The following is a 41904-nucleotide window of genomic DNA, read 5'->3' on the forward strand; positions in this document are numbered from 1 at the left end:
GTCGCCGTCGACCACGACCTCCGACCCGGACACGCCGAGCCCGTTGACGCGGGCGCTGATGATCTGCTGCGCCTGCGCCAAGGCCTCCCGGCTCGGCCGCGAGCCGTCCGGCGTGCGGGCCGTCAGCGTGACGCGGGTGCCGCCCTGCAGGTCGATGCCCAGCTTCGGCGCGGCCCGCTTGTCGCCCGTGAGGAACACCAGGAGGTAGGCGCCGATCAGCAACAACAAGAAAACCGACAGGTAGCGGGCAGGGTGCACCGGCGCCGAAGACGATGCCACGTTCCTCGTATCTCCTTGAGATTCGGTTTCTTACCCCGACAGAGCCTAGTGTCGGCCGCCGTCCCGGTCGTCGACGCCCTCGTCGTCCAGGGTGTCGAGGGCGTCGTGCTCGACGGGGTCGTCGGGCAGGATCTTGTCGCGCACGGCCAGCTTCATCCAGGTGGTCACGATGCCGGGCGAGATCTCCAGGTCGACGGTGTCGTCGGTGATCGCGACGACGGTGGCCTCCAGACCGGACGTGGTGTGCACCCGGTCGCCGGGCCGCAACGACTCCTGCAGGTCGATGGTGGCCTGCATCGCCCGGCGCTGGCGACGCTGCCCGAAATACATGATGCCGATCATGATGATCACGAACGGCAAGAACAGGATCAAGCTATTCATGCGGCCAGTCTGCCAGCATCGCAGGTCGCCACTTACTGACCCCGCTCACTCGCGCCCGAACGGATAGGCTTGAACGGCGACGTGACATGCGCGCCGCGGTGAGGAGGACGTCGTGGCCAGCCTCGAGCAGAGCCGCCAGCTGGTCACCGAAATCCCCGGTCCCACATCGCTGGAGCTGACCAAGCGCCGGGCCGCCGCGGTGTCGGGCGGCGTCAACATCTCCCTGCCGGTGTACGTCGCACGCGCCGGCGGCGGCATCGTCGAGGACGTCGACGGCAACCGGCTCATCGACCTGGGATCCGGGATCGCGGTCACCACCATCGGCAACTCCTCGCCCCGCGTGGTGGACGCGGTGCGCGCGCAGGTGGACGACTTCACCCACACCTGCTTCATGGTGACCCCGTACGAGGAGTACGTCGCCGTCGCCGAGCAGCTCAACCGCATCACCCCGGGCTTGGGCGAGAAGCGCTCGGTGCTGTTCAATTCCGGCGCCGAGGCGGTCGAGAACGCCGTCAAGGTCGCGCGCTGCCACACCCGCAAGCCCGCCGTCGTCGCGTTCAACCACGCCTATCACGGGCGCACCAACCTGGCGATGGCGCTCACCGCCAAATCCATGCCCTACAAGAGCGGCTTCGGCCCGTTCGCGCCGGAGGTCTACCGGGCGCCGCTCTCCTATCCCTATCGGGACGGGCTGCACGACAAGGAACTTGCCGCCGACGGGGAGAAGGCCGCCGCGCGCACCATCGGGATCATCGAGAACCAGGTCGGCGCCGACAGCCTGGCCGCCGTCATCATCGAGCCGATCGCCGGCGAGGGCGGATTCATCGTGCCCGCCGAGGGGTTCCTGCCCGCGCTGCTCGACTGGTGCCGTCGCAACGACGTGGTGTTCATCGCCGACGAGGTGCAGACGGGGTTTGCGCGCACCGGCGCGATGTTCGCCTGCGAACACGAAGGGATCGTGCCTGACCTGATCTGCACCGCCAAGGGCATCGCCGACGGATTACCGCTGTCGGCGGTCACCGGCCGCGCCGAAATCATGGACGCATCGCATGTCGGCGGTTTGGGCGGCACCTTCGGCGGAAACCCCATCGCGTGTGCGGCGGCACTTGCCACCATCGCCACGATCGAGAGTGACGGACTTATCGAGCGGGCGCGGCAGCTGGAACGGCTGATCACCGAGCCGTTGTTGCGCCTGCAGGCCGCCGACGACCGGATCGGCGACGTGCGGGGCCGCGGCGCCATGATCGCGATCGAGTTGGTGAAGTCGGGCACCGCCGAGCCCGACGCGGAGCTGACCCGCAAGCTGTCCACCGCGGCCCACGCGGCCGGGGTGATCGTGTTGACGTGCGGCATGTTCGGCAACGTCATCCGGCTGCTGCCGCCGCTGACGATCAGCGACGAGCTGTTGATCGAGGGCATCGACATCCTGCGCCGCATCCTGGCCGACCTCTGATCCCGGGCCGCCGGAGGGTGCGCAACGTCACAACTTAGGTGTTCCGTTGAGGAATACCATTAGTTTAGCTAACGTTCTAGCCTTCAGCGCAGCGTCGCGCGATCGAGCTAGTTACTCCTTAAACCAGTCAAGGGAAGCTGTATGTCGACTACCACCACCTCCGAAGAGCGGCTCGCACGCCGAGTCGACGACCTCACCGCCAAGGACCCCCAGTTCGCCGCCGCCCGGCCCGATCCCGCGGTGGCCGCGGCCCTCGAACACCCCGGCCTGCGACTGCCCCAGGTGATCCGGACCGTGCTGGAGGGTTACGCGGAGCGACCGGCGCTGGGCCAGCGCGTCGTGGAGTTCGTGAGGGACGCCAAGACGGGCCGCACCACGCTCGAGCTGCTCCCCCGCTACGAGACGTTCACCTTCCGCGAGGTCGGCGAGCGGGCCGGCCCGCTGGCGCGCGCCCTGAGCCACGGCCTGCTGAGCGCCGGCGACCGCGTTTGCGTGCTGGGCTTCAACAGCGTCGACTACGCCACCATCGACATTGCGCTGGGCCTCGCCGGCGCGGTGTGCGTTCCGCTGCAGACCAGCGCCGCCATTACACAGCTGCAGCCGATCGTCGCCGAGACGCAGCCGAGCCTGGTCGCGTCCAGCGTCAACCAGCTGCCCGAGGCCGTCGAGCTGCTCCTGAGCGGTCACGCGCCGGCCGAACTCCTCGTCTTCGACTACCACCCTGAGGTCGACGACCAGCGCGAGGCCGTCGAAGCCGCCCGCGCACGGCTGGCCGACGCCGACGTCGTCGTCGAGACCCTGGCCGACGTCCTCGACCGCGGGAGGTCGCTGCCCGACGCGCCGCTGCCGGCGCCCCAGGACGACGACCCGCTGGCGCTGCTGATCTACACCTCCGGCAGCACCGGCGCACCCAAGGGCGCGATGTACCCGGCGCGCAACGTCGGGAAGATGTGGCGCCGGTCGAGCCACAACTGGTTCGGCGAGACCCCCGCGTCGATCACCCTCAACTTCATGCCGATGAGCCACGTCATGGGCCGCGGCATCCTCTACGGCACCCTCGGCAACGGCGGCACCGCCTACTTCGCCGCCCGGAGCGACCTCTCGACCCTGCTCGAGGACCTCGAGCTGGTGCGACCGACCGAGCTGAACTTCGTGCCGCGGATCTGGGAGACCCTGTTCGGCGAATTCCAGCGCCAGGTCGACCGGCGGCTGCCCGATGGCGCCGGCCCCGACGAGCGCCGGGCCGTCGAGGCCGAGGTCCTCGACGAGCAGCGTCAGTACACCCTGGGCGGCCGGTTCATCTTCGCGATGACGGGCTCGGCGCCGACCTCACCCGAGCTGCGGAACTGGGTGGAGGCGCTGCTCGAGATGCCGTTGGTGGACGGCTACGGCTCCACCGAGGCCGGCATGGTCCTGTTCAACGGCGAGGTGCAGCGCCCACCGGTCGTCGACTACAAGCTGGTCGACGTGCCGGACCTGGGCTACTTCGCCACCGACCGGCCGTACCCGCGCGGTGAGTTGCTGCTCAAGACCGAGAACATGTTCCCTGGCTACTACAAGCGGGCCGAGACCACCGCGAACGTGTTCGACGAGGAAGGCTTCTACCGGACCGGCGACGTCTTCGCCGAGGTCGCTCCCGACAAGCTGACCTACGTCGACCGCCGCAACAACGTGCTCAAGCTGGCGCAGGGCGAGTTCGTCACGCTGGCCAAGCTGGAGGCCGAGTTCGGCAACAGCCCGCTGGTCCGCCAGATCTACATCTACGGCAACAGTGCGCAGCCCTACCTGCTGGCGGTCGTGGTCCCCACCGAGGATGCGTTGCAGCGGTACGCGGTCGACGAGCTGAAGCCGCTGATCGCCGACTCGCTGCAGGGCGTGGCGCGAGACGCAGGCCTGCAGTCCTACGAGGTGCCGCGCGACTTCCTCATCGAGACCACGCCGTTCAGCCTGGAGAACGGCCTGCTGACCGGCATCCGCAAGCTGGCGTGGCCGAAGCTCAAGCAGCACTACGGCGAGCGGCTCGAGCAGCTCTACGCCGACCTGGCCGCCGGCCAGGCCAACGAGCTGAGCGAACTGCGCCGCAGCGGCGCGGACCGCCCGGCGCTCGACACCGTCAGCCGCGCCGCGGCCGCCATGCTGGGCACCGCGGCCAGCGACCTGTCCCCCGACGCCCACTTCACCGATTTGGGCGGGGATTCGTTGTCCGCCTTGACATTCGGCAACCTGCTGCGCGAGATCTTCGACGTCGACGTGCCGGTGGGCGTCATCGTCAGCCCTGCCAACGACCTGCGGGCCATCGCCGACTACATCGAGGCCGAGCGCAAGGGCACCAAGCGGCCCACGTTCGCCCTGGTACATGGCGGGGGGCACGGCCGGGACGCCACCGAGGTGCGGGCGAGCGACCTGACGCTCGACAAGTTCCTCGAGACGTCGACGCTGGCCGCCGCGCCCGAGCTGCCCAAGCCCACCTCCGAGGTACGCACGGTGCTGCTGACCGGCGCGACCGGGTTCCTCGGCCGCTACCTGGCGCTCGAGTGGCTCGAGCGGATGGACCTGGTCGACGGCAAGGTGATCGCCCTGGTGCGGGCCCGCTCCGATGAGGAGGCCCGAGCCCGGCTGGACAACACCTTCGATAGCGGCGACCCCGAGCTGCTCGCGCACTACCGCGAGCTGGCCGCCGGCCACCTGGAGGTGCTCGCCGGCGACAAGGGCGAGGCCAACCTCGGCCTGGACCAGGCGACGTGGCAGCGGCTGGCCGACACCGTCGACCTGATCGTCGACCCGGCGGCCCTGGTCAACCACGTGCTGCCGTACAGCGAGCTGTTCGGCCCCAACGCGCTGGGCACCGCCGAGCTGATCCGGATCGCCCTGACCAGCAAGCAGAAGCCGTACGTCTACGTGTCGACGATCGGTGTCGGCGACCAGATCGAGCCAGGCAAGTTCGTCGAGGACGCCGACATCCGGCAGATCAGCGCGACGCGGGCGGTCAACGACAACTACGCCAACGGCTACGGCAACAGCAAGTGGGCCGGCGAGGTGCTGCTGCGCGAGGCGCACGACCTGTGCGGGCTGCCCGTGGCGGTGTTCCGGTGCGACATGATCCTGGCCGACACCACCTACGCGGGCCAGCTCAACCTGCCGGACATGTTCACCCGGCTGATGCTGAGCCTGGTCGCGACCGGTGTGGCCCCCGGTTCGTTCTACGAGCTGGACGCCGAAGGCAACCGGCAGCGCGCGCACTACGACGGCCTGCCGGTGGAGTTCATCGCCGCGGCGATCTCCACCCTGGGGACGCAGGCGGACGGGTACCAGACGTACCACGTGATGAACCCGTACGACGACGGCATCGGCCTCGACGAATACGTCGACTGGCTCGTTGACGCCGGCTACCCGATCCAGCGCATCGCCGGCTACGGCGAGTGGTTGCGCCGGTTCGAGGGTGCGATGCGGGCCCTGCCGGAACGGCAGCGCCAGTACTCGCTGCTGCCGCTGCTGCACAACTATCAGCAGCCGGAGAAGCCGCTCCGCGGATCGTTCGCGCCGACCGACCGGTTCCGCGCCGCGGTGCAGGAGGCGAAAATCGGCCCGGACAAGGACATCCCGCACGTTTCGGCGCCGATCATCGTCAAGTACGTCACCGACCTGCAGTTGCTCGGACTGCTGTAAGGCACCGGCGCAATCGCCCAGCCCCCGCGGGGGCTGGGCGATCCGCTCTGGAGGCGGTTATTCAGCCCTGGGGGTGGGGCCAGCGCAGGTAGGCCGCGTTGGGCGACCCACCCTCCGGGCGCTGGCGGCGCCATCCCCGCTTCGGCTCGCCTTCCGACCCGTACCGATCCACCCGCGGTTGGGTCAGCGCACCCGAGGACACCTCGGCCGACGGCTCCGCGGGCGACACCTCGGCCGACGGCTCCGCCGGCCCCGGCGTGTACTTCGGCTCGGAATAGACCGGCTGGGCGTAAGCGGGGTCGGCGGTCCGCGCGGCACGTGCCTCGGCCACCCGCGTCAGGACCTCGACATCACGCGCGGATCGCACCGCCAGGCGCGCCACGGCGACGGCGCCCACGAAGATGATCAGCGCACCCAGACCGGAGAAATAGGAAACCTCGAGGACGGCCCGCTTGCGGTCGGATGCGGCGATCGGATCGCCGGCGGAACCGATGCGTAACATCGGGGCGACCTCGCCGCCGATCACGAACCACACGCCGGCGAGCACGGCCAGCCACCCGCCCACCATCGCGGTGATCCGGTTTCCGGAGAAGATCAGCAGCAGGCCGGCCAGCACCGCCGCGGCTCCGGGAAGCACCTCGAGCCAGCCCCGGCCGGTGGTCCATGCCCAGTCCTGGTCCGGCGTGTAGGCGAAATCGAAGTGGGGACCGACGAACGGTATCAACGCGCCCCAGGCACCCAGAACGACCAAGATCAATCCGCTGAGCGCGCCACGCGAGCGCGGCATCCACAACGCGCTGGGTCGGCCATTTCCTACGTCTGCCATCAATTTCCCCTCGATCGAAGCCGGACTACTTCAGCCCCGCAGGGGTACCCACGGCGCTGGCGGGTGTAACGCGGCCGATCGAGGTTGTGGCCAATGGGCCCGGTGTGTCTCGTGTTACCGGTAAAGCCCCAACACGACGAGCAGGATGGCGATCACCGGGAACGTGCCCTGGATGACGGCGGCCCGCGCCTTCTCCGGCGCGGACAGCAGCAGCACCACCGCGGCGGCTGCCATGGACCCGACCCCCGCCAGCACGAGCGCGACGCCGACGGCCGTGTCCCCCATCAGCACCGGCGGAATGCCGAGGCCGGTGACGATCGCCAGGAACAGGTTGTAGAAGCCCTGATTGAACGCGAGCAGCTTGGTGGCCTCGGCCTCTTCGGCCGACGTGCCGAACCTCGCGCGGGTGCGGGGCGACGTCCAGGTCAACGACTCCATCGTGAAGATGTAGACGTGCAGGAGGGCTGCCAGCGCGGCGAAGACCAACCCTGCGGTGAGCATCGCTCCTCCTCGCTCGTCGAACAGGCCCGGTTGCAGCGTCAAGAACAATACCGACCGGCGGTGGCCGGGACCGCTTGACGCGCAAAGGCGCCGGTAGCCAACCGTCGCAGCTGGGCTACCGGCGCCTTCGCGCGCCGGTCAGACGCCGGCGTGGTGGTGGCGTCGGCCGAAGAGGCCGCCACCGGCGCGCCGGCGGAACAGGCCGCCCCGGGCGGGCACGTCGGAGCGCGCCTCGCGGGGTGACTCGCTGTACATGGCCGGTTCCCCGGCGGGTGCGGCCGCCACGGGCGCCGGTTCGGTCACCACGACGTCCCGCGCGTGCCGAACCGCGGCGCGCGCCAGGGCCGCCCCGCCCAGGAACACGATCAGCGCGCCCAGGCCGGTGAAGTACGTGACCTCCAGCAGGGCCCGCTTCAGGTCGGTCGCGGCCGCCGGCTGACCGACGTCGCCGATACCCAGCGTCGGCGCGAACGCCCGGCCGACCACGAACCAGGCGCCCCCGAGGACCGCCAGCCAGCCGCCGAACACGGCGCTGCCCCGGTTCCCGGAGACCAGTAACAACAGGCCACCCAGGGCGGTGACCGCGCCGGGGAGCACCTCGAGCCAGCCCTTGGCGGTGGTCCACGTCCACGCCGGATCGCTCATGTACGCCCAATCGACGTTGGGCCCGAAGAAGGGGACCAACGCCCCCCACGCGCCCAACAGGATCAGGAGCAGCCCGCTCAGGGCGCCGCGGCTGCGTGGCATGTACGCACGCGGGCGTTCGTATTCGGGGCCTGTGTGCCTCATCAGAAACCTCCTACAGTAAGTACTGATGCAGCCTGGGGTACCCCGCCGACCGTGACGTAACACACAAGTGCCGCGGCGTAGCCGGGCGAAGCGGGTCGCCACCATGGGAACTAGTCGAAGAGGCCCTGTTGGCCCAGCCCGGCGGCGCCGGCCGGCGGGGTCAGGCCGAGGTGCGTCCACGCCTGCGCGGTGGCCACCCGTCCGCGCGGCGTGCGCGCGACCATGCCGGCCCGCACCAGGAACGGCTCGCACACCTCCTCGACGGTGGCGGCCTCCTCGCCCACCGCGACCGCCAGCGTCGAGACGCCGACCGGGCCGCCGCCAAAGCCGCGGGTGAGCGCCGACAGCACCGCCCGGTCCAGCCGGTCCAGGCCCAGCTCGTCGACGTCGTAAACCGCCAGCGCGGACTTGGCGACGTCGCGGGTGATCACCCCGTCGGCGCGCACCTCGGCGAAGTCGCGGACCCGGCGCAGCAGCCGGTTGGCGATCCGCGGGGTGCCCCGCGAGCGCCGCGCGATCTCGGCGCCGGCCTCGGCGCCCAGCTCGATGCCGAGGATCCCGGCCGAGCGCGCCAGCACCCGCTCCAGCTCGGCGGGCTCGTAGAAGTCCATGTGCGCGGTGAAGCCGAACCGGTCGCGCAGCGGGCCGGTCAGCGCGCCCGACCGGGTGGTGGCGCCCACCAGGGTGAAGGGCGCCACCTCCAGCGGAATCGACGTCGCGCCGGGTCCCTTGCCCACCACCACGTCGACCCGGAAGTCCTCCATCGCCAGGTAGAGCATCTCCTCGGCGGGCCGCGCGATGCGATGGATCTCGTCGATGAACAGCACGTCGTGCTCGACCAGGTTGGACAGCATCGCGGCCAGGTCGCCCGCGCGTTCCAGCGCCGGGCCCGACGTCACCCGCAACGACGAGCCGAGCTCGGCCGCGATGATCATCGCCAGCGAGGTCTTGCCCAGCCCCGGCGGGCCGGACAGCAGGATGTGGTCCGGTGTGCCGCCGCGGTTCTTGGCGCCCTCGATCACCAACTGCAGCTGCTCGCGCACCCGCGGCTGGCCGATGAACTCCCCCAAAGTCCGGGGCCGCAGGCTGACGTCGATGTCGCCCTCACCCACGGTCAGCGCCGGGGAGACGTCACGGTCGGGGTAGTCGTCCGTCATCGCGACTTGCCCAGCAACGACAGGGCGGCCCGCAGCGCACCGGACGTCGTGGCCTCATGTTCGGCGGCCAGCACCCTGTCGGTGGCCTCCTCGGCCTGCTTGGTGGCGAAACCCAGTCCGACCAGGGCCTCCACCACCGGGCCGCGGACCGCGTTGCCGTTGACGGCCGCGACGCCCGGGGTGGCACCGCCGGCGGGCGCCACCTTGTCCCGCAGTTCCAGCACCATCCGCTCGGCGCCGCGCTTGCCGATGCCGGGCACCCGGGTCAGCGCGGCGACGTCGCCGTCGTGCAGCGCGTGGCGCAGCGCCGCGGCGTCGTGCACGGCCAGCGTCGCCATCGCCAGCCGGGGCCCCACCCCCGACACCGACAGCAGCGTCAGGAACAGGTCGCGGGTGTCGGAGTCGGCGAACCCGTACAGCGTCTGCGAATCCTCACGGACGACCATCGCGGTGATCAGCCGGGCCTCGGTCCCGGTGCGCAGCGTCGCCAGCGTCGACGGCGTCGCGTTGACCCGGTAGCCGACGCCGGCGGCCTCGATCACCGCATGATCGAGCGCCACCTCGAGCACCTCCCCGCGCACCGAGGCGATCATCGGGTGGCCTTCAGCTCGGCCTGCAACCGCGCCCGGTAGGCGTGCCGCTGCTGGGCGGCCAGGGCCTCGGCGGCGGCCATCCGGGCGATCATCGGCGCCCGCCAGCAATGGCAGATCGCCAGCGCCAGCGCGTCGGCGGCGTCGGCCGGTGTCGGTTTGGCTTGCAGCGCAAGGATTCTGGTGACCATCGCGGTGACCTGCGCCTTGTCCGCGGCGCCGTTGCCGGTGACCGCGGCCTTCACCTCGGTGGGGGTGTGGAAGTGCACGTCGATGCCGCGGCGGGCCGCCGCCAGCGCGACGACGCCGCCGGCCTGGGCCGTGCCCATCACGGTCGTCACGTTCACCTGGGAGAACACCCGCTCGACGGCCACCACGTCCGGCTGATGGGTGGCCAGCCAGTGCTCGACGGCGTCGCTGATGGCCAGCAACCGCTTGGCCAGCGGCGCGTCCGACGGGGTGCGCACCACGTCGACGTCGAGCGCGACGACGTTGCGGCCACGACCGCTCTCCACGACCGACAGGCCACATCGGGTCAGTCCGGGGTCGACGCCCAGCACGCGCATTACCGGCTCCTTCATACGAACAGCTGTTCGAGAGCCTAGCGGGCGTGGCCGACGGGATCCGGTAGACACGCTGCGCCGGCCGAAAGCTGTTAACTTATAGCCCACGTTCGCTCCGGCACTGCGGCCGGCACTGTGGCATGGAAGGTTTGGTGTGGCAACACTCCTGCTCGTCCTCGCGGCCGTGCTGTTCATCGCCTCCATCGTGGTGCTGGTCATCGCTTTGCGGCGCCCGAAGAAGGCCGCCCGCCCCAGCGGACGCCAGGACCCCCTGTCCTTCAACGCGATGCCGCAGTTCGGGCCCCGCCAGCTAGGTCCGGGCGCCATCGTCAGTTACGGCGGCGTCGACTACGTGGTCCGCGGGTCGGTGACGTTTCGCGAGGGCCCGTTCGTGTGGTGGGAGCACCTGCTGGAAGGCGGCGACCAGCCGGTCTGGTTCAGCGTCGAGGAGGACGACGGGCGCCTGGAGCTGGCCATGTGGGTCACCCGCAAGGACCTCACGTTGCAGCCCGGCGACTCGTATGTCGTCGACGGCGTGGCGTTTCACGAGTCGGAGCGCGGCCACGCCTCCTACACCACCGAGGGCACCACCGGACTGCCGGCCGGCGGCGAGATGGAATTCCTCGACTGCACCAACGCCGACGAGACCGCCCTGCTGTCCTTCGAGCGCTGGGCCCCGGGCATGCCCTGGGAGATCTCGACGGGCAAGCCGGTGCTGACCGGCGAGCTCACCGTCTACCCCGCGCCCCCGCCCTCGGCCCCCTAGGTCGCGCACGGTGCCCCTCCATCGGCTCGCCGTGACCCCGGCGGACGTCTCCGGCGAGCGGCTGGGACTCGCGCTCAACGCGCCCGCGCCGGCGCCGCTGGCCACCTGCTGGCTGCGGCACCCCGACGGCGGCGCGCTGCGGCTCGGCGTCCTCGGCGCGTCGCACGTGGTTGCGGTCGAGCACGCGAAAGGCGGCTTCTCCGAGCAGGTCTCGTGCACGGCGCGGGCCGTGGGCGGCGACCTGCCGCGGCGGTCGGAGGCCCCCGGCTACCGCCTGCAATCCCGCACCGAAACGCACGACGAGGCGAGCTTCCGCCGGCTGGCGAGCGAACTGCGCGACCGGTGCGCGGGCCGCCCGGGTTGGCTCGGGGGCACCTTCCCCGGCGACGACGCGGCCCTGACCGCCCTGGCGGCCGAACCCGACGGCGCGGGCTGGCGATGGCAGACCTGGCACCTGTACCCGCGGCCGGGCTCCGGCGGCCTGGTGGTCCACACGGCGAGCAGGTGGCGGCCGTGAGCCGCAATCGCCTGTTCCTGATCTCCGGCGCGCTGGCCGTCGCGGCCGTCGCCTGCCTGGTGTTCGGAATCATCTTGCAGCAGAAGGACATCGGCTCGTACATCGCGGGCCACTACCACGAGTACTCGCGGGACGTGAACGGAACGCGCTACCTGTGCACCGGATCGCCCGAGCAGGTCGCCGACTCCCTCGCCGACTATCAGGAGCCCGAGGCGCGCGCCGCCAACGGCAGCAACCAGTACCTGCGCTACAGCAACAACATCGTGATCGTCGGTCCCGACGGCAACCAACCGTGCAGCATCCGCGTCGAACCCCTGAGCGCCGGATACAGCCACGGCTCGTTCATCTTCCTCGGCCCCGGCTTCTTCCCCGGATCCCCGTCGGGCGGCGCCGGCGGCACCCCGGGCGGCCCCGGCGGGACCAAGTGATGGCTTAGGCGATTGAAAGCAAAGGAGACAACCATGTACCTCGCCGTCGAGATCGGAACCGTCGACGTCACTCCCGTCCTGAAGGGAGCGCTCGCGACGATCCTGTACTTCGCGGTCGGCATGGCCGTGCTGCTCATCGGCTTCTACATGGTCGACTGGCTGACCCCCGGAAGGCTGCGCCAACTGGTGTTCATCGATCGCCGCCCCAACGCCGTCGTCGTCGCGGGCGCCATGTACATATCGCTGACCGCCGTCATCATCAGCGCCATCACCAACAGCTACAGCCAACTGGGGCAGGGCCTGCTCGGCGTGGCGGTGTACGGGCTGATGGGCGTGATCCTGCTGGCGATCGCGCTGCTGGCGATGCACCTGCTGATCCCGGGCAGTTTCCACGAGCACGTCGACGAGCCGGAGCTGCATCCCGGTTCGTTCGCGGTGGCGTTGATACTGCTCGCCGTGGGAGGGGTGACCGCCGCGGCGGTGTCATGACGGTCGTGGATGCTTCCCCGCGGTGGCGCGCCGTGCTGCTGGCCGCCGTCGCGGCGTGCGCGGCCTGCGGCATCATCTACGAGCTCGCGCTGCTGACGCTGTCGGCCAGCCTCAACGGCGGGGGCATCGTCGCCACGTCGCTGATCGTCGCGGGCTACATCGCCGCGCTCGGCGCCGGGGCCCTGCTGGTCAAGCCGCTGCTGGCGCACGCGGCGATCGCGTTCGTCGCCGTCGAGGCGGCCCTCGGCATCATCGGTGGGCTGTCCGCGGCGGCGCTGTACGTCGTGTTCGCGTTCCTGGACGGCTCGGTCGGCTCGACGTGGGTGCTGGCGGTCGGAACGGCGCTGATCGGCGGCCTGGTCGGCGCCGAGGTGCCGCTGCTGATGACGCTGCTGCAACGCGGGCGCACGGTGGACGCCTCCGATTCCGGCCGGGCGCTGGCCAACCTCAACGCCGCCGACTACCTGGGCGCGCTGCTGGGCGGGCTGGTGTGGCCGTTCCTGCTGCTGCCGCAGCTGGGCATGATCCGCGGCGCGGCGGCCACCGGCATCGTCAACCTCGCGGCGGCGGCCGTGGTGGCGCTCTTCCTGCTGCGGCGCGTCGTCTCGCCGCGGCAACTCGCGACGGCGCTGTGCGCCCTCACCGCCGCGCTCGGCCTGCTCGCCACCCTGCTGGCGCGCTCGGGCGACATCGAAACCACCAGCAGGCAACGGCTTTACGCCGACCCGATCGTCGCCTACCGGCACACGCCCTATCAGGAGATCGTGGTGACCCGGCGTGGCAACGATATGCGCCTGTACCTGGACGGCGGCCTGCAGTTCTCCACCCGCGACGAGTACCGCTACACCGAAAGCCTGGTCTACCCGGCGCTGGGCGGTGATTTCGGCGGTGATTTCAAAGGCGCGCGCTCGGTGCTGGTGCTCGGCGGCGGCGACGGCCTGGCGGCCCGCGAACTGCTGCGCCAGCCCGGCGTCGGCAGGATCGTGCAGGTCGAGCTCGACCCCGCGGTGATCGAGCTGGCGCGCACCACCATGCGCGAAGCCAACGGCGGCGCGCTGGACAACCCGCGGGTGCAGGTGGTGATCGGCGACGCGATGACGTGGCTGCGCGGCGCCCCGGACCGGTTCGACGCGGTCATCGTCGACCTGCCCGACCCCGACACGCCCACCCTGGGCCGGCTGTACTCGACCGAGTTCTACACGCTCGCCGCCCGCGCGCTGGCCCCCGGCGGGCTGATGGTGGTGCAGGCGGGCAGCCCGTTCTCCACGCCGACGGCATTCTGGCGCACGGTCGCCACGGTCCGGGCCGCCGGCTACGCGGTCACGCCGTATCACGTGCACGTGCCGACGTTCGGCGACTGGGGCTTCGTCTTGGCGGCGCGAGGCGCCGACACCCCCGCCGCCGCGCCCGTGCCCACGATGCCGGCCGGCGCGCCCCCGCTGCGTTTCCTCAACCAGCAGGTGCTCGCGGCGGCCACCGTGTTCTCCGGTGACATCGGGCCCCGCGCCCTCGAGCCGTCGACGCTGGACAATCCGCGCGTGGTCGACGACATGCGGCGCGGCTACTACTAGGTGGCCGGGTCCGGCCGGACCGCCTGCACCGCCCACGCCGATCCTCGGCCGCGGCGGTGCTCGTCCACCTGCACGCCGGCGAACCCGGCGGCGCGACACTGCGCCGCGAAGGACTCGACCTGCTGTTCGGTCCAGCCGTGGCTCGCCAAGCCCTTGGCGCCGGGCCGGACGGCGGCCCGCCCCGCATTGCCTGGGCCACAACCGATGTCGACGACGCGGTCGGTGCCCGACACGGAGGCCAACTCGGCGGCAAAGCGGGCGTTACCGCGCCCCGTGGCGAGCATGCCCAGGGCGGCCACCAACCCGATCGCGCCGCTGAAGCCCTCGTGGTCGGCGTGATGGTTGACGATCATTCTTCGTCGAGGGCGGCCAACACCTCGTCCGAAAGGTCGACGTTGGTGTAGACGTTCTGCACGTCGTCGCTGTCCTCCAGCGCGTCGACGAGCTTGAACACCTTGCGGGCGCCGTCGACGTCGACGGGCACGCTGACCGACGGCTGAAAGCTGGCCTCGGCCGACTCGTAGTCGATGCCGGCGTCCTGCAGCGCGGTGCGCACCGCGACGAGATCGGTCGGCTCGGAGATGATCTCGAAGCTGTCGCCCAGGTCGTTGACGTCTTCCGCGCCGGCATCGAGCACCGCCGTCAGCACGTCGTCCTCGGTCAGGCCGTTCTTCTCCAGCGTGACCACGCCCTTGCGGGAGAACAGGTAGGCCACCGAGCCGGGGTCGGCCATGGTGCCGCCGTTGCGCGTCATCGCGACCCGGACCTCGCTGGCGGCGCGGTTGCGGTTGTCGGTGAGGCACTCGATCAGCACCGCCACGCCGTTGGGCGCGTAGCCCTCGTAGGTGATGGTTTGCCAGTCCGCGCCGCCGGCCTCCTCGCCCGCCCCGCGCTTGCGGGCGCGCTCGATGTTGTCGTTGGGCACCGAGGTCTTCTTGGCCTTCTGGATCGCGTCGTAGAGCGTCGGGTTGCCGGCCGGGTCACCGCCGCCGGTGCGGGCCGCGACCTCGATGTTCTTGATCAGCCGGGCGAACTCCTTGCCGCGGCGGGCGTCTTTGACGGCCTTCTGGTGCTTGGTGGTGGCCCACTTGGAATGGCCGCTCATCGGTGTTTCTACCTCTTCTGTTGCTCCATAACTCGCCCAACGAGTCTACGTGTGCGCCGAGTGTGGGCCCTAAGCACGTGATCTGCATCGAATTCGTCCACAAGCCCCACGCTCGACGGGCCAGGGGTCAGGCCCCGACTAGCTGCGGCCCCTGACGATGTCGACGAACAGGTGGTGGATGCGGCGGTCGCCGGTCATCTCGGGGTGAAACGCCGTCGCCAGCATCGGTCCCTGCCGCACCGCGACGACGTGCCCGGCCGCGGTGGCCAGCACCCGCACCCCGTCCCCGGTCCGCTCCACCCACGGCGCGCGGATGAAAACGGCGCGCACCGGCTCGTCCAGGCCCGCGAACGGTATGTCGCCCTCGAACGAGTCGACCTGCCGCCCGAAAGCGTTGCGCCGCACCGTCATATCGATCGCACGCAGCGGCAGCGCCTGCCGCCCCCGGGCGCCGGCATCGAGGATCTCGCTGGCCAGCAGGATCATGCCGGCGCACGCGCCGTAGGCCGGCAGCCCCTCGGCCAGCCGCCCGCGCAGCGGCTCGAGCAGGTCCAGGTCGAGCAGCAGGTGGCTCATGGTGGTGGATTCGCCGCCGGGGATGACCAGCCCGTCCACCGCGTCCAGCTCGTCGCGGCGGCGCACCGGCATCGACTCGGCTCCCGCCTCGCGCAGCGCCGCCAGGTGCTCGCGGGTGTCGCCCTGCAGCGCCAGCACCCCGATGCGTGGCGCGCTCACGGCCGGTACCCGCGCTTGTAGCGGGTCAGCCCCTCCTGCATGACGGCCGCGACCATCTCGCCGGTCCGGGTGAAGATCTTGCCCTGGCACAGCGAGCGGCCGCCGCTGGCCGACGGCGACGACTGGTCGTAGAGCAGCCACTCGTCGGCACGGAACGCCCGCATGAACCACATCGCGTGGTCCAGCGACGCCACCTGCAGGTGCTCCCGCACGTCGAGATGGTTGACCTGCGCGGAGCCCAGCAGCGTCAGGTCGCTCATGTAGGCCAGCGCGCAGATGTGCAGCACCGGGTCGTCCGGCAACGGGTCGCGGTGGCGAAACCACACCTGCTGCTGGGAGGCCTTGCCCGGCGAGAGTTGCAGTTGCTCGCGCGGCACGATGCAGACGTCCCACTCCTCGAACTGCTTGAACCCGGCGTCGTCGAAGACCTTGATCGAGGTCAGCCCGGGCAGGCCGTCGGGGGGCGGCGCGGCCGGCATCGGGTCCTGGTGGTGGATGCCGTCCTGATCGGTCTGGAAGGACGCCCCCATGCTGAAGATGATCTCGCCGTGCTGGATGGCGTTGACGCGCCTGGTGGCGAACGAGCCGCCGTCGCGGGTGCGCTCGACGATGAAGACCGTGGGCTCGTTGGCGTCCCCGGGGCGCAGGAAGTAACCGTGCAGCGAGTGGACCTGGTAGTGCGGGTCGACGGTGCGCACGGCCGACACCAGCGACTGCCCCGCCACGTGGCCGCCGAACGTGCGCTGGAAATATCCCGACTCCGGGCTGAACACCCGACCGCGGTAGATGTTGACCTCGAGTTGCTCGAGATCGAGGATCTCTTCGATCGCCACCGACAGCCTTCGGCTTACCAGCCGCGTTCGGCCAGGCGATGCGGCTGCGGGAGCTGCTCCACGTTGATGCCCACCATCGCCTCGCCCAGCCCGCGCGACACCTTGGCCAGCACGTCCGGGTCGTCGTAGAAGGTGGTGGCCTTGACGATCGCGGCGGCCCGGTGCTCGGGCGCACCGGACTTGAAGATGCCCGAGCCGACGAACACGCCCTCGGCGCCGAGTTGCATCATCATCGCGGCATCGGCCGGCGTGGCGATCCCGCCGGCGGTGAACAGCGTCACCGGCAGCTTGCCCGCCCGGGCCACCTCGACGACCAGCTCGTACGGTGCCTGCAATTCCTTTGCCGCGACGTACAATTCGTCCTCGGACAGCGACGTCAGCCGACGGATCTCGCCGCTGATGGCGCGCATGTGGGTGGTGGCGTTGGAGACGTCGCCGGTGCCGGCCTCGCCCTTGGAGCGGATCATGGCCGCGCCCTCGCTGATGCGCCGCAGCGCCTCACCGAGGTTCGTCGCACCGCACACGAACGGCACGGTGAACTTCCACTTGTCGATGTGGTGGGTGTAGTCGGCCGGGGTCAGCACCTCGGATTCGTCGACGTAGTCCACACCGAGGCTCTGCAGGATCTGCGCCTCGACGAAATGCCCGATGCGCGCCTTGGCCATCACCGGAATGGTCACCGCCGAGATGATGCCCTCGATCATGTCGGGGTCGCTCATCCGCGACACCCCGCCCTGTGCGCGGATGTCGGCGGGCACCCGCTCCAGCGCCATCACCGCGACGGCGCCGGCGCCCTCGGCGATCCGGGCCTGCTCGGGGGTGACGACGTCCATGATGACGCCGCCCTTGAGCATCTCGGCCATGCCGCGCTTGACCCGCGCCGTGCCCGTCACGGCCTGGCCCGACTCCACTGGCTTGTTGTCTTCGTCCATTGCGCCTCCACTCTAGTGGTCGGCGACGAGCGAGTTTCCCCCTGATCAGCGGATCGACTCGAGCAGGCCGGGGTTGCGGTCGCCGTCGGCCAGCAGGTTGGCCGCGGGCAACAGTTCGCCCAGCTGCACGGGGTAGACCTGCTCGCCGGCGGCGGTCAAAACGGCGATGTCATTCGCGTCACACCAGCGGGCCGCGTGGATGTAGCTGCGTTCCAGCTCGGTCCGCCCCGCCAGGGACGGCTCGAACCGGCTGGTGCGGTGGACCAGGTAGAACTCCTCGCTGTCGATCAGCGAGCCGTTGAACTCGAAGACCTCGTCGCGCCGCCAGATCGGCCCGACCATGTCGGCCGGCGAGACGCGCAGGCCGGTCTCTTCGGCCAGTTCCCGCGCGGCGGCCTCGGCCAGCCGCTCGCCCTTGCCCACCTCGCCGCCGACGGTGAACCACCACCGGGGCGCCGCGCCGTCGGGAAACGCCGGGTTCGCCGGGTCGGACCCGCACAGCAACAGCACCGCGCCGCTCTCGTCGAGCAGCACCACCCGCGCCGAGGTGCGGTGGTCGGGCGTGCTCAAGCCCCCGTGCGCCAGCGCGTGCTGGCGCTCGACGATCTCGAAATAGCTTGGCAGCGCGGCGGTGCCGCCGAGTTTGAAGGCGCGCACCAGGGGGCGTTCGGCAAGCGCGAGGGTGTCCCGCACCGCGTCGTTGTGAAACCGGCGGGCCAGCACCACGCGAGCCTCGGCGTCGGCCAACTCGGCGATCAGGCCCGCCGGCAGCGACGCCGGATCCACCATCGCCAGCGCGGCCGAGAGCTCGTTCTCGGCGTTCTCGCGCGCCGGGCGGGGCGCGCGTTCCGCGGCATCGGCCAGCGCCGCCAGCCGGCCGGCCTCCGGCGAACTCCCGTACGCGTCGATCGCGACGGCCCGCGCCACCACCGCGCGCCGCGCCAGCGCGCCGTCGAGCGCCTGCCACGACAGGTCGTAGCGGACATTGAGCCGGTCCAGCCGGTTGGCGGTCCGGTAGGCCCACGCGCCCAGCACGACGAGCAGGACTCCGAGCGCCGTCATGACGAGGATCGCCCACGACATCAGCTGGCCACCTGCACCTTGGCGCCCGAACCGGCGACCGTCTCGTACACCCGCATGATCTGGCTGGCCACCACCGACCAGTCGTAGCGACGCACCGCCGCCGCGGCGGCCGTCACGTAGCGCTCGCGCAGCGCGTCGTCGTCCAGCACCTCGATCAGCGCGTCGGCCAGGGCGGCGGCGTCATCGACGGGCACCAGCCGCCCGCATTCGCCGTCGCGCAGCACGCGCCGGAAGGCGTCCAGGTCGCTGGCCACCACCGGGGTGCCCGCGGCCATCGCCTCGACCAGGACGATGCCGAAGCTCTCCCCTCCGGTGTTGGGCGCGCAGTAGACGTCGGCGCTGCGCAGCGCCGACGCCTTCCCGGGGTCGTCGACCTGGCCGAGGAAGCGGATGTGGTCCGCCAATTCGCTTGCCTGAGCGCGCAATTCGTCCTCGTCACCGCGACCGACGATCAGCAGCTGCGCATCGGGGTAGCGCTCGACCACGCGGGGCAGCGCGTCGAGCAGCACCGCCATGCCCTTGCGGGGCTCGCCGTAGCGCCCGAGGAACAGCACCGTCTTGCCCGGCCGCGGGTAGCCGTCCAGCCGCGGCGCCTTTGCGAACGAGGTGACGTCGACCCCGTTGGGGATCTCCACCGCGTCGACGCCCAGCGCCTCCATCTGCCAGCGCCGCGCGAGGTCGGACACCGCGATGCGCCCGACGATCTTCTCGTGCATCGGCCGCAGGATGCCCTGAAAGACGGTCAGGGTCAGCGATTTGGTGGTCGAGGTGTGAAACGTCGCCACGATCGGGCCCTCGGCGATGTTCAGGGCCAGCATCGACAGGCTCGGCGCGTTGGGCTCGTGCAGGTGCAGCACATCAAAATCACCCAGCATGAGCCACCTCTTCACCTTGCGGTGGGTGGCCGGGCCGAACCGCAGCCGGGCCACCGACCCGTTGTAGGGAATCGGGACGGCCTTGCCCGCGGAGACGACGTAGTCGGGCAGGCGCGCGTGCGGCGAGGCCGGCGCGAGCACGCTGACGTCGTGCCCGCGGGCGCGCATCACCTCGGCCAGTTGCAGGACGTGGGACTGCACCCCGCCCGGCACGTCGAACGAGTACGGACAGACCATCCCGATCCGCATCAGGTCGCCCTCAGCCTCGCCTGCTTCGCCTCCGACAGGTCGGCCAGCCACTGCGGCTGCATCATGTGCCAGTCCTCGGGATACTCGGCGATGTTCTCGGCGAACCGATCGGCCAGCGCCTGGGTGATCGCTTGGACGTCGCCGCCGGCGCAGTCGAGTTGCGGGAACACGCGAAATCCCCATCCGTCGCCGTCGAACCAGCAGTGCACCGGAAGCAGGGCCGCCCCGGTCGCGATCGCCAGCTTCGCCGGTCCGGCGGGCATCCGGGTGGCTTCGCCGAAGAAGTCCACCTCGACACCGGTGCGGGTGAGGTCGCGATCGGCCATCAGGCAGACGAGCCGGTTGTCCCGCAGCCGGTCGCACAGCACCTCGAAGGGCGGGCGCTCGCCACCGGAGAGCGGCACCACCTCGAAGCCGAGGCTCTCGCGGTAGCGGACGAAACGCCGGTACAGCGACTCCGGTTCGAGCCGTTCCGCGACGGTGGTGAACGTGCCACGCGTCTGCGTGAACCACACCCCGGCCATATCCCAGTTGCCGCTGTGCGGCAACGCGCATATCGCGCCGTGGCCAGCGGTCAGCGCCGCATCCAGGTGTTCGGCGCCCCGGAAGGCGGCGTCGAGTTCGCCGGCCAGCGCGCGCAGGTCCATCGTCGGCAACCGGAACGCCTCCCGCCAATAGCGGCCATAGGAGGCCAGCGAGGCGCGCATCAGCGCGGCAGGCACGTCGCATGGCGCCACACCGATGACGCGGGCCAGGTTCTTGCGCAGCTGATCCGGGCCGCCGCGCCGGGCCGCATAGCGCGCGCCGGTGTCAAAGGCGTTGCGGGCCGCGAACTCCGGCAGCGCGCGCACGGCCAACCAGCCGGCCGCGTACGCCCAGTCGGTGGCCCTCCCGCCCACATCCAGGATCACGGCAGGGGCTCCGTCGCGCCGGGTGAGGTCCGCACCGTATGCAGTCGCTGCACGCAGGTGACCACGCTGGCCACCGCCAGCACCCACATCGCCACCGGCAGCGCAGGGTGCCACGCGACGTACGGAAAGTCCGACACCCCGGCGCCGACCAGCACGATGATCAGCCGTTCGGGCCGTTCGATGATGCCGCCGTCGCCGCGCAGCCCGCTGGCCTCGGCCCGGGCCTTGATGTAGGAGATCACCTGCGAGGTGACCAGGCAGATCAGCGTCGCCACCGCCAGCAGTTTGTCGTGCATGCCGAAGGCGATCCACCACAGCAGCCCGCAGAACACCGCGCCGTCGCTGACCCGGTCGCAGGTGGCGTCCAGCACCGCACCGAAGCGGGTGCCGCCGCCGCGCTCCCGGGCCATCGCGCCGTCGAGCATGTCGAAGAGCACGAAGAACCACACCACCAGCGTTCCGACGAACAGCTTGCCCATCGGGAACAGCGTCAGCGCGCCGGCCACCGCGACGACGGTGCCCAGGATCGTGACGGCGTCCGGCGTCAGCCCCATCCGCAGGCAGGCCCGGGCGGTCGGGGTGGTGAGCCGGGCGAACGCCGCCCGCGACAGGAACGGCACCTTACTCATGAGTTTCGAGCCCACTCCGTGGCCAGCAACCGCCGCGTGTCGCGCAGCAACTGCGGGATCACCTTCGACCCGCCGACGATGGTGATGAAATTCGCGTCGCCGCCCCAGCGCGGGACGACGTGCACGTGCAGATGCTCGGCCAGCGATCCGCCCGCCGACGTGCCCAGGTTGAGGCCGACGTTGAAGCCGTGCGGCCGCGACACGTTCTTGATGACGCGAATCGCCTTCTGGATGAAGGCCATCAGTTCCGCGCTTTCCGCGTCGGTCAGGTCCTCCAGCTCGGACACCCGCCGATAGGGCACCACCATCAGGTGCCCGGGGTTGTACGGGTACAGGTTGAGCACGGCGTAGACGAGTTCGCCGCGGGCGACCACCAGGCCGTCCTCGTCCGACAGCTGCGGGATGTCGGTGAACGGCTGGTCGGACTTGCCCGAAGAGTTGGAGTCGCGCTTCAGCGGCGCCTCGGCCAGGTAGTTCATCCGGTACGGCGTCCACAACCGCTGCAGGTGGTCCTGCTCGCCGACGCCCCGGTCGAGGATCGTGTCGTCGCGCTGCTCGTCAGTCACCGCCGACCACTTTCAGCGATTCCGCTGTGGGGGCGGTGTTTTCGCGGTCGGCGATCCACTTGACGATGGCGTCCACCGCGCTGTCGCGGGCCACGCCGTTGATCTGCGTGCGATCGCCGAAGCGGAAGCTCACCGCCCCGGCGGCCACGTCGCGGTCGCCGGCGAGCACCATGAACGGCACCTTCTGGTTGGTGTGGTGAACGATCTTTTTGGCCATCCGGTCGTCGCTGGCGTCCACCTCGACCCGCACACCGTGTGACTTCAACTGCGCCGCAACGCTTTCCAGGTAGGCCACGTGCTCGTCGGCGACCGGGATGCCGACCACCTGAACCGGCGCCAGCCACGCCGGGAACGCCCCCGCGTAGTGCTCGGTGAGGATGCCGAAGAACCGCTCGATCGACCCGAACAGCGCGCGGTGGATCATCACCGGGCGCTGACGGGATCCGTCCGGCGCGGTGTACTCCAGCTCGAAACGCTCGGGGAAGTTGAAGTCCACCTGGATCGTCGACATCTGCCAGCTGCGGCCCAGCGCGTCGCGGGCCTGCACAGAGATCTTCGGGCCGTAGAACGCCGCGCCGCCGGGATCGGGAACCAGCTCCAGGCCGGACTCGGCCGCCACTTCGGCCAGCGAGTTGGTGGCCTGCTCCCACATCTCATCGGAGCCGACGAACTTCTCCGGGTCCTTGGTGGACAGCTCCAGGTAGAAGTCCTCCAGCCCGTAGTCGCCGAGCAACTCGAGCACGAACCGCAGCAGCGAGGCGAGCTCGTCGTGCAGCTGTTCGCGGGTGCAGAAGATGTGCGAGTCGTCCATGGTGAACCCGCGCGCGCGGGTCAGCCCGTGCACCACACCGGACTTCTCGTAGCGGTACACGGTGCCGAACTCGAAGAGCCGCAACGGAAGCTCGCGATACGAACGCCCGCGCGCGGCGAAGATCAGCGTGTGCATCGGGCAGTTCATCGGCTTGAGGTAGTAGTCCTGGCCCGGCTTGCGCACCGTCCCGTCTTCGTTGTACTCGGCGTCGAGGTGCATCGGCGGGAACATGCCGTCGGCGTACCAGTCCAGGTGGCCCGACGTGTGGAACAGCTGCGCCTTGGTGATGTGCGGGGTGTTGACGAATTCGTACCCCGCCTCGATGTGCTTGCGCCGCGAGTACTCCTCCAGCTCCCTGCGCACGATGCCGCCCTTGGGGTGGAAAACCGCCAGGCCCGAACCGATTTCGTCGGGGAAGCTGAACAGGTCGAGTTCGGCGCCCAGCTTGCGGTGGTCGCGGCGCTGCGCCTCCTCGAGCAGCTCGAGGTGGCGGTCGAGGGCCTCCTGCGACTCCCACGCGGTGCCGTAGATGCGCTGCAGGCTGGCGTTCTTCTGGTCGCCACGCCAGTAGGCGGCGGAGCTCCGGGTCAGCTTGAACGCCGGGATGTGCTTGGTGGTCGGGATGTGCGGGCCCCGGCACAAATCGCCCCAAACCCGTTCCCGCGTGCGGGGATTGAGGTTGTCGTAGGCGGTGAGTTCGTCGCCGCCGACCTCCATGATTTCGGCGTCGCCGGACTTGTCGTCGACGAGTTCCAGCTTGTAAGGCTCGCCGGCCAGCTCGGCGCGCGCGGCGTCCTTGGACTCGTAGACGCGCCGGTCGAACAGCTGCCCGTCCTTGACGATCTGGCGCATCCGCTTTTCCAGCTTGTCCAGGTCTTCGGGCGTGAACGGCTCGGCGACGTCGAAGTCGTAGTAGAAGCCGTCGGTGATCGGCGGCCCGATGCCCAATTTGGCCTGCGGGAACAGGTCTTGGACGGCCTGGGCCAGCACGTGGGCGGTCGAGTGCCGGATGACGCTGCGGCCCTCATCGGTGTTGGCCGCCACCGGGATCACCTCGGCGTCGGCCTCGGGCGTCCAGCTCAGATCGCGCAGCTTGCCCTCGGCGTCGCGCACCACCACGATCGCGTCGGGCGCGCCGCGCCGCGGCAGCCCGGCCTCGCCGACCGCGGCGGCGGCCGTGGTCCCGGCGGGCACCCGGATCGGGGCTGCTGGGATTGGCTGTGCGGCGGCGCTCATCGGGTTGGTCTCCAACGTCTGGGTGTTTGGTCGTTGCAATGCTATCGGGGAAGGCGCACCTCAGGGCTGGCCAGGCTTGAGCCGCACGAACAGCGCGTCGGCCTCCGTCAGCACGGTGTCGCCGTCGGTCAGCCGGCCCGACACGAAGATCTTGCGCCCGTCCACCCGGTCGATTCCCGCGTCGAACTGCAATTCCTTCTCGATCGGCACGATCTGTCGGTAGTCGATCTTGAGGTAGGCGGTGCGCTGGCGGGGGTCGCCGGTGATCACCGAGGAGGTCAGCCCGAGGACGCTGTCGAACAGCATGCCCAGGGCCCCGCCGTGCACGGCGCCGTTGCGGCCCAGGTGATAGCGGGCGAAGCGCGCCCAGCCGTGGATGCGGCCGTCAGTGCCTTTGCTCGCCTTCATCGGGATGCTCAGGATGTTGCCGCGCATCGGCAGATCCATCCGGCGTCCGGACGGCGACTCCCATTCGTCGGTGTCGAAGGGAGCCAGCAACGCCGAAAGCTTCTCCAACTGGTCCGCGGCTTCGGTGATCACCTCGTCGGGCGCGTCGACGGCGCGGGCGTGGTCCTGCAGCTTGCGCACGGCGTCGATGAACCGGCCGTAGTCCGGGCCGCCCTTGCTCGTCGGATCCGGTGGGTTGAATCCCCCACCTGGGTGTCTGTGATGGTCGCCGGCCACCAGCACACCGTATTGCCCCCCGCGGCTACACCGTGCGCTGGGCTCCCGCGGCAGCCAGCGTCTCGAACTCCTCGTCGCTCAGCGCGATCTCGGCCGCGGCGACGTTCTCCTCCAGGTGCGCGACGCTGGACGTGCCGGGAATGGGCAGCATCACCGGCGAACGCTTCAGCAGCCAGGCCAGCGCCAGCTGCGACGGCGTCGCGTCGTGTTCGGCCGCGATGCGCTGCAGCGGGCCGTCGGGCGCCGCCAAGGGGCCGGCGGCCAGCGGGAACCACGGGATGAAGCCGATGCCCTGGCTGGTCACGGCGTCCAGCAGCGGCTCGGCCGCGCGCGACGCCAGGTTGTACATGTTCTGCACCGACACGATCTCGGTGACCTGCTGGGCCGCTTTAAGCTGCTCGACGTCGATCTCGGACAGGCCGATGTGGCGGATCTTCCCCTCGTTCTTCAGCTTGAGCAGCTCGCCCACCTGGTCGGCCAGCGGGAAGTTGGGGTCGATGCGGTGCAGCTGGAACAGGTCGATGGTGTCGACGCCGAGGCGGCGCAGGCTCATCTCGCATTCCTGGCGCAGGTAGCTCGGGTTGCCGAGCGGGGTCCAGACGTCCGGGCCGGTGCGCAGCAGCCCCGCCTTGGTCGCGATCACCAGGCCTTGATGAGACGAGTAGGGGTGCAGCGCCTCGTGGATGATCTCCTCGGAGATGTAGGGGCCGTAGGAGTCGGCGGTGTCGATGAAGTTGACGCCGAGCTCGACGGCGCGGCGCAGCACCCGCACGCATTCGGCGCGGTCGGCGGGCGGGCCCCAGACGCCCTTGCCGGTTATGCGCATGGCGCCGAAACCGAGCCGGTTGACGGTCAGGTCGCCGCCGAGGGTGAACGTTCCGGATGCTTCTGCAACTGTTTTTTGAGCGGTCACGCATACGACCGTACGCGCCGAAGGTGACCGCGCATCTCGGCGTGGCAAGCTGGGGCTGGTGGACTTGGAAACTCTCGAAGAACTTCCACTCACGTACAACGAGGTGGGCGCAACCGTCGACGGCGAGTTGCCCGCGGGGTACGACCATCAGCATGTCGAGCGCCGAATCGGCACGGGCCGAGAGCGTTTCGAACGGGCGGCGGACGCGGTCATGCACTGGGGCATGCAGCGGGGATCCGGGTTGCGCGTTCAGGCCAGCTCCGAGATCGCGGTCGTCGACGCGGTGCTGGTGGTGCGGATGGGCTTTCTGCCCGCGCCCTGCCGGGTGGTGTACGTCATCGACGAACCCGACATGCGCGGCTTCGCCTACGGCACCCTGCCGGGGCATCCGGAGTCCGGCGAGGAACGCTTCCTCGTGCGCCACGACCCGAACACCTCCGCGGTGTACGCGGAGGTGTCGGCGTTCTCGCGGCCGGCGGCCTGGTGGAGCAAGGCCGGTGGGCCGCTGGTGCGGGTAGCCCAGCGCGTCATCGCCCGCCGCTACCTGCGGGCGGTCTGAGGCTCGTTCACCAGCGGGCCAGCAAACGCTCCGCGCCCGCACACATCTCGTCGATCACCTCCGCCACCGACGCGTCGTCGCGGATCATCCCGACGCCCTCGCCGGCGTCGACGGGCGCGACGCGGCGATCGTCGGCGGCGATCGCGGTGGAGAGTTCGTCGCAGGCCGGCGCATCGAGGGCGTCCTCGCGGCCGGTCCAGCGCGCGACGAAGTCGTTGGCCAACACGCGCGACGGGAAACGCGCCGGCCACGGTAGCCGCTTGGCGACGTCGAAGACCCGGGTGACGACCGTGTCGGTGGCCCGGGCGGCGATCAGCGCGCGGCGGCTGCCGGCACCGGTGAGGGCCTCCGGGCACGCCGCCAGGCGGGTGCCGACCCACGCCCCGCTCGCGCCGGCGGCCAGCACGGCGGCCAGACTGCGCGGCGAGGCGATGCCGCCGCCGGCGAGGACCGGCACCGGCACGGCGTCCAGCACGGCGTCGAGCAACGGCAGCGTGCCGAGCTGCACCGCGCCGTGCCCGCCGCCCTCGGCCCCCCGCGCAACCAGGACGTCGACGCCCGCGTCGGCGGCCCGGCGGGCGCCCTCCCCGTCGTAAACCTGTGTGGCGGTGGGGATTCCGGCGTCGTGCGCCCGGGCGACCCACGACCAGTCGGTGCCGAAGCTGACCGACAACAGGGCGGGCCCGGCGGCCAGCGCGTCTTCGAGCAGACCCTCCTCGTTGCGCATCACCCACTCCACCAGCCCGATCCCGACCCTCCCGCGCACGTGCCGCAGTTCGGCCCGCAGTAACTCTCGGCTCCCGTCGCTGCCCATGCCGACCATGCCCAGCCCCCCGGCGGCGGTGACGGCGGTGGCCAGCCGGCCGCCGGCCACCCCGCCCATCGGGGCGTTGACGATCGGCGCCCGCAGCCCGAACTCCCTCGACCAGGGCGTGGACAACATCCGGGCTAGTGGGCCGCTCCGGGCTGGCTCTTCAGCACGGTCAGCATCACCACCGAATCCTCGACCGCGTGCAGGGCATGCCGTTGCGCCGGGATCGCGACGTAGTCCCCGGCCTTGCCGTCCCAGGCGTCGCCGCCGGTCGTCAGGCGCACGTGGCCCTGCAGCACCTGCAGCGTCGCCTCGCCGGAGCTGTCGTGCTCGGACAGGTCATGGTCGGCGAGCAACGCCAGCACGGTCTGGCGCAGCTCGTGGGTGTGGCCGCCGTGAATGGTGTGCGCGGCGCGTCCGCTGTGCGACTTCCCCGCCTCGGCGAGCTTTTCGGCGGCGAGCGCGGTCAACGAGATGGATTCCATAATCGGCCCCTTCGGTTGTGACAGCCGCAATCAGACGGTCAGTAGCAGTATCCCCGCCACGAGCAGGGCCACCGTCTTGACCGCCTCCAAGCCGACGTAGGCGTAGTGGGCGTGGGACCGCGGTCCCTCGGACCCGGCGAGCACCTGATCGGACCGGCGGGTCAACCGCGGGCGCACCGCGATCAACTGGGCGGCCAGCGCGGCGATGGCGACGGCGAACGGCACGGCGGCGCGCGCGGGCATCGGCCCGCCGGGGGCCGACGCCAGGATCGCCACGATGACGAGGGCGAAGGCCACCTCGACGGTGTTGAGGGCGCGAAAGACCAAGCGCCCGATGCCGAGCCCTATCTGCAGCGTCACGTCGGGCGCGCGGAACTTCAGCGGGGCTTCCAGGAACGAGATCGCCAGCACCATGCCGAGCCAGACGAAGGTCACCGCGACGGCGATCGCCGACCCCGTGCTCACCGGCCGGCCCCGACCGGCTTGAGGTGCGCCAGGCAGAGATCCGGCTCGACGAACGCGTCGAGCCGATCGACGGTGACCGGCGCGGCCAGCGTCTCGAGGGCGCCCTGCATCAGCCCGAGGTGAATGGGACATACGACCGCGCCGCGGGTTTCGGCCAGTTCCAGAAACGGGCAATGGCGCAGCCCGACCAGTTGCCGCCCGTCGGATTCCCGGCGCTCCGGCGCGAATCCCAGCTCGTCGAGCACCCCGACGAGATAGTCGACGGCTTGCTCGGCGCTGGTGGCCCGCGCCGACGGCTGCGGGGCCGATTCCAGGTTGCGTCCCCACGCCCGGCCCGCGGCCATCGCCTTGCCGCGGGGATCGCGGTCGGCGGCCAGCGCCTCGGTCAGGATTTCGGCCAGCAGCCGGTAGTGGCGCGTCCCGCCGCGGTCCATCTGCCGGACCGCCTGGAACATCAGCGGCGGGCGCCCGGGCCCCCTGCGGCCGGGCTCGACCTGCTCGACCCGGCCGTCGCCGACCAGGCTGTCGAGATGGAAGCGCACGGTGTTGGGATGCACGCCGAGTTCTTCGGCGATCGCGATGATGCTCATCGGGGCGGCCGACGAACGCAACAACCGCAGCACCTCGCGGCGGCGATGACCGATGGGTTCTCCGACTGACGTAATCCGCCTCACGCTCCTTTGATCTCGTCGACCCCGGGCTGGCCGGCGACCAACGGTGTGTCGACACCGAGGGCACCGATCTTTGCCGCCCCGCCCGGCGACCCCAGCGGCTCGTCCCGACCGGGCAGCACTTCGGTGAAGAACGCCTCATTATCGGCCAGGTAGGGTCTCAGCTCCTCGGGCAGGTCGTCCTCGTAGTAGATCGCCTCCACCGGACACACCGGCTCGCACGCCCCGCAGTCCACGCACTCGTCGGGCTGGATGTACAGCGCCCTGCCGCCTTCGTAGATGCAGTCCACCGGGCACTCCTCGACGCAGGCCCGGTCCATCACGTCGATGCACGGCTTTCCGATCACGTACGTCATGCGATAAAGTTTACACAAAATCTTTTGTAGAAACCAAGGACTACGGAGAACCAGTGGCAGACAACGAACTTGACGTGTGCGGGCTGCGCAAGCCGGACAAGCACCCGACGATCTTTGCGGCGTTCGGCGCGCTGGCGGTCGGCGACTCCTTGGTGCTGGTGAACAACCACGACCCCAAGCACCTGCGGGACGAGTTCGACGCCGACCACCCCGGCGGCTACGGCTGGGAGTACCTCGACAAGGGGCCACGGGTCTGGCGGATCCGGATCACCAGGCTCACCTCCACCCCGTCGCCCCGAATCCTGGCCGACACCAACGACTTCGACACGAAAACCGGCCCCGACGGGCTGCGCCTCCCGCTGGAGCCGGTCGTGAAAACTTCTGCGCCACCGCCGCTCTGACGCCCGCCGCCAGGGGACCTCTGCTCGTCGAATCTGTGACAAACGGCTCTGCTGGCCGACGCGCCCGCGCCAATAGCGTCGTGCGTGAAAGACAGCCGATTGACACCGACGAACAGAGGACATGCCATGTCATCGCGCCATGCAGCTACGGGACCCATGGGGATCGTCGTCGGCATCGACGACTCTCCGGCCGCACGGGTTGCGGTGCAGTGGGCGGCACGCGAGGCCGAGCTGCGAAGAATCCCCCTGACACTCGTCTACGCGGTTTCGCCGGAGGTTTCGACCTGGCTGCGCACGCCGCCGCCGCCAGGCGTGATGCGCTGGCAACAGGATCACGGTCGCCGGCTCATCGACGGCGCGCTCAAGGTCGTCGAAGAGTCCACCGCGTCCGGCGGTCCCGCCGGCGTCCACACCGAAATCCTTTCGTCGGGCGCGGTTCCCGCGCTGGTCGACCTGTCCAAGGAAGCCGAGCTGGTGGTGGTGGGGGCACAGGGCAGCGGGCGCTGGCCCGGTCGGCTGCTCGGCTCGGTCAGTTCGGCCCTGCTGCGGCACGCGCATTGCCCGGTCGCGATCGTCCACGAGGAGGACTTGCCGGCGGCCGCCGCCGGTCAGTCGCCGGTGCTGGTCGGCATCGATGGTTCGCCGGCATCCGAGTCGGCCACCGCGATCGCCTTCGACGAAGCCTCGCGCCGCCACACCGGCCTGGTCGCCCTGCACGCGTGGAGCGACCTCGACATCTCGGAGTGGCCCGGAGTCGATTGGCCCGCAACGCAATCCATGGCCGAAGAGGTGCTGGCCGAGCGGCTGGCGGGTTGGCAGGAACAGTACCCCGACGTGCAGGTGGCGCGGGTCGTCGTGCAGGCCCAGCCCGCGCGCCGGCTCGTCGAGGCATCGCTGGATGCCCAGCTGGTCGTGGTCGGCAGCACGGGGCGCGGCGGATTCGCCGGGATGCTGGTGGGTTCGGTCGGCGAGACCGTCGCCCAGATGGCGCGGGTGCCGGTCGTCGTGGCGCGCGAGGCGCCGGCCTAGCTTTCGCGTCGAGCCGGTAAGTGCCGCGGATCCGCTGAGAATCAGTCAATCGGTGCTATGCCGCCCACGCGATCCACGAGGTCGGCGACCGCGGGATCGTTACGGACCACGTCGTGGGCGACGTCGGTCAACTTCCGGTCCTGACGACGGGCGTAGCGCCGCAACAATTCGGACGCCTCACCGACAGTGATGCGACCGCGTTCAGCCAGAATGCCTTTCGCCTGCTCGAAGCTCAGACGGTTGTTGAGCGCGGCCTGCAACTGTTCGGTCAGCAGATCCCGCTGACATATGACTCGTTGCTGCAGCAGCCCGATGGCAGCCACGTCGGTCAATGCCTGGGCAACGGTGCGTAATTGGGGATCAAGACCACCGCGCGTCTGCGTGAACAGGTTCATTCCGCCGATGACCTCCCCGCGCAACCGCATGGGCAGCGCGTGCACGGCCGCGAACCCGATGTCGAGGGCCTTCGGGACGAAATGCGGCCACCGGTCGGATTCGGTGGAAAGGTCCGGGCAATCGACGGGCCGCCCGGTCCGGTAGCAGTCCAGGCAAGGACCCTCGGCGTGTTGCAATTGGAACAACTCCAGCACGCGGGCCTGCTCACTGGATGCGGCGACGACGTTGAGGCCGCCGTGATTGTCGGCGACCAACAGCCCGACCGCCTCTACGCCCAGGGCCTGCTGCGTGCGCACCGACACCAGGTGGAAAAAGTCGACCAGGTCGAAGTCGGCGACGAGCGTGTCCGCCAGTTCGACAAACGAATCCGCGATGGCGGGCTGCGGGCCGGTCATGGCTGCACCCGGCTGCCCTGGCCCGCCGAAGGTTTCGCGTCGTCCGGCCGGAAGCGCAACCGGCGTTCCACCACGGCGCGTGCGACATCGGTGAGTCGCGCGTTGTGGCTGTAGGCGTACGCGCGCAGCCGCACCAACGCGTCGAGCACCGACGAGCCGAGTTGCACGGAGATCATGCCGGCCGCCTGGTGCACCTCCGCGTGCCACAGCACCGGACCGAGTCCATCGGGATCGTCACCGTCCACCGCGGTGGAGATGCCGCATTCGGCGTCGAGCACCAGCAGCAGCGCGGTGTCGGCGTAGACCAAGGCGTCCATCAGTTGTTCCCGGTCGAGGGGACCCGGCGTGTCGTGATAGAGGTCGAGCACTCCCACGCGGAGCGCGCCCAGCGCCAGCGGAAGGCTGTACATGGCGCGCACCCCGAGCCGACTCACGTCGGTTGCGAACATCGGCCATCGGTGGTTGCCCATCGGCGCGGCCATGTCCGCGACGAGAATCGGCCTGCCCGACTCGTGCGCGTCAATTCCCGGGCCCTCGCCCACGGTCGCTTGCAATTCTTCAACCGCACCGGCATGCGAATCGGTGACACAGAGCGGTTCGAGCGACCCCGTGCCGCTGGGCAAAATCAGGCCGGCGCCGCTGACGCCGACCGCCTCCACGCACGCCAGGCACGCGTGCCTCGGCGAGATCGTGGACCCCTCGCGCTGCGCGAGCATCGCGATCGAGGTCCAGATCCGGGAGGTGCGAGCACCGATCACCGCTGATCACCCTCCCCGACGGGCCATTTTGTTACCCGGTGATCATCGACTCGTCGCGGGCCGGGCGTAAGTGCCAAAGGTCACTTCTCAAGGGCGGCGCGCGGCCGTCAGCGCACGACGAGCACCGAGCATTCGGGGTGGCGGAAAAGTGGGTGCCCGTGCGGCCCGACGAGCCGCGCCAGCTGGTCGGCCTCGTCGCCGCCGATCACCGCGAGCAGGACCTGCTCGTCATTGGCTGTCAGGAAGCCGGAGATGGCGTCCTTCGTGGTGATCGGGTAGACGCGCACCTCGGGATGGCGCCGCCGCCAATCCTGCACACGCCGTTCGAACTGCCCGTCGGCGTGTTCGGTGAGATCCTCCGGCCGGCCCCCGAGCACGAGCATGGGCGCCCGGCGCAACTTCGCTTCCGCCACAGCGTATTTGACGACGATGTCGTTGCCGGGTGCGTCGGTCATCCGGACGACGATCCAATTGATGTCGGGCGGTGGCCGCTCGGTGCGCAGGACCGCGACCGGGCAATGCGCCTTCTCGGCGAGCTCGGTCGCCGTCGAACCCAGGATCGAGCGCGCGAAGCGCCCGATCCCCACCGATCCCACGCAGATCATCTCGGCATCCGAGGACGCCTCGACCAGCAGCGGCCCGGCGGGCCCCCGCAATATGTCGGTTTCGACGGTGACCGTGGCGCGGCCGGCCTCGATCGCGGATCGCGCCTCGCGAAGCGACTTCTCGGCGTGCACGAGGTCGCGTGCGTAGTCGTCGGTGGACGGGTGCGTCAGCTTCATGACCGCGACGAGGCGCAGCGGCGCACCACGGCTGATCGCCTCGTCGGCGGCCCACAGCGCGGCCGCGACGGCCGCCGCGGAGCCGTCGATGCCCACGATGATCGGTTTCATAAGCCCGCCAACATCTTTCGGCTCTCAGGAATGGCCTGTCAGGGCCGGTCCGGGCTGGGAGAGCCGATAGACGTCCATCAGCCGGGTGAGGTCGCTGGGCGTGACGATGCCGATCACGTCGCCGCCGTCGACCACCAGCGCGCGGCTGCGCGGGCCGACCGGTGTCATCCGCTCGAGCAGCGCCGTCAGGGGCTCCTGCGGTCCCGCGGTGGGCACCGCGTCCAGCGGCAGGGCGATGTCGACCACGTTGGTGGTGCCGCGCCGGCCCGGGGCGAGGTCGCGCAGCTGGCTCAGCGTGACCAGCCCGACGATCGACCCGTTTTGGTCGGCCACCGGGTACGCCGAGTGTCGGTCGCCCAGCACATAGCGCTGGATGAAATCGTCGACGGTGATCCACCCGGGTGCGGTGTGCGGCCGGGCGGTCATCGCGTCGGCCACGCGCACACCGGCGAAGAGCTGCTGGGTGGTTATCCGCATCTCCTCCTCGCGACTGGCGGCGAAGATGAACCAGCCGATGAACGCCAGCCAGACGCCGCCGACGACGCCGCCCGCCACGAACTCGGCCAGCCCCAGGGCGATCAGGACGAACGCGACGATCCGCCCGGCGTGCGCCGCGCCGATGCCGGCGCGCACGAGGTCGCCGTGGCGGCGCCACAGGTACGCCCGCAGGACCCGGCCGCCGTCCAGCGGGGCGCCCGGCAACAGGTTGAACAGGCCCAGCAGCAGGTTGATGCCGGCCAGCCAGGCGGCGACCCCGACGACGATCGGAGCGCCGCCGACGCTGCGCAGCGCCGCGACGAGGCCGCCGAACGTCGCGGCCAGCGCCAGGCTGGTGGCGGGGCCCGCGATGGCGATCCGGAAGGCGGCTTTGGGAGTCTTCGCCTCGCCGTCGAGCGTGGTCACCCCGCCGAACAGCCAGAGCGTCACACTGCCCACGCCTACCCCCGCGCGGCGGGCGACGATCGCATGCGCGAGTTCGTGCGCCAGCAGCGACGCCAGCAGCACCAGCGCGCCACAGGCGCCCGCGAGCCAATAGGCCGCGGTCGAATACCCTTTGGCGGTGCTCGGCAGCGTGGTCGCCAGGCTCCAGGTGAACAACCAGAGGATGACCAGCACGCTCCAGTGCACCTTCACCGGGAAACCGGCGACCCGTCCTAGCGGGATCGCGTCGTGCACTTCCAGAACCTCCAAAGTCGTTGGCCCGCGTGAGGCCACTCCACCCTGCAGCCGAAACTAAGGTGGCGCCGTGGCCGCGACTAGGGCCGTTGGACCTTGCGCCAGCGGCCAATGGACCTGCCCGGTCAGAACTCGCAGATGTGGCCCACGCAGCCGCCGCTGAAGGTGGGGTCGGCGGACACCGGCGCGTGTTCGGTAGCCGGGCCGGCATAGGTCAGCACCTGTCCGGGCCGACTGCCGTAACGGTAAACCGTGATGCCTTTGACCTTCGCTCTCCATGCGGCCAAATAGAGCGAGCGAACATCGTCGACGGTCGCATCGGCGGGCAGGTTGACGGTTTTGGACACCGCCGCATCGACGTGGCGCTGCACGGCGGCCTGCATCCGCAGGTGCCACTCCGGAGCGATTTCCGCCGCGGTCGGAAATGCGGCGCGGACCTCCGCGGGCAGGTGCGGGTACTGGCGCACGCCGCCACGGCGTGCGATCTCGGCGATCAACTCAGGACGATAGAAGCCCCGATCGCGGGCGAGCCGATCGAAGCACGGGTTGACCTCCAGGAGGCGCCGGCCGATGACCGAGCGCGTGTAGGCGATCGCGAACATCGGCTCGATCCCCGCGGTGGTGCCCGCAATCAGGGAGATCGTGCCGGTCGGGGCGATCGACGTGAGCTGGGCGTTGCGCCGCGGCGTCGAGCCCGCAAACCGGCTGTCGCCGAACGCCGGAAACGGTCCCCGCTCGTCGGCCAGGCGCGCCGACGCCGCCCGCGTCGCCTGCTCGATGCAGCGCGCGATCCGGCCGGCCAAACGGACCCCTCGCTCGCTGTCGTACGGAATCCCCAAGCCGGCCAACATCTCCGCCAATCCCATGACGCCCAGCCCGATCTTTCGGGTCGCCCGGGTGGCCGCCCCGATCTCCGCGACGGGATACCCGCTGACGTCGATCACATCGTCGAGAAAGCGCACGGCCAGCTCGGCGACCTGCGCCAGCCGATCCCAATCGACGCCGCCGCCGCTGACCATCCGGGCGAGGTTGATCGAGCCCAGGTTGCACGACTCGTACGGCAGCAATGGGACCTCCCCGCACGGGTTGGTTGCCTCGATCCGGCCCCGCGCCGGCGTGGGATTGGCGCGATTGATCGTGTCGAGGAACACCAATCCCGGGTCGCCGCACCGATGCGCGGCCGCGCAGATCGCCGTGAACAGGTCGGCGGCGGGCACTCGCGCGACCGTCTTGCCGGTTCGCGGGTTGACCAGACGGTGCTCACCGCCGCGCGTGACGGATCGCAAGAACGCGTCCGTCACGCCCACCGAGAGGTTGAACTGGGTCAGCGCGCTGTGGGAATCCGCTTTGGCGCTGACGAATTCGAAGATGTCGGGGTGTGAAACGTCCAGCACCGCCATCGACGCTCCGCGCCGCCGTCCGCCCATCGAGACGACGTCCGCCGCGGTGTCGAAGAGCCGAAGGAAAGACATCGGCCCGCTCGCCGCGCCCCCGGTGCGGGTCACCCGATCGCCCGCGGGACGTAGGTGACCGAACGCGTAGCCGGTGCCGCCTCCGGCCTGGTGGATCTCAGCGCTGTGGGCGAGCGCGAGGAAGATCGAGCGGAGCGAATCCTCAATCGGCAGAACGAAACACGCGGACAGCAGGCCCAGTTCAGTGCCCGCGTTCATCAGCGTCGGCGAATTCGGCAAGAACTCCAGGCCGCGCAGCAGCGTCGAAAACCGCTCCGCCCACTTCGCCGAGGAACCGCGCCGGAAGGTTTCTTCGGCCGCCGCGACGCAGCTGGCGACGCGGTCCATCATCTCACCGGTCGATTCGGTCGGCCTGCCGTCCTCACCGGACAGCAGGTAGCGCTCGCCGAGCACTGTCGCCGCTGCCACGCTCAACTTGAGCTCGTCGCGCACGCCCAGCAGCTCCTTGGCGGCGCGCAACTCCGCGTGGTGTTGCCGATAGACCATGTACGCGCGGGCCACGTCGTCCAACCCTGCTGCGACCAGCTGGGCCTCGACGAAGTCCTGGATCTCCTCGACCGCAGCGATCTTGGCGCGGGGCCGGCGGGCCAGCGCGTCGGCGACCGCCTTGGCGACCCGGCCCGGCGCGCCGGGGTCCCGGTGCCCGGCCTCGCGAGCGGCCCGTGCGATCGCCGCCTCGATGCGGCCCGGGTCGAAGGGCACCAGCCGCCCGTCGCGGCGCCGGACGCTCGCCGGCCACCGCGCACCGCTCGGCGGACTGCTCATCTCCCGAGTATCCCCGCCTTTCACCGAAATTCAGCAGCCGTAAACCCAATGAGGACTTGAGTCCCTATCGCCTCGGCGGCCGCGGTGGTCGGATTGAGGCGTCGTTTCTGGCAACTCACAACATTTCAGGAGAACACAATGACCAGCACCCTTCCTGCGACCCAGAAGCCACAGCATTCGCTGTTCCCCGAGTTTGCGGACTTCTTCGCGGGGTTCCCTTCGTTCGCCGGCATCCGCCCGATGTTCGACACCCGGCTGATGCGGCTCGAGGACGAGATAACCGACGGTCGCTACGAGGTTCGCGCCGAGATCCCCGGCATCGACCCGGCGAAGGACGTCGACATCACCGTCCGCGACGGTCAGCTCACCATCAAGGCCGAACGCAGCGAGAAGAAGGAATTCGACGGCCGCTCGGAATTCTCGTACGGCTCGTTCGTCCGCACGGTCTCGCTGCCGTCCGGCGCCGACGACGACGACATCAAGGCTACCTACGACAAGGGCATCCTGACTGTCTCCGTGGGTATTTCGAAGCCCGCTCCCGCCGAGAAGCACGTGCAGGTGGCCACCGGCTAGCCGAGTTCAAACCGCCGATCGGGTCGGCGTCGTCGTCTGGGACCGCTCGACCCGTCGCTTGACGCCGAGCAACAAGGCGCGGGTGCCCAGCGTGATGACCGGCCTGGCCAGTTCCATGGCGAACACCTCGCCGGGGTGGCGCAGCGCGATTCGGGCGCGGGTGAGGAGCCGGACGCGGTCTTCCCAGTGCGGCTGAATGTGGAAGGACCACACCGCATTCCAGCGCCGATCCGCTCGTGTGGCGTTGAGCACGACATATTTTTCTCCGACGAGCTCGGCGACGCTCAACGTCACCCCGTCGGGCAGGCCCATCCAGCCCTCGGGCGCCAGGCGCACGACATCGCCGACCGCGAGCTGTTCGCACTCCGAGCCGGCGTCGCGGCGCACCTGGCCGGCCCGCATCAGCTCCGCCCACACCGCGGACACCGGCGCGTCGATGTACACCGCCTCGGTCGTCTGGATCGCCGGATCCGGCACCGACCCGTCGCCGGGCAGCACCATCCGGCACTCCGCCTTGGTCGCGCCCCAATTGCGGTAATACTGTCGCGCGCCGTACAGCAGACCGAGCAGCGCCGCCGCCTCGGTGGTCCGTCTCATCGCGTAGGCCATGACGCCAGTTTCGGTGGACGGCGCCGCCGTCCGACAGGGCCAATGGTCCCTGTGCCGAGGCCAATGTGCCCCACGCGCCTTCGGGGACTTTGGACCCTATCCGCAATCTCCGCGTGACGGAATAATGACCTCGTCTGACGTAACTTAGCGTGCGGCGGTTGCGGCTGAACAAAGGAGCATGACGGTTATGGGTTTGAACCCACCGTTGTTACTGACCGATACTGACGTAGACGCCCTCGCGCGGGAATTCTTGCTCTCCCGCTACCTCGGCCCCATTTATGCCGACTGGTCTCCCGATCGGCGGCTGGACACCTTCCTGCGGCGGCGCGGCCTGTCCCGTGTCGCCGACGACGGGGACCTGTCCACGATCGTGCTGGACCGCATCATGGCCCGGGTGAGCGGCGGGTCGCGCTCCTAGCTTCGGGACCAACGGCACTACCGGCGCTCGCGGCGCGGACGCATAGTGATGCAGACCGCCGCGATCGGAGATGAGCGCCGATGGAACACCTGTCAACCATGGAGGCCAGCTTCCTGGAGGCCGAGGACGCCGACCGGCACCTGAGTCTGGCGATCGGCACGCTGGCCGTCATCGATGGGCCGATGCCCGATGTGGAGGCGTTCACCGCGGCACTGCGCGAGCGGATACGCGGCGTCCCCCGGTTCACGCAGCGGGTGCACAAGCACGCCCTCGAGCTGGCGGCGCCCGAATGGATCGACGACCCCCACTTCGACATCGCCCATCACGTGCGGCGGGCGGCGTTGCCCCAACCCGGCGACGACGCCGCGCTGTTCCGGCTGATCGCCGACCTGATGGAGCGCAGGCTGGATCGCGACCACCCGCTGTGGGAGTGCTGGGTCGTCGAGGGCCTTCCGGAGGGGCGGTGGGCGGCCCTGGTCAAGGTCCACCACTGCATCGCCGACGGGATCGCGACGGTACAGATGTTGACCAGCATGGCCGACCCGGGCGGCGCGGGTGAGACGTTCGCCGGCGACATCCGCGCCGCCAACGAGCTGCCGTCGTCGATCGTCCTTTCGGCCGGACTCAGCCGCAATCCGCTGACCTGGGCGGGCGGGCTATGGCGCGCCTCGCTGGCGACCACCGCGGTCGCCGCGCAGACGGCAAGGGGCGCAGCGGAATTCGTCACCGGGCTGGCGGTGCCGGCGGCGGGGTCGTCGCTGCGCGGCCCAGTGGCCAACATGCGGCGTTACAGCGCGGCGCGGGTGTCACTCAAAGAGGTCGAGACGGTGTGCGAGGCCTTCGGCGTGACGCTCAACGACGTGGCGCTGGCGGCGATCACCGACAGTTACCGCACCATGCTGCTGCGTCGCGGCGAGAAGCCCCGGCGCAACTCGCTGCGCACCCTGGTTCCGGTGTCGGTGCGCGCGCCGGATGCCATGAACCGCACCGACGTTCGCGTGTCGGCGATGCTGTCATCGCTGCCCGTCGACCAGCAGGACCCGGTCAAGCGGCTCAGGCTCGTGCACGCCCGGCTGGACAGGCTCAAGAGCAGCGGCGAGCGACAGGCCGCCAGCACCTTCGTCACGCTGACCAACTACGTGCCGTTCGTGTTGAGCGCGTGGGCGATTCGGCTGCTGACGCGGCTGCCGCAGCGCAGTATCGTCACCCTGGCGACCAACGTGCCGGGCCCGCGCCGGCGGCTGCAGGTGCTCGGGCGCCCGGTGGAAGAGCTGCTGCCGATACCGCCGATCGCCATGCAGTTGCGCACGGTGATCAGCATGCTGACCTACGTCGACGAACTCGTCTTCGGCGTCACCGCGGACTACGACGCCACACCCGACGTGGACGAGCTCGCCAGCGGCATCGAACTCGGCGTCGCACGGCTGGTCACCCGCGCCCTGGCGCGCAAGCCGGCGAAGCGGAGCCGTCACCCCGCCAGGCTGGCCACCTAGCGTTCTTCGGAAGGCAGGTAACGCTTTTCCACCGCCCGCACGAGCTGGTCGCGGATGCGTTCCACGTCGGCGGCCCGGTGGGCCTCCAGCTCGTCCTCCCATGCCGCCACCAGCAACGCGAAGTCTTTGTCGGCGATCGTGCCCTCGAGCCAGTGCGAGAAATCCCCGCGTTCGAGATGGTATTCGAGTGCCTGCTGATCGAGATGTCTTACCGCAGTGCAGAAGTCGTGCATGCTCGCGGCCGCGGGGATCGATTCGCCGTTGGTCGTGCGAAAGTAGAACCGCCGTTCTGGCGGGAGCCGGACGTCGGCGTACTTGTGCCGGTGCCGCACGTGTTCGGTGCGGCGGTCCGCGATGGTGAACCCGCGTGGCGGCTGCGATCCGAAACGGATGGCGGCCCTCCGTCGCGAGGCGATGTCCGCCGCGATGTCGCGATCGCCGAGCGTTATCGCGACGTCGCTGGTATCGATCTCGTGCGCGGGAAGCGCCGCCGGCGCGAACGAACACAACACGTAACCGCCGCGGCGTGCCCAGTGCGCTTCCTCGTCGCCGCCGAGCAGGTGGGCCTCGTCGTAGACGACCCAGTGCGGGAAGCCGCGCTGTTCGCGGTGCGCCTCGGCGGTCGACCGCAATCGGCGCACATAGTCGCTCTTGCTGGGCTCGGGCAGTCCCGACATGTCGACCACCACGCTGGAGTCCGGCCGCAGCGCGTTGACGACCTCGGCCGGTTCGGGCAGGTGGTGGCCCCCGTCGACAACCTGCACCTGGCTGAGCTGCTGCAGCTGCAGGTGATCACCCTCGGGGTCGATGACGAGCACGCAGTAGCCGGCCAGCACCCATTGTTCGGCCATCAGGCCGAGCAGGTAGCTCTTTCCCGAGGCGGCCGGTCCGGTCACCAGGATGCGGCCCTGGCTTCCCGGCAACCGGGTCGTGGCCCCGTCGTCGAACGTGCCGATGTCGACCCAGTGGCGTGGCGGGCACCAGCGTTGCGCCCCAGACAGATACGGCTGGGTGAGCAGCTCGGCGACACCGGCCCCGTCCGGTTGCTCCAGGACGACGTCGGCGAATCGCCGCACCGACGAGACGGCGTCGGCAACCGCGGCGCCGATCTCGGCGACGCCGAGCAACGACAAGTCGTTCTCGGCGTCCCCCACCGCCACGGCATTGTGCGGCGACAGGCTCATTCTTTCCAGGAGGGCGGCCAGCCCGGTGCCCTTGGTGGTGCCCGCCGGCAACACCATCAGCGCCGACCGGTTGCGGATGACCTGGTAGTCCATCCCCAGCTCACCGATCGCCTCGACGACGTCGGCGGTGTGCTCCTCACCGTCGATGGCGACCAGCACCTGGCCGCGCCGGCATGGGATGCCCCGCGCGGCGAGCGCCTCGTCCAGGCCGGGGTCCACCGGTTCCGCCAGCACGTGGGTGCGCCCGTCGATCACCGCCACCGCACCGTTTTCCAGTACCAGCGCATCGACGTGATCGGCGAGCCAAGGGAATTCGGCATGCAATTCTGCTGCGATGCGGCCGGTGGCCAGCACGACGGTCAGGCCGTCCCGCCGGGCCCGGTCGATCGCCGCAACGGCCGGCGGGGACAGCTTGCCGGCCGATGCAATGGTGCCGTCGACGTCGACTGCGACGACTTTAAAAAATGCCACAGCCTTTCCTATCTGCGTTTCCCCGCCCCGAAGCCAAGGCGGGCGGTATGGGTCTTTGCAGGGCCTTTTGGCATGCGCACGGCCGCGCTCAATCCACGCTCACGATGGATTCCAGCTCGGTCAGGCACTCCTCGGTGAGCGGGATCAGCGTGTCGATGTCGGGCACCAGGTCGGCGCCCGCGACGTAGCCGAAGCCGATCCGGTCCGCGTAGGAACACGTCGTCACGTTGAAGGCCATTCCGTCGAACACCGTCGACACGGGATACATGTCGTCGACATGGGCCCCGTTCCAATACATTTCGGCGTCCGGACCGGGCACGTGCGAGATGGGCAGGTTGTAGCCGGTGCGCACCTTGGGCGCGAACGACAGCAGGGGGACGACCACCGTCGCGGCGATGCTCGGCGCGGTGGTCAGCAGCGATACCGCCGACCCCCGCTTGGCAACCGAGCGCTTTCCTTCCGACATCGACCGGTGGATCAGATCCAGCCGGGCGGCCGGGTCGTCGACATCGGTGCCCAGCGGACACAGCCAGAGGCCGAACATGTTGCCATGGTTGTCGTTCGCCGCGTCGTACTCGCGAGCGCGCACCGTGATCGGGCAGATGGCCACCAGCGACTGTTTGGGCAACTCCCCCCGCTCGAGCAGCCAGCGGCGCACCGCCCCGGCCACCATCGCGGTCACCACGTCATTGCCGGTGGCCCCGGTGGCCCGTTGCACCGCCTGGATGCGGTCCTTCGCCCAGCTGCCGGCCGCGACGACGCGTTTCGGCCCCAGGCGGCCGTTGAACCGCGTGTAGGGCGCCTCGAACGGCAACACGGTGGTGTGCCCGACGAGCGTGTCGAAGACGTTCGAGATCTCGCCCGTGACGGCCCGCCCGATGAGCCCGACGCTCGATGTCGCGGCGCCCAGCAACGAGCGCACCGGGGCCACCACGCGTGACGCCAGCCCGCCCGCCGCCGCGCGGGGCGAGGAGGCATGACGGCGG

46 protein-coding genes and 1 pseudogene are annotated in these 41904 nt (G+C 70.1%); 13 read left to right on the forward strand and 34 right to left on the reverse strand.

All coding sequences use genetic code 11. The features are described 5' to 3' along the window. Positions 1-279: pseudogene (locus tag A5696_RS18355) on the reverse strand (protein translocase subunit SecD); the annotation flags it as partial. Positions 280-324: 45 nt separating this feature from the next. Further along, on the reverse strand, positions 325-660 hold the full coding sequence (yajC, locus tag A5696_RS18360; protein WP_067882121.1) for a preprotein translocase subunit YajC: 336 nt from the start codon (positions 658-660) through the stop codon (positions 325-327). Between the two features lie 112 nt (positions 661-772). On the opposite strand from yajC, the gene gabT reads away from it, so the two are divergent. Beyond that, positions 773-2113: a 4-aminobutyrate--2-oxoglutarate transaminase gene (gabT, locus tag A5696_RS18365; RefSeq protein ID WP_067882124.1), complete on the forward strand. Its 1341-nt coding sequence runs from the start codon at positions 773-775 to the stop codon at positions 2111-2113. 141 nt (positions 2114-2254) lie between these two features. Then, positions 2255-5779 (forward strand): carboxylic acid reductase, encoded by a 3525-nt coding sequence (car, locus tag A5696_RS18370; protein WP_067882127.1) that lies wholly within the window; start codon positions 2255-2257, stop codon positions 5777-5779. A 61-nt stretch (positions 5780-5840) separates the two neighbouring features. Here car and A5696_RS18375 read toward each other — a convergent pair whose 3' ends face one another. From A5696_RS18375 to ruvC, 6 genes are all read right to left on the reverse strand, one after another. Continuing rightward, positions 5841-6605 carry a hypothetical protein gene (locus A5696_RS18375; RefSeq protein WP_067882129.1) on the reverse strand — a complete coding sequence of 255 codons (765 nt, stop codon included), beginning with the start codon at positions 6603-6605 and terminating at the stop codon, positions 5841-5843. A gap of 114 nt (positions 6606-6719) precedes the next feature. Further along, a complete protein-coding gene (locus A5696_RS18380) occupies positions 6720-7106 on the reverse strand; it encodes a DUF1304 domain-containing protein (protein ID WP_067882134.1) in 387 nt (128 codons plus the stop codon). A gap of 138 nt (positions 7107-7244) precedes the next feature. Then, positions 7245-7895 (reverse strand): hypothetical protein, encoded by a 651-nt coding sequence (locus A5696_RS18385; protein WP_067882137.1) that lies wholly within the window; start codon positions 7893-7895, stop codon positions 7245-7247. 110 nt (positions 7896-8005) lie between these two features. Continuing rightward, positions 8006-9052 (reverse strand): Holliday junction branch migration DNA helicase RuvB, encoded by a 1047-nt coding sequence (ruvB, locus tag A5696_RS18390; protein ID WP_067882140.1) that lies wholly within the window; start codon positions 9050-9052, stop codon positions 8006-8008. Then, the gene (ruvA, locus tag A5696_RS18395) at positions 9049-9645 is read right to left on the reverse strand and encodes a Holliday junction branch migration protein RuvA (protein WP_067882143.1); all 597 of its coding nucleotides are present in this window, start codon (positions 9643-9645) and stop codon (positions 9049-9051) included. The genes ruvB and ruvA overlap by 4 nt, the downstream gene beginning before the upstream one ends. Beyond that, on the reverse strand, positions 9642-10208 hold the full coding sequence (gene ruvC, locus A5696_RS18400; protein WP_067882156.1) for a crossover junction endodeoxyribonuclease RuvC: 567 nt from the start codon (positions 10206-10208) through the stop codon (positions 9642-9644). Before ruvC ends, ruvA begins: the two co-directional genes overlap by 4 nt. Before the next feature lie 151 nt (positions 10209-10359). Here ruvC and A5696_RS18405 point away from each other — a divergent pair, with 151 nt between their 5' ends. The 5 genes from A5696_RS18405 to A5696_RS18425 are packed head-to-tail and all read left to right on the forward strand — an operon-like array spanning position 10360 to position 13976. Beyond that, the gene (locus A5696_RS18405; RefSeq protein WP_067882159.1) at positions 10360-10971 is read left to right on the forward strand and encodes a DUF4178 domain-containing protein; all 612 of its coding nucleotides are present in this window, start codon (positions 10360-10362) and stop codon (positions 10969-10971) included. A gap of 10 nt (positions 10972-10981) precedes the next feature. Next, a complete protein-coding gene (locus A5696_RS18410) occupies positions 10982-11488 on the forward strand; it encodes a DUF2617 family protein (RefSeq protein WP_067882161.1) in 507 nt (168 codons plus the stop codon). Then, a complete protein-coding gene (locus tag A5696_RS18415) occupies positions 11485-11916 on the forward strand; it encodes a DUF4247 domain-containing protein (RefSeq protein ID WP_067882243.1) in 432 nt (143 codons plus the stop codon). The genes A5696_RS18410 and A5696_RS18415 overlap by 4 nt, the downstream gene beginning before the upstream one ends. 33 nt (positions 11917-11949) lie before the next feature. Beyond that, positions 11950-12405, forward strand: coding sequence for a DUF350 domain-containing protein (locus A5696_RS18420; RefSeq protein ID WP_067882164.1), 456 nt, complete (start codon positions 11950-11952; stop codon positions 12403-12405). After that, positions 12402-13976, forward strand: a complete 1575-nt coding sequence (locus A5696_RS18425; RefSeq protein ID WP_067882168.1) for a polyamine aminopropyltransferase — start codon at positions 12402-12404, stop codon at positions 13974-13976. Before A5696_RS18420 ends, A5696_RS18425 begins: the two co-directional genes overlap by 4 nt. Here the strand turns inward: A5696_RS18425 and A5696_RS18430 are convergent. From A5696_RS18430 to A5696_RS18490, 13 genes are all read right to left on the reverse strand, one after another. After that, complete coding sequence (locus A5696_RS18430; RefSeq protein WP_067882170.1) at positions 13973-14329, reverse strand: hypothetical protein; 357 nt, start codon at positions 14327-14329, stop codon at positions 13973-13975. The genes A5696_RS18425 and A5696_RS18430 overlap by 4 nt on opposite strands. After that, positions 14326-15081 (reverse strand): YebC/PmpR family DNA-binding transcriptional regulator, encoded by a 756-nt coding sequence (locus tag A5696_RS18435; protein WP_067882173.1) that lies wholly within the window; start codon positions 15079-15081, stop codon positions 14326-14328. Before A5696_RS18435 ends, A5696_RS18430 begins: the two co-directional genes overlap by 4 nt. 138 nt (positions 15082-15219) lie before the next feature. Then, on the reverse strand, positions 15220-15816 hold the full coding sequence (pdxT, locus tag A5696_RS18440) for a pyridoxal 5'-phosphate synthase glutaminase subunit PdxT (protein ID WP_067882176.1): 597 nt from the start codon (positions 15814-15816) through the stop codon (positions 15220-15222). Then, a complete protein-coding gene (gene tesB, locus A5696_RS18445) occupies positions 15813-16649 on the reverse strand; it encodes an acyl-CoA thioesterase II (RefSeq protein ID WP_067882179.1) in 837 nt (278 codons plus the stop codon). Before tesB ends, pdxT begins: the two co-directional genes overlap by 4 nt. Positions 16650-16663: 14 nt before the next feature. After that, a complete protein-coding gene (gene pdxS / locus A5696_RS18450; protein WP_067882182.1) occupies positions 16664-17581 on the reverse strand; it encodes a pyridoxal 5'-phosphate synthase lyase subunit PdxS in 918 nt (305 codons plus the stop codon). Positions 17582-17626: 45 nt separating this feature from the next. Continuing rightward, entirely contained in the window at positions 17627-18664 is a 1038-nt protein-coding gene (locus tag A5696_RS18455; RefSeq protein ID WP_067882185.1) for an NUDIX domain-containing protein, read from the reverse strand. Then, positions 18664-19788, reverse strand: coding sequence for a glycosyltransferase family 4 protein (locus tag A5696_RS18460; RefSeq protein WP_067882190.1), 1125 nt, complete (start codon positions 19786-19788; stop codon positions 18664-18666). Before A5696_RS18460 ends, A5696_RS18455 begins: the two co-directional genes overlap by 1 nt. Continuing rightward, a complete protein-coding gene (locus A5696_RS18465; RefSeq protein ID WP_067882191.1) occupies positions 19788-20699 on the reverse strand; it encodes a phosphatidylinositol mannoside acyltransferase in 912 nt (303 codons plus the stop codon). Before A5696_RS18465 ends, A5696_RS18460 begins: the two co-directional genes overlap by 1 nt. Beyond that, positions 20696-21328 carry a phosphatidylinositol phosphate synthase gene (gene pgsA, locus A5696_RS18470; protein ID WP_067882194.1) on the reverse strand — a complete coding sequence of 211 codons (633 nt, stop codon included), beginning with the start codon at positions 21326-21328 and terminating at the stop codon, positions 20696-20698. The genes A5696_RS18465 and pgsA overlap by 4 nt, the downstream gene beginning before the upstream one ends. Further along, entirely contained in the window at positions 21325-21894 is a 570-nt protein-coding gene (locus tag A5696_RS18475) for an HIT domain-containing protein (RefSeq protein WP_067882197.1), read from the reverse strand. The genes pgsA and A5696_RS18475 overlap by 4 nt, the downstream gene beginning before the upstream one ends. Next, on the reverse strand, positions 21887-23941 hold the full coding sequence (gene thrS, locus A5696_RS18480) for a threonine--tRNA ligase (protein ID WP_067882246.1): 2055 nt from the start codon (positions 23939-23941) through the stop codon (positions 21887-21889). The genes A5696_RS18475 and thrS overlap by 8 nt, the downstream gene beginning before the upstream one ends. A 60-nt stretch (positions 23942-24001) precedes the next feature. Then, a complete protein-coding gene (locus A5696_RS18485) occupies positions 24002-24625 on the reverse strand; it encodes a PaaI family thioesterase (RefSeq protein WP_369803366.1) in 624 nt (207 codons plus the stop codon). Positions 24626-24650: 25 nt separating this feature from the next. Then, complete coding sequence (locus tag A5696_RS18490; RefSeq protein ID WP_067882200.1) at positions 24651-25538, reverse strand: aldo/keto reductase; 888 nt, start codon at positions 25536-25538, stop codon at positions 24651-24653. 58 nt (positions 25539-25596) lie between these two features. On the opposite strand from A5696_RS18490, the gene A5696_RS18495 reads away from it, so the two are divergent. Further along, the gene (locus tag A5696_RS18495; RefSeq protein ID WP_067882203.1) at positions 25597-26097 is read left to right on the forward strand and encodes a DUF1990 family protein; all 501 of its coding nucleotides are present in this window, start codon (positions 25597-25599) and stop codon (positions 26095-26097) included. A gap of 7 nt (positions 26098-26104) precedes the next feature. Here the strand turns inward: A5696_RS18495 and A5696_RS18500 are convergent, their stop codons facing one another. From A5696_RS18500 to fdxA, 5 genes are read right to left on the reverse strand one after another with little or no spacing between them, the layout of a single operon-like run. Continuing rightward, positions 26105-27040, reverse strand: a complete 936-nt coding sequence (locus tag A5696_RS18500; protein ID WP_067882206.1) for a nitronate monooxygenase family protein — start codon at positions 27038-27040, stop codon at positions 26105-26107. Positions 27041-27045: 5 nt separating this feature from the next. After that, positions 27046-27393 carry a cupin domain-containing protein gene (locus A5696_RS18505; protein ID WP_067882209.1) on the reverse strand — a complete coding sequence of 116 codons (348 nt, stop codon included), beginning with the start codon at positions 27391-27393 and terminating at the stop codon, positions 27046-27048. Positions 27394-27423: 30 nt separating this feature from the next. Continuing rightward, on the reverse strand, positions 27424-27858 hold the full coding sequence (locus tag A5696_RS18510; RefSeq protein WP_067882211.1) for a hypothetical protein: 435 nt from the start codon (positions 27856-27858) through the stop codon (positions 27424-27426). Further along, a complete protein-coding gene (locus A5696_RS18515; protein ID WP_067882213.1) occupies positions 27855-28532 on the reverse strand; it encodes a metalloregulator ArsR/SmtB family transcription factor in 678 nt (225 codons plus the stop codon). The genes A5696_RS18510 and A5696_RS18515 overlap by 4 nt, the downstream gene beginning before the upstream one ends. Then, positions 28529-28885: a ferredoxin gene (gene fdxA, locus A5696_RS18520; protein WP_067882216.1), complete on the reverse strand. Its 357-nt coding sequence runs from the start codon at positions 28883-28885 to the stop codon at positions 28529-28531. Before fdxA ends, A5696_RS18515 begins: the two co-directional genes overlap by 4 nt. 53 nt (positions 28886-28938) lie before the next feature. Between fdxA and A5696_RS18525 the strand changes: the two genes are divergently transcribed. Beyond that, a complete protein-coding gene (locus tag A5696_RS18525) occupies positions 28939-29286 on the forward strand; it encodes a DUF2249 domain-containing protein (RefSeq protein WP_067882218.1) in 348 nt (115 codons plus the stop codon). A gap of 126 nt (positions 29287-29412) precedes the next feature. Next, positions 29413-30315 carry a universal stress protein gene (locus A5696_RS18530; RefSeq protein WP_067882221.1) on the forward strand — a complete coding sequence of 301 codons (903 nt, stop codon included), beginning with the start codon at positions 29413-29415 and terminating at the stop codon, positions 30313-30315. 41 nt (positions 30316-30356) lie between these two features. On the opposite strand, the gene A5696_RS18535 is transcribed toward A5696_RS18530, so the two are convergent. The 5 genes from A5696_RS18535 to A5696_RS18555 all read right to left on the reverse strand — a co-directional run bounded on the left by A5696_RS18535 (position 30357) and on the right by A5696_RS18555 (position 36170). Further along, complete coding sequence (locus tag A5696_RS18535; RefSeq protein ID WP_067882224.1) at positions 30357-31106, reverse strand: GAF and ANTAR domain-containing protein; 750 nt, start codon at positions 31104-31106, stop codon at positions 30357-30359. Continuing rightward, positions 31103-31864, reverse strand: a complete 762-nt coding sequence (locus A5696_RS18540; RefSeq protein WP_082956396.1) for a GAF and ANTAR domain-containing protein — start codon at positions 31862-31864, stop codon at positions 31103-31105. Before A5696_RS18540 ends, A5696_RS18535 begins: the two co-directional genes overlap by 4 nt. A 107-nt stretch (positions 31865-31971) precedes the next feature. Next, positions 31972-32757, reverse strand: a complete 786-nt coding sequence (locus tag A5696_RS18545; protein WP_067882227.1) for a universal stress protein — start codon at positions 32755-32757, stop codon at positions 31972-31974. A 24-nt stretch (positions 32758-32781) separates the two neighbouring features. Further along, entirely contained in the window at positions 32782-33933 is a 1152-nt protein-coding gene (locus A5696_RS18550) for a site-2 protease family protein (protein WP_067882255.1), read from the reverse strand. A gap of 125 nt (positions 33934-34058) precedes the next feature. Next, positions 34059-36170 (reverse strand): adenosylcobalamin-dependent ribonucleoside-diphosphate reductase, encoded by a 2112-nt coding sequence (locus tag A5696_RS18555; RefSeq protein ID WP_067882230.1) that lies wholly within the window; start codon positions 36168-36170, stop codon positions 34059-34061. Positions 36171-36308: 138 nt separating this feature from the next. Between A5696_RS18555 and A5696_RS18560 the strand changes: the two genes are divergently transcribed. Next, positions 36309-36743: an Hsp20/alpha crystallin family protein gene (locus tag A5696_RS18560; protein WP_067882233.1), complete on the forward strand. Its 435-nt coding sequence runs from the start codon at positions 36309-36311 to the stop codon at positions 36741-36743. 6 nt (positions 36744-36749) lie between these two features. Here the strand turns inward: A5696_RS18560 and A5696_RS18565 are convergent, their stop codons facing one another. Next, positions 36750-37352: a hypothetical protein gene (locus A5696_RS18565; protein WP_067882235.1), complete on the reverse strand. Its 603-nt coding sequence runs from the start codon at positions 37350-37352 to the stop codon at positions 36750-36752. 211 nt (positions 37353-37563) lie between these two features. Between A5696_RS18565 and A5696_RS18570 the strand changes: the two genes are divergently transcribed. Together A5696_RS18570 and A5696_RS18575 are read left to right on the forward strand one after the other, a co-directional pair. Beyond that, positions 37564-37770, forward strand: coding sequence for a hypothetical protein (locus A5696_RS18570; RefSeq protein ID WP_197517014.1), 207 nt, complete (start codon positions 37564-37566; stop codon positions 37768-37770). Between the two features lie 80 nt (positions 37771-37850). Then, on the forward strand, positions 37851-39263 hold the full coding sequence (locus A5696_RS18575; protein ID WP_067882238.1) for a wax ester/triacylglycerol synthase family O-acyltransferase: 1413 nt from the start codon (positions 37851-37853) through the stop codon (positions 39261-39263). Here the strand turns inward: A5696_RS18575 and A5696_RS18580 are convergent. Both A5696_RS18580 and A5696_RS18585 read right to left on the reverse strand, forming a co-directional pair. Next, positions 39260-40918, reverse strand: coding sequence for an HAD hydrolase family protein (locus tag A5696_RS18580; RefSeq protein ID WP_067882240.1), 1659 nt, complete (start codon positions 40916-40918; stop codon positions 39260-39262). The two genes, A5696_RS18575 and A5696_RS18580, sit on opposite strands and share 4 nt — an antisense overlap. Before the next feature lie 88 nt (positions 40919-41006). Beyond that, positions 41007-41904 (reverse strand): WS/DGAT domain-containing protein (locus tag A5696_RS18585; RefSeq protein ID WP_156738477.1); only part of this gene is annotated, 898 nt, incomplete at its 5' end.

The sequence above is a fragment of the Mycobacterium sp. E2699 genome, assembly GCF_001666745.1.
In the GTDB taxonomy this organism is placed as follows: Bacteria; Actinomycetota; Actinomycetes; order Mycobacteriales; family Mycobacteriaceae; genus Mycobacterium.

Bases quoted from the DNA above. Each gene is read 5' to 3' on its own strand.
- ruvC (WP_067882156.1), bottom strand. From the start codon at position 10,208: ATGCGCGTGCTGGGCGTCGACCCCGGACTGACCCGATGTGGCCTGTCG.
- A5696_RS18545 (WP_067882227.1), bottom strand. From the start codon at position 32,757: ATGAAACCGATCATCGTGGGCATCGACGGCTCCGCGGCGGCCGTCGCG.
- yajC (WP_067882121.1), bottom strand. From the start codon at position 660: ATGAATAGCTTGATCCTGTTCTTGCCGTTCGTGATCATCATGATCGGC.
- A5696_RS18420 (WP_067882164.1), top strand. From the start codon at position 11,950: ATGTACCTCGCCGTCGAGATCGGAACCGTCGACGTCACTCCCGTCCTG.
- A5696_RS18430 (WP_067882170.1), bottom strand. From the start codon at position 14,329: ATGATCGTCAACCATCACGCCGACCACGAGGGCTTCAGCGGCGCGATC.
- A5696_RS18425 (WP_067882168.1), top strand. From the start codon at position 12,402: ATGACGGTCGTGGATGCTTCCCCGCGGTGGCGCGCCGTGCTGCTGGCC.
- A5696_RS18575 (WP_067882238.1), top strand. From the start codon at position 37,851: ATGGAACACCTGTCAACCATGGAGGCCAGCTTCCTGGAGGCCGAGGAC.
- A5696_RS18505 (WP_067882209.1), bottom strand. From the start codon at position 27,393: ATGGAATCCATCTCGTTGACCGCGCTCGCCGCCGAAAAGCTCGCCGAG.
- A5696_RS18560 (WP_067882233.1), top strand. From the start codon at position 36,309: ATGACCAGCACCCTTCCTGCGACCCAGAAGCCACAGCATTCGCTGTTC.
- A5696_RS18385 (WP_067882137.1), bottom strand. From the start codon at position 7,895: ATGAGGCACACAGGCCCCGAATACGAACGCCCGCGTGCGTACATGCCA.
- A5696_RS18530 (WP_067882221.1), top strand. From the start codon at position 29,413: ATGTCATCGCGCCATGCAGCTACGGGACCCATGGGGATCGTCGTCGGC.
- thrS (WP_067882246.1), bottom strand. From the start codon at position 23,941: ATGAGCGCCGCCGCACAGCCAATCCCAGCAGCCCCGATCCGGGTGCCC.
- car (WP_067882127.1), top strand. From the start codon at position 2,255: ATGTCGACTACCACCACCTCCGAAGAGCGGCTCGCACGCCGAGTCGAC.
- A5696_RS18555 (WP_067882230.1), bottom strand. From the start codon at position 36,170: ATGAGCAGTCCGCCGAGCGGTGCGCGGTGGCCGGCGAGCGTCCGGCGC.
- A5696_RS18435 (WP_067882173.1), bottom strand. From the start codon at position 15,081: ATGAGCGGCCATTCCAAGTGGGCCACCACCAAGCACCAGAAGGCCGTC.
- fdxA (WP_067882216.1), bottom strand. From the start codon at position 28,885: ATGACGTACGTGATCGGAAAGCCGTGCATCGACGTGATGGACCGGGCC.
- A5696_RS18460 (WP_067882190.1), bottom strand. From the start codon at position 19,788: ATGCGGATCGGGATGGTCTGTCCGTACTCGTTCGACGTGCCGGGCGGG.
- A5696_RS18500 (WP_067882206.1), bottom strand. From the start codon at position 27,040: ATGTTGTCCACGCCCTGGTCGAGGGAGTTCGGGCTGCGGGCGCCGATC.
- A5696_RS18455 (WP_067882185.1), bottom strand. From the start codon at position 18,664: ATGTCGTGGGCGATCCTCGTCATGACGGCGCTCGGAGTCCTGCTCGTC.
- A5696_RS18380 (WP_067882134.1), bottom strand. From the start codon at position 7,106: ATGCTCACCGCAGGGTTGGTCTTCGCCGCGCTGGCAGCCCTCCTGCAC.
- A5696_RS18565 (WP_067882235.1), bottom strand. From the start codon at position 37,352: ATGGCCTACGCGATGAGACGGACCACCGAGGCGGCGGCGCTGCTCGGT.
- pgsA (WP_067882194.1), bottom strand. From the start codon at position 21,328: ATGAGTAAGGTGCCGTTCCTGTCGCGGGCGGCGTTCGCCCGGCTCACC.
- A5696_RS18375 (WP_067882129.1), bottom strand. From the start codon at position 6,605: ATGGCAGACGTAGGAAATGGCCGACCCAGCGCGTTGTGGATGCCGCGC.
- A5696_RS18535 (WP_067882224.1), bottom strand. From the start codon at position 31,106: ATGACCGGCCCGCAGCCCGCCATCGCGGATTCGTTTGTCGAACTGGCG.
- ruvB (WP_067882140.1), bottom strand. From the start codon at position 9,052: ATGACGGACGACTACCCCGACCGTGACGTCTCCCCGGCGCTGACCGTG.
- pdxS (WP_067882182.1), bottom strand. From the start codon at position 17,581: ATGGACGAAGACAACAAGCCAGTGGAGTCGGGCCAGGCCGTGACGGGC.
- ruvA (WP_067882143.1), bottom strand. From the start codon at position 9,645: ATGATCGCCTCGGTGCGCGGGGAGGTGCTCGAGGTGGCGCTCGATCAT.